This is a genomic window from Nesterenkonia sp. E16_10 (assembly GCF_017347085.1).
Classification (GTDB): domain Bacteria; phylum Actinomycetota; class Actinomycetes; order Actinomycetales; family Micrococcaceae; genus Nesterenkonia.
This window is the reverse complement of record NZ_JADPSA010000044.1, coordinates 1-50,436: the sequence shown is the minus strand read 5'-3', so window position 1 is coordinate 50,436 and position 50,436 is coordinate 1. Positions and strand designations below refer to the sequence as shown.

47 protein-coding genes are annotated in these 50,436 nt (G+C 62.5%); 20 read left to right on the top strand and 27 right to left on the bottom strand.

Going from position 1 to position 50,436, the window contains the following annotated elements:
- Nucleotides 1-387: 387 nt before the first annotated feature.
- From I2487_RS14065 to I2487_RS14055, 3 genes are read right to left on the bottom strand one after another with little or no spacing between them, the layout of a single operon-like run.
- On the bottom strand, nucleotides 388-564 hold the full coding sequence (locus I2487_RS14065) for a hypothetical protein (RefSeq protein WP_207172882.1): 177 nt from the start codon (nucleotides 562-564) through the stop codon (nucleotides 388-390).
- A 44-nt stretch (nucleotides 565-608) separates the two neighbouring features.
- Nucleotides 609-1,481: a permease gene (locus I2487_RS14060; protein WP_255546448.1), complete on the bottom strand. Its 873-nt coding sequence runs from the start codon at nucleotides 1,479-1,481 to the stop codon at nucleotides 609-611.
- 8 nt (nucleotides 1,482-1,489) lie between these two features.
- On the bottom strand, nucleotides 1,490-1,891 hold the full coding sequence (locus I2487_RS14055; RefSeq protein ID WP_207172886.1) for an ArsR/SmtB family transcription factor: 402 nt from the start codon (nucleotides 1,889-1,891) through the stop codon (nucleotides 1,490-1,492).
- 225 nt (nucleotides 1,892-2,116) lie between these two features.
- Between I2487_RS14055 and I2487_RS14050 the strand changes: the two genes are divergently transcribed.
- A complete protein-coding gene (locus I2487_RS14050; protein ID WP_207172888.1) occupies nucleotides 2,117-2,812 on the top strand; it encodes an HAD family hydrolase in 696 nt (231 codons plus the stop codon).
- 144 nt (nucleotides 2,813-2,956) lie between these two features.
- Here the strand turns inward: I2487_RS14050 and I2487_RS14045 are convergent, their stop codons facing one another.
- The 3 genes from I2487_RS14045 to I2487_RS14035 all read right to left on the bottom strand — a co-directional run bounded on the left by I2487_RS14045 (nucleotide 2,957) and on the right by I2487_RS14035 (nucleotide 8,648).
- Nucleotides 2,957-3,610, bottom strand: a complete 654-nt coding sequence (locus I2487_RS14045; RefSeq protein ID WP_207172890.1) for a DUF6308 family protein — start codon at nucleotides 3,608-3,610, stop codon at nucleotides 2,957-2,959.
- Between the two features lie 793 nt (nucleotides 3,611-4,403).
- Nucleotides 4,404-6,743: a DEAD/DEAH box helicase family protein gene (locus tag I2487_RS14040; protein ID WP_207173068.1), complete on the bottom strand. Its 2,340-nt coding sequence runs from the start codon at nucleotides 6,741-6,743 to the stop codon at nucleotides 4,404-4,406.
- 3 nt (nucleotides 6,744-6,746) lie between these two features.
- Nucleotides 6,747-8,648 carry a site-specific DNA-methyltransferase gene (locus tag I2487_RS14035; protein WP_345941444.1) on the bottom strand — a complete coding sequence of 634 codons (1,902 nt, stop codon included), beginning with the start codon at nucleotides 8,646-8,648 and terminating at the stop codon, nucleotides 6,747-6,749.
- Nucleotides 8,649-9,226: 578 nt separating this feature from the next.
- Between I2487_RS14035 and I2487_RS14030 the strand changes: the two genes are divergently transcribed.
- The 3 genes from I2487_RS14030 (at nucleotide 9,227) to I2487_RS14020 (ending at nucleotide 11,752) form a co-directional block, all read left to right on the top strand.
- Nucleotides 9,227-9,841, top strand: a complete 615-nt coding sequence (locus tag I2487_RS14030) for a hypothetical protein (protein ID WP_345941443.1) — start codon at nucleotides 9,227-9,229, stop codon at nucleotides 9,839-9,841.
- A 388-nt stretch (nucleotides 9,842-10,229) separates the two neighbouring features.
- Entirely contained in the window at nucleotides 10,230-11,162 is a 933-nt protein-coding gene (locus I2487_RS14025; RefSeq protein WP_207172735.1) for a transglycosylase SLT domain-containing protein, read from the top strand.
- A gap of 26 nt (nucleotides 11,163-11,188) precedes the next feature.
- Nucleotides 11,189-11,752, top strand: coding sequence for a hypothetical protein (locus I2487_RS14020; RefSeq protein ID WP_207172737.1), 564 nt, complete (start codon nucleotides 11,189-11,191; stop codon nucleotides 11,750-11,752).
- Here the strand turns inward: I2487_RS14020 and I2487_RS14015 are convergent.
- Nucleotides 11,717-12,646 (bottom strand): pentapeptide repeat-containing protein, encoded by a 930-nt coding sequence (locus I2487_RS14015; protein ID WP_207172738.1) that lies wholly within the window; start codon nucleotides 12,644-12,646, stop codon nucleotides 11,717-11,719. The genes I2487_RS14020 and I2487_RS14015 overlap by 36 nt on opposite strands.
- Before the next feature lie 485 nt (nucleotides 12,647-13,131).
- Between I2487_RS14015 and I2487_RS14010 the strand changes: the two genes are divergently transcribed.
- Both I2487_RS14010 and I2487_RS14005 read left to right on the top strand, forming a co-directional pair.
- Entirely contained in the window at nucleotides 13,132-14,208 is a 1,077-nt protein-coding gene (locus I2487_RS14010; protein WP_207172740.1) for a DUF4192 family protein, read from the top strand.
- A gap of 528 nt (nucleotides 14,209-14,736) precedes the next feature.
- Nucleotides 14,737-15,621: an ArdC-like ssDNA-binding domain-containing protein gene (locus I2487_RS14005; RefSeq protein ID WP_345941442.1), complete on the top strand. Its 885-nt coding sequence runs from the start codon at nucleotides 14,737-14,739 to the stop codon at nucleotides 15,619-15,621.
- Between the two features lie 240 nt (nucleotides 15,622-15,861).
- Here the strand turns inward: I2487_RS14005 and I2487_RS14000 are convergent, their stop codons facing one another.
- Entirely contained in the window at nucleotides 15,862-16,161 is a 300-nt protein-coding gene (locus tag I2487_RS14000) for a hypothetical protein (RefSeq protein WP_207172744.1), read from the bottom strand.
- Nucleotides 16,158-16,421: a hypothetical protein gene (locus I2487_RS13995; protein ID WP_207172746.1), complete on the bottom strand. Its 264-nt coding sequence runs from the start codon at nucleotides 16,419-16,421 to the stop codon at nucleotides 16,158-16,160. Before I2487_RS13995 ends, I2487_RS14000 begins: the two co-directional genes overlap by 4 nt.
- 387 nt (nucleotides 16,422-16,808) lie before the next feature.
- Between I2487_RS13995 and I2487_RS13990 the strand changes: the two genes are divergently transcribed.
- Genes I2487_RS13990 through I2487_RS13975 form a run of 4 tightly spaced genes read left to right on the top strand, consistent with a single transcriptional unit; the run spans nucleotide 16,809 to nucleotide 20,184 of the window.
- Nucleotides 16,809-17,213: a plasmid mobilization protein gene (locus tag I2487_RS13990; protein WP_255546445.1), complete on the top strand. Its 405-nt coding sequence runs from the start codon at nucleotides 16,809-16,811 to the stop codon at nucleotides 17,211-17,213.
- Complete coding sequence (locus I2487_RS13985; protein ID WP_207172749.1) at nucleotides 17,210-18,706, top strand: relaxase/mobilization nuclease domain-containing protein; 1,497 nt, start codon at nucleotides 17,210-17,212, stop codon at nucleotides 18,704-18,706. Before I2487_RS13990 ends, I2487_RS13985 begins: the two co-directional genes overlap by 4 nt.
- Before the next feature lie 21 nt (nucleotides 18,707-18,727).
- Entirely contained in the window at nucleotides 18,728-19,660 is a 933-nt protein-coding gene (locus tag I2487_RS13980; RefSeq protein WP_207172750.1) for a hypothetical protein, read from the top strand.
- The gene (locus tag I2487_RS13975; protein WP_207172751.1) at nucleotides 19,657-20,184 is read left to right on the top strand and encodes a DUF4913 domain-containing protein; all 528 of its coding nucleotides are present in this window, start codon (nucleotides 19,657-19,659) and stop codon (nucleotides 20,182-20,184) included. The genes I2487_RS13980 and I2487_RS13975 overlap by 4 nt, the downstream gene beginning before the upstream one ends.
- A 77-nt stretch (nucleotides 20,185-20,261) precedes the next feature.
- Here the strand turns inward: I2487_RS13975 and I2487_RS13970 are convergent, their stop codons facing one another.
- From I2487_RS13970 to I2487_RS13940, 7 genes are read right to left on the bottom strand one after another with little or no spacing between them, the layout of a single operon-like run.
- On the bottom strand, nucleotides 20,262-22,007 hold the full coding sequence (locus tag I2487_RS13970; protein WP_207172752.1) for a type IV secretory system conjugative DNA transfer family protein: 1,746 nt from the start codon (nucleotides 22,005-22,007) through the stop codon (nucleotides 20,262-20,264).
- Nucleotides 22,004-23,638, bottom strand: a complete 1,635-nt coding sequence (locus tag I2487_RS13965) for a putative type IV secretion/conjugal transfer ATPase (RefSeq protein WP_255546444.1) — start codon at nucleotides 23,636-23,638, stop codon at nucleotides 22,004-22,006. The genes I2487_RS13970 and I2487_RS13965 overlap by 4 nt, the downstream gene beginning before the upstream one ends.
- Nucleotides 23,639-23,664: 26 nt before the next feature.
- The gene (locus I2487_RS13960) at nucleotides 23,665-25,176 is read right to left on the bottom strand and encodes an SCO6880 family protein (RefSeq protein ID WP_207172753.1); all 1,512 of its coding nucleotides are present in this window, start codon (nucleotides 25,174-25,176) and stop codon (nucleotides 23,665-23,667) included.
- Nucleotides 25,173-26,936, bottom strand: a complete 1,764-nt coding sequence (locus tag I2487_RS13955) for a hypothetical protein (protein ID WP_207172754.1) — start codon at nucleotides 26,934-26,936, stop codon at nucleotides 25,173-25,175. Before I2487_RS13955 ends, I2487_RS13960 begins: the two co-directional genes overlap by 4 nt.
- A 5-nt stretch (nucleotides 26,937-26,941) precedes the next feature.
- Entirely contained in the window at nucleotides 26,942-27,682 is a 741-nt protein-coding gene (locus I2487_RS13950; protein ID WP_207172755.1) for a DUF8175 domain-containg protein, read from the bottom strand.
- A gap of 32 nt (nucleotides 27,683-27,714) precedes the next feature.
- Nucleotides 27,715-28,005 carry a hypothetical protein gene (locus I2487_RS13945; protein WP_255546437.1) on the bottom strand — a complete coding sequence of 97 codons (291 nt, stop codon included), beginning with the start codon at nucleotides 28,003-28,005 and terminating at the stop codon, nucleotides 27,715-27,717.
- The gene (locus I2487_RS13940) at nucleotides 28,002-28,622 is read right to left on the bottom strand and encodes a DUF6668 family protein (RefSeq protein ID WP_207172757.1); all 621 of its coding nucleotides are present in this window, start codon (nucleotides 28,620-28,622) and stop codon (nucleotides 28,002-28,004) included. The genes I2487_RS13945 and I2487_RS13940 overlap by 4 nt, the downstream gene beginning before the upstream one ends.
- A 171-nt stretch (nucleotides 28,623-28,793) precedes the next feature.
- Between I2487_RS13940 and I2487_RS13935 the strand changes: the two genes are divergently transcribed.
- The 8 genes from I2487_RS13935 (at nucleotide 28,794) to I2487_RS13900 (ending at nucleotide 35,478) form a co-directional block, all read left to right on the top strand.
- Nucleotides 28,794-29,081, top strand: a complete 288-nt coding sequence (locus I2487_RS13935; protein WP_207172758.1) for a helix-turn-helix domain-containing protein — start codon at nucleotides 28,794-28,796, stop codon at nucleotides 29,079-29,081.
- Complete coding sequence (locus tag I2487_RS13930) at nucleotides 29,081-30,607, top strand: hypothetical protein (protein WP_207172759.1); 1,527 nt, start codon at nucleotides 29,081-29,083, stop codon at nucleotides 30,605-30,607. The genes I2487_RS13935 and I2487_RS13930 overlap by 1 nt, the downstream gene beginning before the upstream one ends.
- Nucleotides 30,607-32,007: an AAA family ATPase gene (locus tag I2487_RS13925; protein WP_207172760.1), complete on the top strand. Its 1,401-nt coding sequence runs from the start codon at nucleotides 30,607-30,609 to the stop codon at nucleotides 32,005-32,007. The genes I2487_RS13930 and I2487_RS13925 overlap by 1 nt, the downstream gene beginning before the upstream one ends.
- Nucleotides 32,008-32,157: 150 nt before the next feature.
- Nucleotides 32,158-32,355 carry a hypothetical protein gene (locus tag I2487_RS13920; protein WP_207172761.1) on the top strand — a complete coding sequence of 66 codons (198 nt, stop codon included), beginning with the start codon at nucleotides 32,158-32,160 and terminating at the stop codon, nucleotides 32,353-32,355.
- A 296-nt stretch (nucleotides 32,356-32,651) separates the two neighbouring features.
- Nucleotides 32,652-33,764 carry a replication initiation protein gene (locus I2487_RS13915; protein WP_207172762.1) on the top strand — a complete coding sequence of 371 codons (1,113 nt, stop codon included), beginning with the start codon at nucleotides 32,652-32,654 and terminating at the stop codon, nucleotides 33,762-33,764.
- A 615-nt stretch (nucleotides 33,765-34,379) separates the two neighbouring features.
- A complete protein-coding gene (locus tag I2487_RS13910) occupies nucleotides 34,380-34,979 on the top strand; it encodes a ParA family protein (RefSeq protein ID WP_207172763.1) in 600 nt (199 codons plus the stop codon).
- Nucleotides 34,980-34,991: 12 nt separating this feature from the next.
- Entirely contained in the window at nucleotides 34,992-35,264 is a 273-nt protein-coding gene (locus I2487_RS13905; protein ID WP_207172765.1) for a hypothetical protein, read from the top strand.
- A gap of 7 nt (nucleotides 35,265-35,271) precedes the next feature.
- Nucleotides 35,272-35,478: a hypothetical protein gene (locus tag I2487_RS13900; RefSeq protein ID WP_207172767.1), complete on the top strand. Its 207-nt coding sequence runs from the start codon at nucleotides 35,272-35,274 to the stop codon at nucleotides 35,476-35,478.
- On the opposite strand, the gene I2487_RS13895 is transcribed toward I2487_RS13900, so the two are convergent.
- The 3 genes from I2487_RS13895 to I2487_RS13885 all read right to left on the bottom strand — a co-directional run bounded on the left by I2487_RS13895 (nucleotide 35,458) and on the right by I2487_RS13885 (nucleotide 38,360).
- Nucleotides 35,458-36,054 (bottom strand): recombinase family protein, encoded by a 597-nt coding sequence (locus tag I2487_RS13895; RefSeq protein ID WP_207172769.1) that lies wholly within the window; start codon nucleotides 36,052-36,054, stop codon nucleotides 35,458-35,460. The genes I2487_RS13900 and I2487_RS13895 overlap by 21 nt on opposite strands.
- Nucleotides 36,055-36,165: 111 nt before the next feature.
- The gene (locus I2487_RS13890) at nucleotides 36,166-36,747 is read right to left on the bottom strand and encodes a recombinase family protein (protein WP_207172771.1); all 582 of its coding nucleotides are present in this window, start codon (nucleotides 36,745-36,747) and stop codon (nucleotides 36,166-36,168) included.
- 342 nt (nucleotides 36,748-37,089) lie between these two features.
- Nucleotides 37,090-38,360, bottom strand: a protein-coding gene (locus tag I2487_RS13885) for an IS3 family transposase (protein WP_207172773.1) whose coding sequence is annotated in 2 segments (ribosomal slippage) — nucleotides 37,090-38,057 and nucleotides 38,057-38,360 — 1,272 coding nt in all. Because the reading frame shifts where the segments join, the coding sequence is not laid out codon by codon here.
- A gap of 125 nt (nucleotides 38,361-38,485) precedes the next feature.
- On the opposite strand from I2487_RS13885, the gene I2487_RS13880 reads away from it, so the two are divergent.
- Complete coding sequence (locus I2487_RS13880; RefSeq protein WP_207172775.1) at nucleotides 38,486-38,860, top strand: DUF6804 family protein; 375 nt, start codon at nucleotides 38,486-38,488, stop codon at nucleotides 38,858-38,860.
- A gap of 257 nt (nucleotides 38,861-39,117) precedes the next feature.
- Here I2487_RS13880 and I2487_RS13875 read toward each other — a convergent pair whose 3' ends face one another.
- The 8 genes from I2487_RS13875 to I2487_RS13840 form a co-directional block, all read right to left on the bottom strand.
- The gene (locus tag I2487_RS13875; RefSeq protein WP_207172783.1) at nucleotides 39,118-39,846 is read right to left on the bottom strand and encodes a ZIP family metal transporter; all 729 of its coding nucleotides are present in this window, start codon (nucleotides 39,844-39,846) and stop codon (nucleotides 39,118-39,120) included.
- Nucleotides 39,847-39,913: 67 nt separating this feature from the next.
- Nucleotides 39,914-41,929 (bottom strand): heavy metal translocating P-type ATPase, encoded by a 2,016-nt coding sequence (locus tag I2487_RS13870; protein ID WP_207172789.1) that lies wholly within the window; start codon nucleotides 41,927-41,929, stop codon nucleotides 39,914-39,916.
- Nucleotides 41,884-42,246: a Cd(II)/Pb(II)-sensing metalloregulatory transcriptional regulator CmtR gene (gene cmtR / locus I2487_RS13865; protein ID WP_207172791.1), complete on the bottom strand. Its 363-nt coding sequence runs from the start codon at nucleotides 42,244-42,246 to the stop codon at nucleotides 41,884-41,886. Before cmtR ends, I2487_RS13870 begins: the two co-directional genes overlap by 46 nt.
- Before the next feature lie 150 nt (nucleotides 42,247-42,396).
- Nucleotides 42,397-43,161, bottom strand: coding sequence for a cytochrome c biogenesis CcdA family protein (locus I2487_RS13860; protein WP_207172793.1), 765 nt, complete (start codon nucleotides 43,159-43,161; stop codon nucleotides 42,397-42,399).
- Nucleotides 43,161-43,841 (bottom strand): TlpA family protein disulfide reductase, encoded by a 681-nt coding sequence (locus I2487_RS13855; protein WP_207172795.1) that lies wholly within the window; start codon nucleotides 43,839-43,841, stop codon nucleotides 43,161-43,163. Before I2487_RS13855 ends, I2487_RS13860 begins: the two co-directional genes overlap by 1 nt.
- Before the next feature lie 98 nt (nucleotides 43,842-43,939).
- Nucleotides 43,940-44,488, bottom strand: a complete 549-nt coding sequence (locus I2487_RS13850) for a vitamin K epoxide reductase family protein (RefSeq protein WP_207172797.1) — start codon at nucleotides 44,486-44,488, stop codon at nucleotides 43,940-43,942.
- Nucleotides 44,489-44,577: 89 nt separating this feature from the next.
- Complete coding sequence (locus I2487_RS13845; RefSeq protein WP_255546435.1) at nucleotides 44,578-45,300, bottom strand: DsbA family protein; 723 nt, start codon at nucleotides 45,298-45,300, stop codon at nucleotides 44,578-44,580.
- Nucleotides 45,301-46,412: 1,112 nt separating this feature from the next.
- Nucleotides 46,413-47,009, bottom strand: coding sequence for a copper resistance CopC family protein (locus I2487_RS13840; protein WP_207172799.1), 597 nt, complete (start codon nucleotides 47,007-47,009; stop codon nucleotides 46,413-46,415).
- A 279-nt stretch (nucleotides 47,010-47,288) separates the two neighbouring features.
- On the opposite strand from I2487_RS13840, the gene I2487_RS13835 reads away from it, so the two are divergent.
- A complete protein-coding gene (locus tag I2487_RS13835) occupies nucleotides 47,289-49,355 on the top strand; it encodes a cytochrome c oxidase assembly protein (protein WP_207172800.1) in 2,067 nt (688 codons plus the stop codon).
- Nucleotides 49,356-50,436: the final 1,081 nt, after the last annotated feature.

The window sequence follows — 50,436 nt, the reverse complement described above, 5'->3', positions numbered from 1 at the left end:
TAGCCCAGGAACTCAATGATCGACCACGGAAAAGACTAGGTTTTCAGAAGCCGATCGAACTGATCGAAGACCTCCTGTTGCAATGACCGCCAGAATCCGCCGATCGGTCTACGGGCAGTGGGGGTGGCATCTCACGCTGAGAATGGACTGCGACTTGTCGCTGCGACTGAGGACCCGGGGTGAGGCGTCTCGGCGAGTTTGTTCAGTGTCTCGCGGCGTATCGGTGGGTGCGTGTTGTGGTGTCGACCTAGAGGGTGGTGCGGGTGATGCGGTGCTATAAGCACGTCGGTGTGGATGTTCCTCTCACCAGGTTCATCGGGAACCGCGTACTTCTGGGGGTAGGGGTTGCCGCGCAGGGGTGACCCTGCGCGGCAACTGGAGTGAACGTTACTTCTTTGCGGATTCGGTGCTTTGTTCACAGCACGCGCTCTGCTGATCGTCTGTCCCGGTGTTGCTCTGCTGCTCGGGGGCGTCGTCGGGGACGATCTGGATGTTGCAGCAGTCGGACTGCTCCTTGTCTGCGGTCTTGTGTGCGTTTCCAGTGAAGAGGTTCTTGATTCCCATGTGCGGGGTTTCCTTTCTCGTGTTTCTTGCGGGTACTGCGATGGTCAGGCGGTCAGTGAGATGAGGTAGCCACCGAGGATCGCCACGGTGATAATCGTGATGACGAACGCGGCGAGGAGGCGAGGTTTGAAGATCGCCGCGAGCATGGACACCTCGGGTGGGGAGGCGCCGGCGCCGCCGATCATGAGCGCGAAGATCGGTCCTATCCCGACGCCTGCGGTCTGCAAAGCGAGCGCGATCGGGAGCATGGTCTCGAGGCGGATATAGAGCGGGATACCGATCACAGCCGCCAGGGGCACCGCCCACCAGGTTCCGGCGCCGGCGAACCCGGCGAGCTGGTCTTCGGGCACGGTCCCATAGATCGTCGCGCCGATCGCGATTCCGATGAGCATCGGGATCAGCAGGGGCCGCAGGTCACGCCATGCCTGGCGCAACGCGCCGGGAAGTTCTCGGCGCACCCCGCTCCATGGTTCGGGGGTGCTTTCTCCTGTGACGCGGACACGTTTCAGGGCGTCAGTTAACCCGAGCGCTTTCCACACCCAGGGGATGATGAGCGCGACGACGATCATGAACAAGGTGTAGACGAGTGCAGTCTGCCAACCGAAGATGATGACCATGCCGCCGACGATGATCGGATTCAGCAGCGGCGAAGCGATGAGAAACGTCATCGCGGTCTGGAACGCGACCCCGGCATTGAGCATGCCCACGAGCATCGGCAGAGTCGAGCAAGAGCAGAACGGTGTGATCGCCCCCAGCAGTAATCCCTTGACCGGGCCGGGGACGCGCCCGCTGCCGAGCCATTGACGCAGTTTCTCCGGGCCGAAACGGCGGTTGACCAGAGCGACAAGGGTCGAGACCACCAGAAACAGTGCCAGCAGTTCGACCAAGAGCACAGCGAAGGTCGAAAGAACATCCATCAGCACGGTTACTTGACCTCCTCGACCGCCGTGGCGCGTGCGGCAGGTAAGCCCGCATCGGTGCAGCATGCTTGCTGACCCTCCGGTGTGAGCGTGGCGAGGTAGGCAAGCCACTGCACGGGGGCGGCGAGCTGCTCACAGCAGGTCGAGATGAGGTTCGCTCGCCCCTGCGGGGTCGAGGTGACCAGCTCGGCCTTGCGCAGAGCTGCAACGTGGTGGCTGACCAGCGCCTGGCTCATGCCCGTAGCCTCTTGAAGTTGCTTGACCGTCTTGGCCCCGCCGGCCAAGGACAAGATGATCGTCAGCCGGTTCTCATCGGCGAGAGCCGCAAGGGTCGGAGCCAGATAGGCCGCCTGTTCTCTGGGATTCAGGTCTGAGGTCAGCTCGGGAAGTTGGATCGTGGAAGCCATGACGCCACACTAACAAGCGGCGGCTTGTGATACAAGCGTACGTTTATACCAGTGTTCAGGGGTGGTGTGCGGCACCGCGAGGAGTCTGGGCTTCATCGGGCATCAAGTACCGGCTGGTGATCCTATGACCAGGATTCGGGGTTCTGCATCTCTGGGGATGCAGGTCGCTGGAGTGGAGAGGTCACAGCGTCCACTTCCACGCCTGCAGATTTGTAGGCTGGAGTGATGGTCACGTTGCACGCAGTCGGGTTTGATCTCGATGGCACCCTGTTCGATCACCAGGGCTCAGCCGAGGCAGGGGTCGATGCGTTCTTCCTGTCGTTGGGGATAGACCCTTCTTCTGGGGCCCGTCAAGCGTGGTTTGAGGCCGAGAAGACGCACTTCGAACGATGGCGAACGGGACAGATCAGTTTCCAGGACCAGCGCCGGAAGAGACTCCGCACCGTGCTGCCGTTGCTGGGCATGAAGCCGCCAGAACCGGATGCCCAGCTCGATGAGCTGTTCGATGTGTACCTGCGTGCCTACCAGGAGGAATGGCGGGCCTTTCCTGACAGCCTTGAGCTTCTGCGCGCTCTGCGGGCATCGAGATACCGAGTGGGACTGCTATCGAATGGAGCTGAGAAACAACAGCTCGACAAACTCCGTCGCACAGGCCTTGCTGACGAGTTCGATGTCGTATGCACCTCCGAGGCGATCGGGGTCCAGAAGCCTGATCCAGCAGCGTTCCTCGTGTTGGCGCAGGGGCTCGGAGTGCGTGTTTCGGAATGCCTGTTCGTGGGGGATAACGCTGCCCATGATGTCGCGGGCGCTCGGGCTGCGGGGATGCGTGGCCTTCTGGTTGACCGCTACGAGACTCATTCTGAAGGCATCACCGAAGCGGTGCTTTCCGAACTCGTGTCGAGTTCGAAAACTGCCCGCTAGTCGGGCGTCTTCCGGGCACTTGTAGTCCAGTTCAGGAATCGGTGCCCGCTGAGGGATCGGCTTACGGGCGGACGATTTGGCGATGGACAGCGCGGTGAAGTCGATGCAACGGTGCTTCGCGTACCTGCTCTAGATCCTCCTAGGTCACCAAACGAGGATGTCGAGCAATCTCAGGTCGGTCAGCTGTGTCATGTCGCGGACGCGCTGTTGGACAGCCGGCTCCTGGTGCTCGTACCGGGCCAAGGCTTCGCGCAAGTCTTCGATGGCACCGGACGAGCGGGCGGCGAGTAGGTCCTCGCGTACGGCGATCCACCTGAGCTGGCTTTGCCGTAGTTCTGGGTATCGCGCCGCGTGGGCCCGGGCAGCCGTCCGGTATGCCTTCCACAGACGAGAGTCCAATAGCGGGAACACAGCCGGGTACTTCACGTGTAGGACCTTAGAGACCTTCGCGAAAGAAATTCCGCGCGGGGCCGTCCCGAAGAAGTGCCAGTACAGGTCCGACATGTCGTCGAAGAGTCCACCGCGCACTTCTGGGTCCGCGTCGGCGAGATCCGCACCCGTCGCGATCCATGGGGCATCCGCAGCCCGTGCGATGAAATAGTCACCCTCGGCGTGCGAGATTCTCGAACTTACGTACCGAGTCCGCTTAATCTCTTCCGGGGTGATTGTCCCGTGGCCACCGGACGGCGGGTAGTCGAACCTAGGTGGCGTCTTGCGCGGGTAGCCGACGAAGCGGTCGAGCGCTTGATCGAGCCCATAATCGGTGCCTGCGACGTTGAACGTGACGGTGGAGGCCATGCCTCGAACACTATCCCTCCTGCGACCCTTTAGCTCGACCGGTCACAGGCGGTGCAGAAACCATCAAGACTCAAGCGAGAGCAAATGCGTGGTTGCCGGCGGCCCCTGCCGAGGTAAGACCTGGTCGTTGTCGTAATCGTCAGTGGTGGAGCATGACAGGCATGATGCTCTGGGCCAATCTGCGGGGAAGGTGTGTCAGTTAGGGAGCCTCTACCGTTCGCTTCCTCCCAGCCTTAGCGCTGCCCGATTGCTAGCTCCAGGGAGCTCCCAGGCCACGAACACTGTTTGTCCAAGAAATCTCTCTAGTGTCGGGACTACCTCTTGAAGGTGCGAGTGATTCAGTAAACCCCGCGTCCGGAAACAGTGTTCCCTCACACTTCGGCCGCGGGGTTTGCGCGTTTCTGGCGCAAGCATGCGATCTCAGTGCAGGGCTCGGAGCGCCATCCTCCTTAGCGCCCGTCAAAGCATCCCCGTTGAATGTTCTCTATCGCTGCCTCGTGCGGGTGTCTCGTAACCGACGACGAGTGCACGAAGCTATCGAGACACCGTTGCGAAGCGCTGGGGGGAATTGTCCTCTGCGAGATTTCGCGGATCTTGAGCGGGGGAGAGGTGTCGCATCTCGCTGTCTCGCAACCTAAGGGTTGAAAGACAGCTGTTCTGTGTAAATTTGTCGCCTCTGCTCCAAGGTTGGACAGTTATGCAGGGGGACCGCGTGCGAATAATCGACTGCGTGTGGCGGTGTCAGGGCCAGGAGTGGCCGTCATGCCGGCGGTGACGGATTAGCGCAGTTTCTCTAACCTTCATCGTCCTTGACCGCGACAATAGCTTTCGCGACCGACTCTAGGTCGCTGTGCGGAAGTGGTCTCAGGTCCTGGCCGGATCCGAGCTCCCAAATCGAAAAACCGTCTTTGCTATCCGGTGTGCCGTCAGCTTTCCAACTACCCTCGGTCACAAACTTTACGAGCACTCGGGTAGAGACGTCCTTATGCGGCTGAATAGAGAGCAGCTTGCGACGGGCATCACCTTCTACGATGTGGCTGCCCTTGGTATCGACGCAGATGACCGTATCGCCGGCCCAGACGAGGAAATCGGGGAAGAACCAGACCGTCTGTCCTTGCGAGACTAGTGGGATCTTGTAGCCGGTCTGCGATCGGTTCCTCGCCCATGGAAGACCTGTCTCGTCAATGGCACGCGCGAAGCGGCGTTCCAGGTCGTTCAATCCGTCGTAGCCCTCGTGGAGCGCATTCCTAAAGGTGTCCATGCTGCCACGACGGACCAGCGTGCTACCCACTGCATAAGGCTTGGGTTTATGCTGCTTGATCACGGCGTAGCGCAGGTACTCCGCGACGGCATCGGTGGCGCTGGTCGCCAGGCTTGAATAGGCGTTGCTGCCGACCCCTACCTTGGCGTCGAACTTCTCCGTGTCGGTGTCCATCACCATCAGTGCCGGCTTGTAGCGGCGTGTGACTTCACGACGGAACACCCAGCGTGCGCTGACGCGGTTCGACTGTTCGAAGTCGACCCACTCAGAATCTACAGATTCCGAAGAGCCGATCGTCTGCTGCACTGTTCTTCGTCGGCCAACCCCGTGTGTATTGACCTTGTCCTGCGAGTAGTCGTGCACTTTTGCGATGACATCCTCCACCGGCGCGACCGTGGGAACGTTGTTGATGAAAGTGCGTGGCACCGTTAACTGCTGTTTCGCAGACAGGCTTTCCGGCTCTTCCGTTCCTGGAGGGGAAGTCAGGATGCGCACCTCGGGTGCGTCGTCGCCGAGTCCCTTGCGTAAGTCCTCGACGACCTGGCTGAATGAGTCATTCCTGTCTACTCTGACGTAGAAGTGCGCCGTGTTCAGGCGGTCAGCTCCGTAGTGCGTGGCACCAGGCTGCCGAAGTACGCGCCCGACTACCTGAGTGATATCGACAGTGGACTCCATTGTCTTGTCGACATAGGCGAAGTAAACGCTGGGGTCGTCCCAGCCCTCTTGAAGAGTCTTGTTAAAGATGATGTGGCGGTAGTCCCCCGCCACGAAATCTTCGTAGTCGCTTTCGCCACCGTTGAATAGAGTGAACTCTGACGGTAGCGGGAAATCTTTGTGGGTCTTGAGGTCTGCGTAGACGGCGATTTCTTCGGCGGGCACGCCGCACTGTTCAGTCAGATAGCGCCAGATCGTGATCGGTGGCGCCTGTCTCTGGTCGAACTGTTGCTGGGGGTCATCCGTTTGGCTTGCATCATCAGCGAGGATGTTCGTGTTGCAGACGTAGATCGCTTTTGGTGAGAAGCTCAGATTTTCCGCCTTGGCGGCGTTCTCTGTTTCGCGCATGTCGGTGAGCATCTCGGCGACAGTCTCTTCCATCGGGGCGTTAAGCCCCTCCAGCGATATCAGGCCCTTCACCAGTCCTGACCCGACGACAGTCGCAGACTTCACTGGGCTGATGAGGTCTTGGTCCTTATAGCCGCCTGAGGTTCGTAGAGGCTGGATGACCTCGGTGTCGAATTGAGCCGGGAAACGCAACGTCGCGCTTGCGAGGAGAAACGCGGCCGGCTGCTGCTCGAGCAGCAGCGTCGTCTGCTGGTCGCTGAGGTTCTGTGCCTCGTCATAGACCACGACGAGGGGGCGACGCTGGCCTTCGGCGGTCTCGCGGACCTTGAGAGCTTCCCACCGATTCGACTCAATGTTGTCCGTATCGGCTGCGAAGATTTTTAGGTTGCTCTTTTCGCGGTCCTTCTGGTTGAACGTGCCGACGGTAGCGAAGTAGAGCAGGGCTTCCTTCGAGTTGGCTACGTCGTCCGGGTCATACTCACTCAGGAGTCGTACGGTGATGTCGGCGAGAAGATGGTTGTACTTCCCGCCGTCGGCCAGGTTTGCGTAGCTCTGCTGGACTACGACTTTTCCCTTGGACAACCACAGAATGACCGGCGGTACCTCGGACAGGGCCGCGATTTCACTTACCGCCTGCGCCAGGATTGCGGTCTTTCCCGAGCCCGTAATGGCAGACAGCGATTGGTAGAACGGAACGTCACGTCGCTTTGAGCCTCGCCCGAATACGATCGGTTCGGAAATGTACTCCACATAACGGTCCGCGATCTGCGACGCGGCGATTTGCTGGAACTGGAAGAGTTCGAGTGCCATTGGTCAGCCTTCCTCGGTAAAGGACTCGGTGCGGACGTCCAAGCCGAAGTCGGACAGGATCCTGTCAGGGATCTGATACCAGATCACATCGTCTGTGACGAGGAAGTTGCGTCGGCTGTACACGTGGTAAACGTCCCCCAGACCAGCCGTATTAGCTTCCTCGTTGATCGCCTCATAGACCTCTTCGGTGAGGTCGGTGTTCGAGTTCGCACCGGACCACACGAGGTAGATGCCTTCGTTGCTCGCGTTCTTGGCGACGAGGTACGTGTAGGGCTCACCGTCCCGGTCCATCGGGATCAGAACGGCTGACCTACGGCTTCCGGTGCTGGAGTGCGAGGCGATGACGGTGTCGATCATCTCGTCGCGCTCCATGAGAAGAAGTGTCTTGGCGTCGACCCTCTTCTCCAAGACTTTGAAGGTGAATCCGCCAGCAACTGTTTGACCCTTGCCGTTGGCCCAATCGCCGCTGAGGACGCGCTTGAGCCTGTTGGCGGTCAAGGTCTTCGCGTAGGAATCTTTGCTCTCGGGGCGGCCCTGCTCTATCAAGATGAATCGCCTGTCGGTCTCTGCCATAGCGTTGAGGGCGAGCACGGCGTGGCCAGTAGTGCCCGATCCGGCGAAAGGGTCCAGAACGGTGCCGTGAGCAGGCACCCATAGCTGGATCAATTTCATCATCAACTTCAAGGGCTTCACAGTTGTGAAGCCATGCCCCTTTCCGACGATGGCCGTCAGCTCGTTTGCTCCGTCGCTGCTCCGTCCCGATTCTTCAAAATCCCACGAGGTTGAACCGAGCTCCTCGGGCATGTCGAGCTGTTCGTCTGCCCAGTAGGTGACAGGCACTTTGCCCTTTTTAATCTGTTCTAGGTATGTCTTCGTTCTGGGTCGTCCCTGGCCGTCTCTGCCAAACCAGATGAATGGCCATTCGGGCTCGCCTAACCGTTTCTTCGCGCGCTCAGCGCTCTCTGGTTGAAAGCCGTCTTTGAGGACGAGGGCCTTGACTTTGCCGTCACCGATTGTCTTCTCGTGGTAAGCGGAACCCCACTGCTCCAACCATGTCTTGATGTTCCGCTTAGGGTGGCGCCATGCGCCTTCTCCCGCGGGATAGTGCATCTCCCCGGTGAAGGGCGACTGAATTGCGAAGTCGCCTTTCTCTGCCCAGGTGCGGGCTGTGAGATTTCCTTCCCGCCACATGCCCCCGGAATCGTGGTCGACGTTCGAGTAGCGTCGATTGTCCGCGTCGGTACGGTCCAGTGAGGCAGTCTTGGTCCGGGCGAGGTCCCGCGCGTAGACGAGCACGTACTCGGTCGTGGTCGTGACTCCTGACTTGTCAGAGCGCGGGGCAGCGGTTTTCTGCCAGTTGATGATGGCCAAGCGGTTTTCTTCGCCGAATAGCTCGTCAAGCATCTGGCCGAGGTGGAACAGCTCGCGGTTGTCGATGCAGATAGCTAGCACACCGGAAGGCTTGAGCATCGCCCTCATCATTTGAAGCCGGGGATACATGAACTTCATCCACTTGGTGTGTTTCGCGGGGTCGTCGCTGCCCACGAACTCACCCATGTCGGGGTCGTTGGGGTCTTTATCCCACTTGTCGTTGTACCGGAAATCCTCTCCCGTGTTGTATGGCGGGTCCGTCAGGATCATGTCGATATGACCGCGTTCGCGATACAGGGACGCTATGGCTTGAAGGTTGTCGCCTTCGAGGATCATATTGCGGGATCGACCGTGCTCGTCGCCGGCGCTCAAGTGCTTCACGAGGCGTTGGTTTCTTGGACGCACTCGGCGTCCGATCTGACGAGCGAGAACCTTGCCCGGAAAAGACAGATTTACTCCGGCACCTGTCTTTTCGCGGATCATCTCGATCAGCTGCTCGACCGGCAGCGACTCGAGTTCCGTCAGATCATCCACTACATGCCCCTTTATTGATGCGCATACGTACCGGGCACACAGGTCCCACAATTCGAGCGTCCGCCAGCTGGTCGACGCTCGTAACAAGTAGAGCAGGTGCCACGGACATTGACAGAGGCAAGCCCCAGCGCAGCTGTAATCGCGCTCATCTCTGTTTTCCTGACTTTCCACACTGCCAGGCGTGGCGGTTGTTTCCTATCGTCGTAACCCTACCGATGAGGGGTGTCTTCCTTTAAACGAGAACAGAAGCGTGGTCGCATGCGCCAGAGACAGCTCAGCAGGAATGAACGCTGGGATTCTCTTGGGCGGAATCGTCAGAGGACACTTCGAGCGTATGGGCACGGTGACTCGAGAACTGGTGCGCTGAGGTGGGGGACCGGCCGTGAGCGCTGCTGCCGCTTCTAGAGATGGCAAAACTCCTGCTGCGATAGCTCCCGTGAGTACTTCGTGCCGCATGTAGCCGCAGCCGGCGAGCGGCGCGCAGTTGTGGATATACCCCGATGCATCGCATTCTTCGATAGCACGCAGTCGGCTACGGTATATCGGTGGATCAAATGCCGGGAGCTTTAGGTGCCTACGTGGACGAGTCGAGCTGTTATCGCAGCGAGTCGACCCAGGAATACCTAATAGGCGCAGCAATTCTGGATGCCGCAGATGAGGCTGCCATCCGCGAGGAACTTCGCACTTTGCTATTGCCAGGCCAGATCAAACTGCACTGGACAGATGAGCGTGAGAGTCGACGTCGTCGAATTGTCTCCGCCATTGCCGACTTGGAGCCGATGAACTTCATCGTTGCTCACCTCAGCGAACGACAAGCCAAGACAGAGCGATTTCGCCGCAAGTGTCTAGAAACGCTCTACTACGAGTTGGCTGGTGCCGAGGTCTATCCGGTGACATTGGAGAGCCGGGGATCGTCCCAGGACAAGAAAGACCGGGCTCACATCGTGGCCCTTCAAGCACAGGGACTCAATAAAGGTGTACGCATCCAGCACTTAAGAGGTGGCGATGAGCCGTTGCTATGGATCGCGGACGCCGTGCTTGGTTCCTTGAACTCCGCGTATCTCGGGGAGCCGGCGCACTTCGAAGTGCTTCAACACACGATCATGCTCGAACAGCACACGTCAGATTCAATGGTTCATCCTGAAGAGGGCAAACGAAAGGCCCTAGATCCAGTCGTCCGGCTGGGGTTCTAAGGCCTTCTTCCCTATCCGTCGTAACGGTGGGCAGTTCCTACCGTAGTCGTGCGGCCCCCTATGCGCAACAGTCCACGATCATCCTCGTATATCAGCTAGTCAGGCCGGTTCGACGCACCTGTTCATGGTCCAACCGCTTCGCCACTTTTAAGCACTGCTCCCTATTTTCACTATGTATGTTATATAGAATCGAAATACACTGTGAGTTGTAAAGTTCGCAATCGGGGGGCGTATGTCAGACGATCAAGGGTCAGGGTGCGGCCTCGTCGTAGGCATTCTCGCTCTACTTATCGGGATACCGCTGTTCATCCTGGTCATTGCGATCAGTGGAGGCGAAGAGCCAGAGCCGCAAGCCTCGTGCCGTCCCGGCGCTGCACAGGACGATTCCGTGATTCCCGAGGAATACCGGGAGGCCCTTGAATCCGCGGCCGCTGAATCGGGCCTGTCCGTGGATCTCCTGGCCGCGCAGATCGACGCCGAATCAGGGTGGAACCCCGACGCTGAAAGCCCTGTAGGAGCCCAGGGAATCGCTCAGTTCATGCCCCAGACCTGGGAGACCTACGGCGACGGGGGAGACCCCTTCAACCCCGAGGACGCCATAGCGGCTATGGGCCGCTATATGGCCGCTGTGTCCGACGAGGTAGCCGACTTGGCCGGCAATGAGCGGGAGCTCGCGGAACTCGCCCTGGCGGCGTACAACGCCGGACCAGGGGCCGTGCAGAGCGCCGGGGGAATCCCCGGCTTCCCGGAAACCGAAGAGTACGTGGACAAGATCATGGGAAGCGCGCAGGGCAACTACTCTGCCGACTGCTCACCCGTTGGTGGCCAAGAGATCGGAGAGCTTGGCACGGGGGAGTGGACCAGCCCACTACCCGGCGCGGCCATGACCTCAAACTTTGGTGCCAGGTCCTGCCCCATCCTCAACGCGCTCAACTGCTCCGGCGGCGTCTCGGACCACCGAGGAATCGACTTCGCCGGCCCCTCCGGGGCCACCGTCGTCGCCCCGATGGATCTAGAGATCCGCGCCACCGGCATCATCAACGGCTGGGGACAACTCGGCTGGGTAGTCCTCGCTAAGCAGCCCGAGGCCCCAGGGCTCCACGTCGAGTTCGCGCACTGCGCGGCCAACAGCATCCAGGTCAATCCCGGTGACACCGTTGCCCCCGGCACCCCGCTATGCACCCAGGGCAACACCGGCTCATCAGCCGGTGAGCACCTACACTTCCAAATCGGCACCCCCAACGGTGACGAGTCCATCCCTGGCTGGGAAAACCTCGTGGACCCCGCACCGCTTCTGAGAGAGAAGGGCATCAGCTCATGAGCCGCAGCACCATCGTTGGAATCATCTTGGCCGTGCTCATCTTGGGCGGCGCAGCGGGAGCTTTCGCCTACGTCGCTGTCTCATCGAATGAGCCGGCCGCTCAGGAGCCAGAACCCACGCCAGAGCCGAGCCCGTCAGCCAGCCAGCCCGAGCCGGCCGAAGAGCCCGAAGAAGAGCAGGACGACGATCCGCTGGCGGATCGAGAGGCGATGGAGGAACTTGGGATGGAGGTCGCGGCGATCATGACCACCTGGGACCCTAACGAGGACTTCAATCAGACCGCAGCCGAAATGCGCGCAGCGGATCTCATGACCGAAGAGCTTGCCGAGTCGATCACCGCGCCCGAGCGCCCGACCACGGGCGCCGAATGGCTCGAAGCTGCCGAGGCCGGCGCGACCAGTCAGCCGACCGTGAAGCCCAACCGAGCAACCTCCGATGAAGTGGTGTCCATCGAGGCGACGTGGGTATGGGTCACCGAGGACGGCGACGTGATCAGCAACCCCACCGAGCGCCGGCTGTTCTTCTTCAACTTCGAGGAAGGCAACGACGGAGAGTTACTTGTCTCGGACTACAGTTACGACACCGCCTGAGACTCCCTTTTCAGGAGTCGAGGGCCGGTGCCCCTCTGGCCATACCGTATCGGTGTCCCACTTCGCCGCTGCCTCTAACTGCTTGCCTCTGAACCCCTTTGCGCCGGTGAGGATAGTCCCCCGTAGGTCCGCCCCGGATAGGTCTACCCCGTGCAAAAGACAGCCTTCTAAGCTCGCTCCTTTGAGTATGGCTCCGCGCAGGTCCGCTTTGTGGAAGTTTGAGTCGATCAACTGGCACCCCTGCAAGGTGGCTCCGCGCATGTAGCTATAGAGGAACCGAGACTCGGGTAGCTCAGCTTTGTAGAAGCTGGCATCACCCAAATGGCAGTTCGAGAATAGAGAACGCGGCAATGTCAGGCTAGATACGTTCAACTTCTGGAGATTCGACCCGCGAAAGTCCCCACTGATTTCGTGGTGACCCGAGACTTGGCTTAACGCGCGGAAGGTGTCGATCAAGATTTGAGGTGGCACCCGCTTGGGCGCGTCCTCATCCGATGTCGGAGCGTCACGCAGAGCTGCTTGGTCCCGAATATAGGAACTAAGTAGGTTCGTGATCATCTGCGCGTCTTCTGCCTCCCTCGCCTCAATCGCAAGACGCTGAAGCGCATAGAGACCGCCATAGTTGAGCGTGTTGGAGGGATCGCCTAGCTGTGAAACGGCTTCCGTGTAGCGGCTCGTCCAATGCCGGTCTCGCTCGATCTGAAGAGCCTGCTGTTCTCTCCCGTGCCGCTTCCAGGACAGAAGTGCGGTCACGGCGGCGAGGATTCCTCCGAACAGCAGCAGGAGCACTTGTCTCTGTGAACCGGCCTGATCCGTTTCCACCGTCGAATCGGCACCGAGCCACCGGAATAGATCGGGCGCTCGGACTATCAAGACCACGATCGCGATGAACACCAATGTCGGGACGAGAACCACCCCGACGCGGCGAAGCCACCTCAGAACCCACCGTCGCCGAATCCGTATTCCCACACCGTGATCATTTCACGGGCGCGAGCTTCTACAGGCGGTGCAGCGCGAAACCCGTGCGCTGCACTAGAGGACGGCCGCTGCCGCGTCCGGCTGTGATGGGCCGGCCCTTGCGCTCGTTCCTCGCTACAGGACCGGCCCATTCTCTTTTTTCTGTCGTGCTGTCCTTCGGATCATAAGCCCGCGCTCCACTGCGACAACCCCTCCTCGTTCCTCGTCGGGGTCTGCGCCGGCCACGACTTTTTCTCGGCGCTCGTTCCTCGCTTATCTCCTCGAAAAACTCCCGGCCGTCTGGCCTTCGGTGTCTCCGTTCCGACGCGAGCAGCTCGCAAGCTCGCCAGCACGAAGAAAAAACGATGAGGGGCGAGGGTCGGGAGCTGGCACCGTCTCACAGCCCCGGATACGGAACACCGATGTTTGAGAATGAAAGCAGCAAGGCCCTTCAGATCGGCGAGGCGACCGGCTACCTGGCAAGTGTCGTCTCCACGTTCGGATACCTCCCAGAAAATTCGCTGGTGATCCAGGGGATCCACGAGGGGATGACGACCTATCATCTGCGCGTTGATCTTCCGAACCTCGACCACACAGGCCGCGTGTTGGCAATGGTCCGAGACGCGACCGTAGGCAACGGGTCCGAGCACATCATGGTCGGCATCTACGACGCCCACCAGTCCCCGCGCGGCGCTGAGGCGCTGTCTCCGCTGGTCTCAGAGATCACCGCAGAGTTGGAGCTGTTCAACGGCCCCGAGGTGGTCATGAGCTGGTACGTGGGAGCAGACGATATGTTCCAGTTCAGCACCCCGGAAACATCCTCGACTGTGGCGAATGTGGTCACGGAAATCTGTGATCGCCAGTTGGCAGGGCTCACTAGGGAATCCCTGGTGACCCCGGCTCAGCGGGTGGAACGGTTCTCGACCGTGGAGGCCCCCGAGTTCGCGGACCTCCTGGACGAGGCCCGAGCCGCTGACCTCGACGCCGCCCAGGTGCTCACGGTCTGGGAATCGGCACTCGAGCGGATCGTCAAGCACGATCCGATCCTGCAGAGCACCCTGGCCACCCTGGCAGTGTCCCTAGAGCGGCAGAAGCACCGGGACGCGGTGATGGTCCTCGCCGCCGGAGACCGCACCGCCGCCGGTGGGGTCTACCTGGGAACCGATGCGCCCGACGACGAGCGCACCGAGCGCCTTGCGCTGGGACTGACCGGGGAAGCCCCGGACTGGGCAGGGATCGACGCCCTGGCGGAAATCCTGGCAGTGATCGTGTCCGGCGCGAAGGATGAGCCGCAGATCATGGCCCAGGCATACGCGGTCATGAACTGGGTTGAGTGGACCAAGGGCCGAGGGTCCATCGGGGGAGCTTTCGGAGACAAGGCCGAGGCGATAGACCCCTCGATCATGTTCCCCCGGATGCTGGACGCGATGGGTGTCTGCCGATGGGCCGCAGTGCGCGAGCACTCCTACGGACAGTGGATGATCCGCCGCAACCAGTGATCGAGTAGAGGCGAATCCGGCCCGGTCCTAGCTATCCAAACTAGCTAGGGCCGGGTCGGTCCTTTGCCTCAAAAATCGGGGACCGCTGCGCACCGCCGCGAGCGGCGCGCAGCGGGCGAGAGCTGCCCGCCCTCGGGCTCCGCTGCGCAGCGCGAAAACCCGTGCGCTGCGCTAGAGGTCCGGGCCGCTGCTCGTTCCTCGCATCGACCCGGCCTGTAGTGGTTCCGGTGTTCCGCTCGTGCCTCGCTGCACACCGGACCCACTTTTTTCTGTCGTGCTGTCCTTCGGATCATACGCCCGCGCTCCGCTGGCACAACCCGGTTCGTTCCTCACCGGGTCTGCGCCGTCGAAAATTCTGATCGGCGCTCGTTCCTCGCTTATTTCCTCACAGATTTTTCGCCGTCTTGCCTCCGGTGTGCCAGCTCCGACGCGGGCAGCTCGCAAGCTCGCCAGCACGAAGAAAAAACGATGGGGAGACCCACCCAGGGCACCGGCTCTGAGCCCCCACTACCGAGAGGAACAGCTACCGTGGCTAAGAAATTTAAGAACACCAAGACCCCCGAGCAGCGCAAGGCCGAAGCCGCCGAGCTGCACGCGAAGATTGCCGCAGGAGTCGAGAGCCTGACCGACTCGCAGCAGTGGGAAAAGTACCTCACCTGGTGCCGGTCATTCCACGCCTACAGCATGAACAATTTGCTTTTGGTCATGGCTCAGATGCCGGAAGCCTCGCAGATCGCAGGGTTCCGAAGCTGGCAGACGCGCGGCCGATCCGTGAAGCGCGGCGAGAAGGGTATCCGCATCCTGGGATACGCCAAGAAGAAGATAGAAGAAGAGAACGACAAGGGCGAAACCGAAGAACGATACGTCGAGTATTTTCCGCCGCTGTCAGTGTTCGATATCTCGCAGACCGAGATAATAGATGAGGACAAGGCCAACGCCGGAGTGATCGCCCACCGCCTCGAAGGCGACGACGCCGAGGGCATCGCGGACGCCGTAGAAAACTGGCTCACCGATGAGGGATGGACAGTCACCACCGAGGCAATCGGCGGGGAGACCAACGGCATGACCAGCCCTGAGCTGCGCAGAGTGATTATCTCGGACAAGCTCTCACCCGCGCAGCGCGCTAAGACAATGATCCACGAGGCCGCACACGTTGTGCTGCACGCAGACCAGGACTTGCGCGAATATGAAGAGCACCAGGGCCAGAAAGAGACCGAGGCCGAGAGCGTGGCCTACGTGGTCGCGGGAATGTTCGGACTCGACACCAGCAGCTACACCATCGGCTATATCGCCGGATGGGCCAAGGGGGACACCGAGATAATACGCAGCACCGCCGCCCACGTTCTGAAAGCCTCGCACATCATCTATGAGGCACTGACCGAGACCGCCGAGCAGGTAGAGGCAGCAGCCTAAGCAGCACACAGAGAGAGGCCCGGACCTAGCTATCCAAACTAGCTAGGTACGGGCCTCACTTCTGATTCTAGCGCGGTATCGCTGCACGCCGCATCGAGCGGCGCACAACGGCGAGGGGCTGCCGCCCCTCGCGCTCCCCGCTGACCCGACTCACCACGGAGCCGGATACAGGAAAAGGTGCCACCAGAGTTCCCGTCCGACCTGGTGGCACCTTCCCGATGAAGTCTAGGCACACAGTGATTAGCTGTGCGTCATATCGTGGTTCATCCGTTCCGGTGTATCGGCTTCGGTGTCCGCTGACTTGCGCGCAGCCGCCTTCGGTGGCTTAGCGAACTTCGTCACCTGAGCGCGGGTCCAACCCTGCTTCTCAGCAGCGGTCATCAGGCGCTTCTCTTCCTTCTTGGCTTCGTTAAGTTCGTGTTCGAGATCCACGCGCCGCGCGACGGCTTTCGCAAGATCTTCCACGGCTTTCATACGCTCTTCGTTGACTCGCTGTGCCTCATCGAGAACGTGGCGCTGTGCTGGGGTGATTTCACTCATGCGCCCGAGTCTACGTCGGGTAGCTGTTCCTTTTGAAGAGGCGCAGCCCCATCGTCTGAGCTGGTCACGTTCAAAGTCGGTGCCGGGTGATCGAGCTGCCCGACCAACCACTGGTGAACCTTGGAGTCCAGGTAGCGAATCGTGTCCGGTTCGATGTTCAGCCAGACCGGCCCGAGACCGGCCCCGCGCCAGAACGCGAGATCATCTTCTGTGACGTTGAGCTGTTCCGCTACCTCGCTGGGAGTGATGATCCGAGACATAGGTTCCTCCTGGTTTGCTTGGCTGCCGTTCTTTTCGGCAACTGCCGAAAATCGGGTGGAGCAGGTTCGGTCCAGCCTGGAGAGTGGTCCGTGGAATACCGGAGCGATTGAGCGGAGCGATTGAGTGAGGATATGCCGCGAAAGCCGGTCGGACGGCTTGACCGGTTCTGCGCAGCCCGTAAGCTTCCCCGGCGAAAAGAACGCCTGTCTTTCAGGCGCGCACGTCAGAACCTTGCACAGACCAACATAAGGTGTTCCAGACGGAGCAAGCTGTAGAGTTAGCCGGGCTAACTCGCTTGCGGCCCTTGTCGCTGCGCTGGGCCTGTGGCACTCTAGAACCGGGACGGTTCGAGAGTCGTTGCACTGGGCGGAAGGGCGGTGAGTTTCATGGCAAAACGGATGCGGCAAGCGAACGTCAAAGGCGGTCGCCCAGTCACTCGTGAAGTGAAGCTCACCGAGTTCGAGGACAACGCCCTCTACTTCGCCGCTGCCAAAGCCGGGATGACGCCAGCGCGATTCTTGAAGGAATCTGCGCTGTCTCGTGATCGCGGCATATCCGTGGCAGAGCGCCACGAGATGATTCTCAGCCTTCATAAGATCCAGGCCGCGCTGGCCGCTATCGGCAACAACATTAATCAGCTCGCTCGCCACGCGAACGCCGAGGATGCACTCACGAAGGAAATCAGCGCGGAGCTGACTCATTCACTGACTCAGGTCCGCGCCACTATGCAGCGCACGGGCGATGCCGTGTCGAGCCTGGCCGTGTCTCCCGATGAGGCCGATGCCACATGATGCCCAACGTCACGCGCGGCGGTCGCATGGCCGGACTCGTCATGTACCTTGCCGGTCCAGGTCGAGCCAACGAACACACCGATCAGCGCCTCATTGCGGGACACGATCTGGTGACGTTCGCCGTCGAGCCCGGTAAGAACCTCAGCCGTGATGACGCCCTAGATATCGCCAACGTTCTCGATGCACCACGCAAGGCCCACGGCACGTCAGTTCAGGAGCCGGTCAAAGAGTTCGATCAGGAAAAGTCCGAGTACGTGACCACCGGCACGAAAGACGCTCACGTCTGGCATTGCTCGCTCTCTCTCAAAGCTGACGAAGGACAGCTCCGCGATGAGAAGTGGTCCGAGATCGCACACGATTTCGTGGAAGGAATGGGCTTCATCGACCCGGACGGAGCCAAGACTTCCCGGTGGGCTGCCATACATCACGGAGAGTCCAAGAACGGCAACGATCACATTCACATCGCCGTGCAGATGGTCCGCGAGGACGGCACGAAAGCCGACGTTCATTTCGACAAGCGCCGGTCCCAGAAAGTCGCCAGTGAGATCGAGCAGAAGCACGGACTCGTGGTTCTCGAATCCCGCGATAAGAGCCGTGGTCTTGCGGGGGATAAGCCAGCCGAGCGGGTCACCGCGCAGCGCAACGGCCAGGCCATGCCGGCACCGGCCGAGCTGCGCCGCCGGATGCGCTCAGCCCTGGCCACGTCATCGAACCAGCACGAATACGTGCAGCGCCTCATGGACTCAGGCGTGCGGGTTGCTCCACGCTTCGCCAAGGGCTCCACAGACAGGATCGTGGGCTACCGCGTCGGGATCGCTCCCGAGCGCGGCTCCAAGGAATCGACGATCTACTATGCCCCGTCAAAGATCGACCGGACATTGGGGTGGCCCTACATCAGCGCCCGGTTCAACGGTGAAGGCAAGGAGGGCGCAGACCGTTTGCTGCGCGGCATCCATTCAGGGTCCATTGCGCAGCCAGATCGCACGTCCCGAGTGCACGATTTCGAGCCGCGCCGCGCGCAGCAGCTCATGAAGGGCAATGCCGGCCCGGACGCCCTGGCGAACATCTACGCGCGGGTCTCAATGTCGATGGAGAAGGACAAGCCGGGAGTGTTCCACCAGCTCTCCGAGAACTACGCCCGGGCCGCGCAGGGAGGTGGCAACGCTGCGCACGCGCTGCGCCTCGGAGCGCGGTTCGCCTCGAAGAATTCCGCGCGCAGTTGGCTCGCTGTTTTGCAACAAGCCAACCGGCTCGCCCGAGCGATGACCGATGACAAGCTGGCCACCAACAGGCCGCAGCTCACCGCGACGACTCTGCCCGTGCTGGCCCAGGCAGATCGGATCGTTCGCGCCGAGATCATCCGAGTGCAGAAAGAGACCGAGAAGAGCGGGAGCACGGCACCAGATAAGGAGCCGAGCAAAGAGCCAACACGAACCCCTATGAGTGTTCATCGCCCCACTCGTGGCAGCGCAGACCGGGGACACGGACGCTAATCCACCACGGAAGGAATAACGATGGCTGACAACGAAGAATCAGAGATCACCGAGAGTGTTGCAATCATGGCGCGCACCCTCACCGGGTCCGCGATGCAGTACAGGGAAGCAGCGACCCGGCAGCACCAGGCCCAGGCCCAGGAGCGCGCCGCGATCACCGAACAGCAGCGCAGACAGGAAGCCCAGTTGGCAACTGGTCTGCGCCAAGAGGTCTACAGCCGCGAGTTCTGGCGCACCGCGTCGAGCGAGAACATTGCCGACCACATGACCGTGGCCTCACACCTGGCACGCACACAGCCCGACGCGCGCATGGCAGCCATGCACACCGCTGATGTGCTGCGCAATGACTTCGGGATCAACGTCGAGCAGATGAACCGCGATCACCCGAACTCATTGGAGGATCGTCACCACGCGCTGCGCGATGCACTCGATGACTATTTCGACCGTGCGCGCGCTGACGTGGACGCCGACCAGGCACGCATTGACGCGCAGCGTGACGGCGCAGCGCCCGAGGTCGCAGCCGCCGAGATCGCGCCGGCCGAAAACGACGCCGAGCAGCCGGCCGAAAAGGCCGCAGCCGCCGCCCCGGTCGAGCAGGAACAGACTCCCGAGGGCAAGGAAGCGAGCGACCGCGCAGCCGAGGCGCAGAAGTCAGAGACAGAGAATCTTGCCGAGGCCGACCGGGCCGGCGCGGAGGCCCACCAGGACCGCGAGCACGCCCGGTCGGAGGAAGCCACCGGCGGACGCCAGCCCGAGCCCTACGCGCGAGTCACGAAGCAGGAGCTTGACGAGATTCAGAAGCTTGACCCGGCCCTGGTCGCCGTGCGGCAACGCCAGGCCCAAGCCTTCCCCATGTCCGCGCAGACCGCCGTCACTGGCAAAGGCAATACCGGCCCCACTCCTGCACGCGGAGCGGCCAAGACGCAGAACAAGGTCCAGGAGGTCTCCCGGTGAGCGATACGGCAGGATTCGCGCCCGAACTAGAGATCACCGACCCCGACGAGAACGAGAGCGCAGCCGAGGCAGATGCCCCCGCAGCGCAGCCCACGACCGAGGCCGCACCGGAGCCGGCGACGACCGAGGACGAGCCGGCCGAGGACGAGGCCACGGCGCTTGCCTACCCCAACGCGGGGGAATGGGTGAACGGCTGGCTGTTGCCGCACTACCGGCGTCAGCTTGGCGGGAGCACCCGCCGCTGGGACCCGAAGTGGTGGCACTACGAAGAGGTCGGCGGAGCCCTCGAAGCGCTGTGGCAAGCCTGGGAGCATCTACGGCTCGAACCAGGGACAGGAATCGCGGTGTTCTACCGCGATTACCTGTACCCGATCATGGATCAGCTCACGGCCCCTGACGGCCCGTTCTGGAACTACCACGCCACCTATGACCCGGTGCGCAGCAACATCGTGCCGCCAGCCTGGGAGACCACCCCCACGCCGCGAGGATGGTTCCGGGAAGCCGGCGACCCACGCGAGCAGTAGCCCGGACATAGAACTGTCCCCCCGGCCGCATGAAGCGGCTGGGGGGACAGTTGCGTGTGCGGCGCTCTATGCCGTTCTCACGGCCTCTGGTTTGTCAGCGGGTTTGGTCTGCCGAGCTGGGCCTCATAGTGAGCCTGGGACTCCTTGACGGCCTTAGCGTAAGGCTTCGCGGAGAAGTGTTCGAGCTTCATCAGCGCGGCCGGCTGGCCGGAGCTGAACAGCAGCGCACGCCCCGAAGGCATCCCCGCGAGATCGGCCACGTCCATGATCCGTTCCCGCTGGATCGAGGTCGAGGTAGACCGGCCGCGAGTCTGGGTGCTGGTCTGACGTTTGATCACGTCACGTTCCCCGATGAGCTGGGAGAGGAACGGCAGAAACTCATCCTCCGAGAGACCCGAGCCGGCCACCCGGATATTGGCCGAGGACCAGAGCTTGCGCATCCCTTCTTTCCCGAACGCCTCCACACCCTGGACAAAGCTCTGGAAGAACGTCGAGACCACGATGCCGCGCGAACCATAGTGCGAATACAGATCCGGCAGCTCACGCCACCGGACCACGTTCGCGGCCTCATCGAGCACCGCCATAACAGGCGGCGAGAGCCGGCCACCAGGCAGCCGGCCGGCGCGCTTCTCCGCCGAGGTCAGTGTGGCCATGACCAACGCGGCCGTGATCGCGCGAGCAGATCCGCCTCCCTCACGCGAGATCAGATACAGCGTGTCCGTGGTCTTGGAGAACTCTTCGTGATCGAACTCTTGCACGCCTGGGATCTGGGGATCTCGCAGCCACGGCATCACCCGCTCATCCCCGAGCACCGAGACCCACGGGCGCACGGTGCCGTACACGCCGTCACGCTGCTTCGGGGTGAGCATCATGATCTGGCCCAGCGCATCGGCATAGCTGGGACTGCCGGCGCTGTGCAGCGCCTCGCGCGGCGTCGGGTCATCCGGGTCATTGGCCCAGGTGAACACGTCCGTGATCGGACGCTTCGACAGCGCGGCAGCCAAGAACAGGTGAGAGAGCAGCCGCTTACCGTCAGAGGTGAAATAAGCATCCTGGGAGGCCCCGGCCGAGGTCTCCGAGGTAATGAACACGTCCGCGAGCTTCTGCGCCGTCTCCATGTCACGCACGAAGCTCAACGGGTTCCAGAACCAGGACGGTTCCTCACCGATAATGTCCTGGGGATCGTGGACCCACACTTGCCCCTTCTCCCCGCGGGGCTTCCTCGTGAGGTCCACAATGTCTCGCTTATTCGAGGTCGCCAGCACCGGCCCGTTGGTCTCGATGATCTGAGGGACACAGACACACGAGGTCTTACCGGCACGAGGCCCCATGATCCAGGTCTGCACCCACTCCCACGAGGCGCGCAGCTCCTTGTTGTTGGCCACCGAGCGTGCCAGCGGCACACCGGCCGAGGCGTTGGAGGCGCGCAGCCGTTCCGCCGTAGCTTTCTGTGCCTTCACGCTGAGCCCGTCGAGATCCTTGGGCCGAGACATAGACCGAGCCAGGTGATCGACCCGCGAGGACTTGGACCGCTGGCGTAGGGCTGCAAAGACCAGCAGCCCCACCAGGACCAGCACCGCGAGCACGATCCCGGCGAACATGACGAGCTGCGCCGCCGTGACCGGCAGCGCCCCGGTGGCCTGTCCGGTGATGATCGTGAACGGGTCACGTTCACCGGCAGGGCCGGTGATCGCTGGATCAATGAGCGCAGCGCCCCACCAGCCCATGACCAGCAGCAGCACCACGGCGAGGAATCCGCCGAGGACGATCCAGCCGGCCTCACCGGAACCGGGCTGGCTCCTACGTCCTGCACGGTTGCTCATACCAGCGCCCCGTTCTGCTCAGTCGAGCTACCCGAGCCCTGCTTCTTCCATGCTTGGTTGGTGTCGGTCACGGCGACCTCTGCCGCGACTTGGAGCACCTTGAAGGGGATACCCGGCCGCTTACCCGTCTTGAGAATGAACTTGCCGGTGTGCGGCCGGCGCTCCGTGCCGACGCCGCCGCCCGAGTCATCGGTCCAGTCCGTGATCCAGGACTTCTCCGTGTCCGAGAGGGCGAACACAGTCTCTAGGTTCCCCATCTCGTCCGGCGCGAGACCGCCGAGGAACACCATTTCTGAGCGGTTCACGAACCCCCACGCGATATCGGTCAACGTCTCGGATGAGAGCTTCAAATCGTTCATGGTGTGGGTAATCATGATCTGGCCAATGCCGCGACCACGATTCAGCCGCGTCAGGGAGTCCACGAAGTAGACCATCTGCTCAGAGGCCCGCAGCACCTTCCACAGCTCATCCATCACCAGAAGGTAATGCTTCGGCGGAATGCCGCGATCCGTGGTCACGATCTTCTCCGTGGCCACGGTGACAGTGCCGAGGTTCCAACACAACGACTGCACCGCAGCCATGAGAACGGTGTCGTTCTCATTGACCCCGGACACATCGAACACCACCGGCTTACCGGGGATGATGTGCGCCGAGGTCGGCTGCGAAAAGAGATCCCCATAGAGCCCATCTGGACCCATCGCGATCAGCGCATCCAAGAGCCCCTGCACGCGAGCGTCATAGGCGTTCTCGTCGTCGTGGGTCAGAGACAGGGTCCGTAGCGTGGCCGGCCGGGACCGAATGAAATCCGTCAGTTCTGGGATCAGGACCGGCGTGCTCAGATCTGGGTCGAGAGTGCGGATCGCGTGAGAGAGGATCGTCGTCTCATGCGGGTCAAGACTGCGCCGCGCAAACATGGCCACCAGCCCACTCATCAAAGAGAGCTGCTGGGTACGCAGGTCATTGAGACCTTCGGCACGGGCACTCTCGTTGGTCACCGTGGCCAGCGCCTTAGCGAACATCGACATATCCATAGGGTTGATATGGGACCGGCCCGGAGCGAACTCGATCACCTGACCATCGGCCGCGCGAATGAGGTCCACATAATCGGGACGCGCGTCCGACAGCGCCATAGGGATGATGCCCCAATCCAGGAGCACCGCGACCATGCGCTTAACCAGCGAGGACTTCCCCAGGCCCGGTTGCCCCAGCACGAACCCGGACGGGTTACGGATCAGCTCAGAGGTAAACCAGGAGATCGGGTCCGCGCAGACCAGGGACCGGCGCCGCAAATCCACCCCGAGCGGAGCGCCGACGAGATCCACGCCGGAACCGGCGATAAAGGGCCAGTAGCCGCAGAGCTGCACTGTGGTCCCTTGCAGCTCATAGGGCCGCTCGATGAAGCCCACCGGGCCACCACCGCGACGATTCCAGCCGGTAGCCCCCGGCCGGGAGAGCGTGGCCTGACGATCCGAGCTGACCTGCGCGAACAGCCGCCGAAGCCCGGTGACCGGCTTCGCGGTCGCGCGAGCTCGACGCTCTTCACGCTCTAGCCGAGCCTTATCCCGCTTGGAGAGAACCAGCCGTGAATCTTCTGCCGGTTCCTGGTCTTTGGCCTTTCGTGGACTCATCATCAGCACCCTTCAAGTGTGATCGCGGCTTAGGAGAAGAAGTCTTGGATCTCGTCGTTCAGGAGCATGTGATCGGGCAGCACCATCCCCAGCGGCAAGCCGGCCTGGAAGGTCACGGCCTGATTCGCCAGAGCTTTGCGGACCCGCAGACGAGTTCTCGAGAACAGCCCCGGCACTTCCTTATCCAGCCGGCGGAACTGTTGGGGATCAGACACCGAGACGGTGACGATGGTCCCGAACCGGGCCACACCGGCTCCCATCGTTTCCTCCTGTGCGGATTTCAGCGCCGCTTTCTGCCGCTGCGCTGCGCGCACTGACACGCGCTGCTGAGATCCGCCGAAGGTCGCTTCTTTGATCTCGCGCTGCACGAGATCCGTGGTCCGGTCGATAGGCACCGGACGATAGAGCAGGGTCACGCGCTTACGCAGCACCCCAGGCATGGGCTCTAGGAGCCGGCGCAGTGAATCGTGGGTGAAGGTTCCGCGCGGTTCCTCATAGAGCGTCCAGGACGCCGAGTAGGCCCTGTCGTGCTTGTAGTGCTCGAAGAGATCCGCAGCATAGGACGGGCCGGCATCCTCCCAGCGAAGGTTGGTGCCGCCGTCCATCTGCGCTTCCTCGATTGCTGAGGCGGTGGTCGGGTCATAGGCCACGCGGGTGAAGTCGATGATCTCCTGAGCCGTGCACGCGCGCACGACCCCGGCCCCGGTGGAATGCAGACCACCGAGGATGCCGGGGAGCCGGTCGCCTATGTCGATTGCCATTTCATCGCGGCCGCGATCCTTGTTCGCTTCCCAGGCTTTACCGTCGAAGGTGACCGTGAGACGCACCGTCATTTCCGGCGCGCCGTGGTCATACTCGCTGGCAATTCCGTCAGTGACCATGCGCGCGAATTCCGGGCCACCGTCTGCCCGGTTATGCGAGAGCAGCCGGCGCAGCCGAAGCCCGGTATCCGGTGCGGATTCAATGGTGACCGAGGCCCCGCGGATTCCGTCCTCTTGGCCGCGTGCTTGGAGCCAGCCGCCCCAGTGAGCCACCTGGCGGTTGACCGATTCAGCGTCTACCAGGGCGTCACCATCGGGCCGCGCTTCGATGACCACCGAGTAGTTGTACGCGCCCCGGCCGGTGATGCGCAGCAGCCCGAAGGGCTGACCCGCGCTATCGCGGTGCTCGGAAAGTTCGGTATCTGCCATGAGTCCCGGCAGCCGAGTCACCCCGTCTGGTGTCTGACCCGTGGGACCAGAGACGTAGAGGTGCTTGCCAGAACGTTCTTTGCGGCGCTGCGCAATTTTGAGCATGGTTCTCCCGTAGATCGAGCGGCCTTGCCGCTTGGTGGCCAGCAGAAGCACGGCCCCGAGAATGCCGGTGCCCATGACCACCCCGGCCGCAGTTGCGCGGCCGGTGGCCATGAGGATGATCGAGACCAGGATGAAGGGCACCCCGGCCAGTGAGACACCCAGGGAGAGCCCGAGGATGCCGGTGCGCTGAGGGTGCCGCAGATTGCCGTATACGCCGGGGATCACCCCGGAGGTTGAATCGCTCATGCGCCACTCTCCCCGTCGTCGCCTTCAACGGCCTGGTTCACCTGAGCACCAGAGGCGGTGCCGGTATCAATGACGTTCTTCAACTGTTGGGTCTTGGCAGCAGCCGATCCACCAGACTTCCCGGCGTTGCCGCCGGAGTCATTGCCGGTGCTCGGTGCAGCACCGCCGGCCGCTGAACCGCCAGGAGCGCCGCCACCCGATGCGCCGCCGTCACCGGCTCCCGGTGAGTCCGCGCCGCTGGGAGTGCCAGCGTCCACGCCAGCACCACCCACACCGCCGGCACCCTCAACACCGCCGGACGAGCCAGAAGCACCGCCGGCGGCTGAGGCCCCGGCGGGAGTCGCCGCGCCCTGACCACCGCCGGACGCGCCGCCCGAGGAAGCACCCTCCGCAGCGCCGCCGCCCGAGGACGATCCATCAGCAGCACCACCGGCAGAAGATCCGCCACTGTCACCGCCGGCCGATTCCGCGCCGCCGGCCGCGCCGCCGACCCCGGATTCACCCGAGCCACCGTCACCAGAGCCCGAGTCGCTGTCAGACGCGGGAGCAGCCCCACCAGGAGAGGCACCCGCAGCGCCGTCACCAGAGCCACCGGAACCGGCTCCACCGGCCCCAGAACCGCCGGCAGCCTGTCCAGCCGCAGAACCACCGCCGCCGGCCGAGGCCGAGCCAGAACCACCGCCAGCAGCGCCAGCCGCTCCACCACCAGCACCGCCGCCGGCCGCGCCAGCAGCGCCGGCACCACCACCGGCCGCAGCTCCACCACCGCCAGCAGCGGCCGCGCCGCCCCCAGCAACGGCAGGGGCAGCAGCTCCACCCGTGCCCGCCACCACAGCGGCACCAGCCGCGACCGTGGCCGCACCCGCGATAGCTGCGCCGCCGCCAAAGGCAGCAGCGCCCATCGCGGCAGCAGGAACGATGAACTTGATCAACGCCGGCAACGCGAGCCCCGCCAGCGCCAGAATGAGCATTCCGGTCATCGCCGCCGAGTAGTTCTGCAACTCACCCGCCAGCCCCTCGATCTCGGAATCTTCGGTCATCATGCGCAGCCCGAGCGCGTAGATACCGGCAGCAACCGGCTTGAAGAGCAGCAGGGCGATAAGCCAGCCGTTGGTCTTCTGGAACGCCTGTTTACCCGAGACGGAGCCGGTAGAAGCCGCCACGACGGGCAGGAACGCGAGCAGGACCAGGATCACGACGTCGCGGAAGATCATCAGCAAGAAATTCATGATCGCGCCGAAGAACGTCAGCAGAGACACGATCAGATAGACCCCGATGTTCTGGCCCATTTCACCGACCGGAGCCGCCAGAACCTCTAGGTTCGCGTCACCCTCAGTCGCCCGGTCGAGCAGCCATGCGGCTGTGCTGTCACCAGCGGTGAGCAGCGCGCCGATAGCCACCGCGTAAACGCCCGTGACCACGATCAGGGTCACAATCGGGGCAAAGGCAGTGATGATCTTTTTGAAGTCCATGCTCAGCAGCATCCGGGCGATACCGAGCAAGAAACCGATGATCGCAAACGCCGCGATGAAATAGCCCGTATCGGCTTGGATAGAGGCCACCGCAGGGTTGTTCATATCCGGCCCTGGCGCGTTCATCCACCAGGTAGAGATCATTTCCAGGAACGACACCGCACCGTTGGCGAGGCCCTGAGCGACCGCTTCTAGTGCGGCAGTCGCCGCGTTCCCAGCAAGGTCACCGAGCGCATTGCCGCCCCGGCAGACGAGCTGCCACGGCTCACATTCTTCTTCCGCAGCCATGAGACTTACCGCCACTCCACGTAATCGCTGGTGTCCTCGATGACCTCAACTGGTGGTGCTCCACTAGCGAGATCCACGCGCCAGTCGTTGGCTTCGTCATCCCAAACAAGGATGAATTCAAACATCGCGTCACCGGGGGTATCTGGAACGCTCACCCACAGTTGCACCGTGGCCTCAGAGTCCGACGAGTCAACGATGCGGAAGCCCCTGACCAGCAGACCATCGAAAGCTTCCGACGCTTCGGGATCACCGGCTGGGTATGCCGAACGAGCACCAGGACTATCTACCGCTGCTTCGTAGGTGTCACCCGCGACAAAGTCAGCGAACAAGATGGGCGCTGCGATGGCTGCGCCGGTTGGTGTCTGCGAGAAGCAGCGCCAGAAGCCGTCCTCCTGGACGGCTGGCCCGTGCTCATCCGAGACAGGAACGGAGAAGTTCTCCGCCCCGTCGAAGTCTTGCCACTCGAAGGCCGGTGCCTCAGTGGGGAACGCACTATCGGCGTCCATATCCTCACACCGGGCCGGCCCCTCACCCTCTGCTTCGGTGGGCTCTTCCTCTTCTGGTTCCACGGGCTCAGCCGAGGGATCTGGACCCTCAGCATTCAGGCCCTCGTCGGGTTCTTCGGCCTCATCAGAGCCCGAGGGGATCGTGAGCAGACCCACGACCACCACGACGATGACGATCAATAGACCCGCGCCCCAGAAGATCCACGATTTCCCGCCGCTGTGCTGTTGTTTCTGTGCCATATCGGTTCCCGTTCCGTGGTGGCGTGAGTGCTCTAGATAAAGACGCGAATGATCGCGGCCGCTGCCACCGCGAGGATGCAGACGATGATCGAGATCACCAGGCCCTTGAAGCCCTGGATCTCACGGCCGGTGAAGGACGCGAACGCCAGGTAGCCGGCCGAGGCGAGGAACCCGGCCAGGCCGAGCATGATCACGCCCCAGGAGATCCAGTTCAGAAGGGTGGTGAACCCCTCGACCCCAGGAGGCGCTTCCGGGCTCACGTCCGGGACGATCCCCGCCGGGGTCAGTCCAGAGAGTGCGGAAAGAAGTTCGAGCATCATCATGTGTTGTCCTCTTCTGCTTTGGTGTGGAACGTGCGAATAATCTTTTGCAGCCGCTTAGGCGGCGAGGTGAAGTCAGGCGCTTGGATACGCCAGTGCTCCACCCACGGGATATGTGCTCCCGTTGGCACTTTTTGCAGCAACCGCTTCACCGCGCGGCGCTGCTGCTCCATCAGCTTCGGAGCGTCATCGACCAACACCAGCCCCAGGAGGCGGGAGTCGGTGAGTTCACCGGAGATCCACTGCTGAGTGAAGTTCTCCGCTGCGTCGAGGCCGACCCAGTGAGTTCGCGCGACCACCACGACACGCAGCGTCGGCAGCGGTCGCACCCACCCGGCGGCGACGGGCCAGCCGGTGCCGGCGTCGGTCGCTTGGTCTCCGAGCATGGCCGCGACGGTGGAGGTTCCGGCTCCCCCGTGGAGCCCGGCCACTGTGATCAGCCGATGATCGGAGATCTCGATACGCGGCCAGCGCACCATGTCTGCTGGCGGTGAGACGAACGGCAATGGGGCCGGAGGTCCATTGACGATGGTCTGGTTCCCCAGTACGTCGTCTCGCATCTCTACCGTGTTCTCTGGCTCTTCCGGCGGTGCCTGTGTAAAGGGGTTACTACGCTGCACAGACTTTTGCTCCCTTTGCTCACCAATGGACAGCCCGTTAGCTGCTGGCCTTCATACAATGAAAATAGCTGGGTACGACCCAAAAATACCAGTGTTCACCGTAAATATCACTAAACACATGCACGCTGTTTACCTATCTTGCGTCGCATAGCTATTATAAGGAGAATGAGAGTGAACGATCCAGAATCCATTGACCTGCTGCTTGAAGATTTCCCGGATCTTGCGCATCCCAAGGAGGTCGCTGACCTCCTGCGCGTACGGCTCAACACCGTCAACCAGTGGATTCGAGAGGGCCGGTTGCTCTCGATCAACGCCGGTCGAAGAGTCAACCGCATCATGAAGCCCAAGCTGCGCGAGTTCCTGCTCCACGCCGATGAAATGCAGGACGACGACAGCGATCCCGTGGAGGTCGAAGCCGTGGAGGACGAGACCGCTGAGAAGGAGAAGGATTCAGACTGATGGACCCCCTCACTCCTGAGCAGGTGCCAGCGTTCCCGTGCTACGTCATCGACTACGACGAGGACAACGAGACCGCTGAGCTCGATGGTGTTCCCATCGAACCCGCCCACGGAGTGAACATTGCCGACGCGGCGAAAGACGCCGCAGCGCGCAAAGCAGAGGGTCACGGACTGACCGCCGTTCGCGTCAAGATCCGTACCCCCATCGGGGAAGAGTGGACGATGATCGTCACCGTTGACGGCGAACCCCTCGACACCACACCCACCCCTGAATCGCAGCAGAGAAAACCGTTCATACGCCCCGCCACCATTCTCGGCGGAGTCATCATCACCCTGGGTGCATTAGCTGGAACCACCGCTCTCGCTGTGCACCTGAGCACCGAGACAGACCACGACCAGAACGCCGCGCCACAGTGGGAGATCCCCGGTGCCGGCGAGCAGATCCCCGTAGGACTGCCCGAAGGGTTCACCGGCCCTTCGGACTGGTCAGTAGATATCAACGACGACACCGCAGCCACAGGGCTCGACGACGGCAGGATTCTCACCGCAAATAGCGATGGAATCCTCTCCGCCCGAGACCCTAAGACTGCTGAACCCGAGTGGGCCGGTTCAGGTGCTCCGCAGGATCTCTCTGAGATCCACGAGACCACCTGGACCGGCCAGCCGGTCCTTGCCTCCTACAACCGGGGCAACCTCACCTTGTGGCCGCTCGAAGATGTCACCCCCGGTGAGGCGGTCGCGCCTGAACAAGTCCCTGTGGCCAATGAGGCCGAGATCCTGTGGGGCGGAGACACCCCGCTGGTGTCTCTCGGTGACTTCATCGTGTTGGTCCCCGACGACGAGGGCACGCTGACTGAGGCCACCATCCCCGCCGGGTCCGATCCGGTATCCGCCGTGGACGGTGAAGCCGTCTCACTAGGCCCTGAAACCATTTACAGGACTGGACTCGATGGAGAGTCCACTACTACCGAGTTCACGCCTCCTGAGAGCGTGGACGGCCCCGCAGATGTGTTCTGGACCGCCGGCACCGATGCGCTCGTGCTGGGCTGGTCTGCGCCTGATTCTCAAGCCTCCCCGGTCATTGCCGTCATCGACCAGGAGACCGGGGAAACGATCATCAAAGACCAGGTGGAGCAGCTGCCTCACGAGTCGGCTGAGATCACCTACAACACCGACTCGCAGCGCGCCGTGATCGGCACCCTGGCGGTTAGATACGACGACGATCCCAGCCTGAACGAGATCCCCGCGATGGAAGATCCCGTGATCGAGGCGAACACCCTCTACGGCAACACCAGCGACGGGCCGGCCCTGGTGGACCTGGGCCGACCCCAAGACGGCGCGCAGTCCTACGCGACCTTCACCGAGGACGACACCGCCCCGGTGATCGTGGCGGAGGACGCGGCCTATGTGACCGCCCCCCGGCTGGATCAGATCATTCTCTACCGCGCCCCCGCAGGAACCTCCGAGGAGGAATCCACCGACGAGACAGACCCCGAAGAGCCCACCCAGGACGAACAGGACGATTGATGACTATTCAGATCAGCATCACCGATGACGGGACCGCCACCCTGCACGGGGAGGGAATGGAGCCACAGACCATCGTCGCCGGCACCTACCACCAGGCGCAGACCGAAGCCATAGACGCGCTCGTGGAGCGCGCCCGAGCAGCCGGCGAAAAGCTCTACGCCGTGACCGATGAGACTCCCCCCACGACGTTGCTGATCGAGCCACGCGGGACCGTGACCCCTGTTCCTGCCGACCAGGTTCCCAACAGCTCCCCGGCACCAGCTCAGTCCGAGCCCGAGCAGCCCAACGCAGCGCCGGCCGCAGCAGCAGCGCCGGCAGAACCCAAGCCGGCCGCGCAGCCAGTAGAGCCCACTCCCCCACCGACCGCAGCATCACTGGCCGCAGCATCACCGGCAGAGCCCTCGACACAGGCCCCGGCGCGGCCGAACCCGCTCACTGCGGATTCCACTTCTGCCCCGGCCGCGAGCCGGCGGCAGGTCCGCGAGCAGCGCCAGAGCTTCCTCAACCAAGAACAGCGCGAGCAGCCGGCCACCGAAGGGTGGCGCGGCGTGCTGGCGAGCATGGGTATCCGTATCGCGCCGAGCGAGGCCGAGAAGGCCCAGCGGATCGACCGCCAAGCGGTCTCCCAGCACTGGCCCGGACCCCGCACCATCGCCATCGTCAACGGCAAAGGTGGAGCCTCAAAGACCCCGACGACGATCCTGCTCTCAGCAGTATTCGCCCGGTTCGGCGGCGGCGGCGTGCTGGCCTACGACAACAACCAGACGCGCGGCACCCTGGGATGGCGCACCGAGCAAGGCCCCCACGATGCGACGATCCTTGATCTGCTGCCAAAGGCCAATGACCTTCTCTCCACCGGGGCACAGTCGGCAGACCTGGCCCACTTCGTGCACCACCAGACCACCGACCGCTACGACGTGCTGCGCTCGAAGCCGGTGGCCCTGGCCGACGCGCAGCGCGTCGATGCCGGCGACGTGGACGCCATTCACCAGGTCACCAGCAAGTTCTACCGGCTGATCTTCATCGACTCCGGCAACGACGAGTCCGATCCGCTGTGGAAGCGCATGATCGACCTCAGCGACCAACTGGTGGTGGCCACCACCACCAAGGACGAGCACGCCGAGGCCGGCGCCCTTCTGCTCGAAGCTCTCGCAGACCGTGACGAGCGATCCGCAGCCCTGGCCGATGAGGCCGTGGTCGTGGTCTCAGAATCCAACAACAGCGCACGGCCCACCGAAGCCGAAGAAGTGCGCAACGGGTTCAGCAAGCTCGCTCGAGAAGCGGTGGCGATCCCGTATGACCCGGCAATGGTCGATGGAGTGCTGCACTATGACGCGCTGCGCAGCTCCACACAGCGCGCATGGCTGCGCGCCGCCGCCGCGGTCGCGAGAGGGCTCTAAGTCATGACTTCGGCGCTATTCCTGCTAACGGTGCCTTTCCTGCTCGCCAGGGAGGCGATTTCCTCCGACACGCCATAACGTCTTACACGATTTTGTGGCTATACCGTGACAGATTGAGCAGTGTTCCAGTCGTGACGTAAGGAGATCAGGATGACCAGGCCGTATAAGGGTGATCGGGTATCGCTGACTACGAAGATTCCGCGCGCTTACTACGACAAGCTCAACCGACTCTCAGCCGCAACCGGAGAGACCAAGGTTGACTACATCGCCGCCCTGATCATTAAGGATCTCGACACCCTCGACATAGACGCGGTCGAGGGCCAGGAGCCACTACCAATGTCCGCGTAAAAAGAAGAAGCGCCCACCTACCGGTGAACGCTTCTTCATAAGACTTGTCAGAACCGCTACGTCGCCAAACTAACCGGTTCTGATCTTCCTCCCGAAGGAGATTCGATTATGTCCCCCGTGCAAGGGGATCACGCCTATGACCTGTTCAGGGGTCTCGCGTGTTTCCTACTGTAACACCGCCAAACCACCCGAAACAGTCTACGGAGCGCCATACGGCGTTTCGTGCTGCCTTCTTAAGCCATATCGGTACCGCGTGGGCTCGCGCGTCCGCAACTAAGACCGCCCCTTCGGTGCGAGTGAGCGCCGCTGACCTGGCAGGTTTCGAGTTCTTCACGCCCTCACGTTCCGTGGGGTCGGCCCTGGTCATCGACATAGACCGACCAGATGCGATCCTCGAGATCTTTGACACGATCCCGGCGGAGATCCGCCCCTCCTGGATCGTGGAGACCCGCAAGGGCGCACAAGCCGGCTGGATGATCGACCCGGTAGACCTCCGCTCAACCGCCCGTGAGCGCCCGGTCGCCTACGCGCGCGCCGTTGGCGCTGCGCTGCGCTCCGCGCTGACCGGCGACGAAGCGGTAGACCCGCTGACCCCCGTGCGGGTCCGCAACCCCACCTATGCCCGTGTGGAGCTGCGCGCGTCGGCCACTCCCCCGGTCTACGGGCTCAGGCATCTACACCAGGCGCTCAAAACGGCGGACCTATGGCCCGAGGGGATGCGCTTCACCGGCCGCAGCGCCACCAAGAAAGCTCACCGCGCGATCGCGGCCGCGATCGACACCGGAAACCGGAACCAGACCGTGTTCGACGTCGCCCGCCACGCCGCCTACGCCGGCGAAGATTTCGAGGCTGTGGCCTGGGAGACCAACGACGCAGCACCCGAGCCCATGAAAGCCGCTGAGGTGCACGGGATCATCCGAAGCATCACCCGCTACATGGCGAACCCCCGTGGCCACCGCTCCACAGTCGCCGTTCCGTCCCAGATACGGGAACTCATGGCAGAGATGGGACGACGCGGCGGATCAGCCAACACGGCTGCGCAGCGCGCCGCCCGCGCGCTAGGCCCTGCCGCGTCCGCAGCGGCCCGCAAGCCCCGCACAGACACCAAAGCCCGCCAGGCCCAGAAGATGCGCGCACAGGGCCATTCAGCGGCCTCTATCGGGCAGAAGCTCGCGGCCGCACCAGCCACGGTTTACCGGTGGCTACGCCGGCATGTGCAGCATCAGTGCCAATTCTCATCGGTGGAGCATCAGGTGTTCCGTAGACCCCTCCGCCATACACGGGCTCACCCCCGGCACCCGTCATGGCCACCGCGCCGGCCTGGAACACCCTGCGAGATCCCCACCCGCTGGCCTGACTCCCCCGGCGACAGCAGCTCAGGACCGCCCAGCGGTCCACTCCGCAGCTAACCGCCCTGCTTCGGGACGGACCTCTACTACCCCATCGGGTAGCCCTGCCCTATAGGACGCTCGAATGCAGCCCCGCAGAGCCAACGCGTGCACCGCAGCTTTCAATCGTGCAGCGGTCAGCCCTGCACCACTGAGACTCCACAGGGGAATCGGTGGTGCTCCGTGGCCGATCCGTTCCAGGATGGCCAGCAGTGCTGCGTACTCCCCCGCAGTCGGTCCCTCAGTCTCCGCAGCAGTCATCGCAGCTCCCCTCGTCGTCGTGACTCCCACGCTAATCAGCCCGTATGACACGTCCCAGGCCACCGCCTGCCCTCAGCACCAGCGACCGCACCACAGCTCAACAGGTGAACAGTTCCGCCCGGTTGGTGTCTCGCGCAGGGTGCCAAGTCTCCCCCGCCCCTCCATATCTCTGTAAGTATTATTTATGGTTTGCCGTTTGTATGGGCGCCCGTACATACATACTCCCGTACACCCGTCGGGACGGGGAAACGGGTAGCTGCTATGATGGTGATATATCTAAACGGGCTGCCATAAATACGGCAATATTATTCCTGGTAACCCGTCGCACCTTAGATGTAGCGCAACGGGGAACCATAGACACGGAGGTATGGAGATATGCGAGTTGCTTATCTGAACGGTAAGGGGGGCGTAGGTAAGACTTCCTCGTCTCTAATGAGTGCCGAAGCGGCCTACAGGGCCGGGTACAGCTCCGAAGTCATCGACGCTGACCCCCAGGGGAGCGCGAGTAGCTGGGCCGAGGCGGCCGAGGCAGCGGGAACCCCGCTGCACTTCCCGGTGAACATCGCCAACCGTGCAACCCTCGCTAAGACCGTGGAGAAGTCCACCGTTGATTTCCTGTTCATCGACACCGCGCCCAATGATCCCGCGATCATCGACGCGGCAGCCGCCGCCGCAGATATGGTCGTCATCCCCACAGGGACCACCATCGCTGACATGGACCGGGCCATTCAGACCTATGAGGCTATGACGACTCCCGCCGCGATCCTGCTGTGGCGAGTTGACCAGCGGCACCAGCTCTACAAGCAGTCCCGCGAAATGCTCACCGATGCTGATATCGCCGTCTTTACGACGGCGATCCCGGACCGCCAGGAGATCAACCGGGCCTGGCATACGGACCTCTCCGGGGTGCGGCTCCACGGTTATGAGGAAGTCATTACCGAACTCAGCGCCACTATGCGCGCCCTGACCAGCTAAGGACCACAGACCATGAGCGCACCAAAGCCGAACCCAATGGCCGCAGCCATACAGCGCAGGAACAGCGCACCCAAGCCCGACCAGGCCGGGGGAGTGGCACACACCTTCCGCGAGGTCACCGAGACCTCCCCGACGAAGAAAACCACCTTTGATCTACCCGAGGACGTGCATCGCACGTTGAGGTGGGAAGCACTCAAGCGGGATGTATCCATGCGCGATGTGGTGCTTCGCTACATCTACGAAGGCATGGAACGCGACGGCATTACGACTATCCCGAAGGACTGAAAGCGCTATGGAAGAGCAGTTCATAACCGTCAACTATGGCGACACCATTTCAGTTGCCCCGAACTCAGACGGCGAAGCCGCCGTGAAGATCGAGAACACAGCTTTCGTGGAGCCCGCTCGGTGGATCAATGTCGCTATGAGTGGCTATGACCGCAATCACGCGATAGACGACCTCATTGACGCCTTGCAGCAGCTACGCGCTGTGCAGGACTGAAGACCGTAGGACGGTCCTGGAGAGCGTTGATCGGTTGATCCCGTAGCGGCGCGCTACCTCAGCTTTGGGGACACCCTCAGCCACCAGGCGGCGCGCAGCGTCGGCATCTTCCGCAGAGAGCGCCAGCGGCCGGCCCTGATAGGCGCCACGAGCTTTCGCCGCCGCGATCCCGTCAGCTTGTCGCTCACGGATGATCGAGCGTTCCAGATCAGCCACCGAGCCCAAGAGACGCAGTTGGAATCGAGCGTAGGGGTCGGAGCCGGAAGGCGAGTAAGTCACCGACTCAGCCACGAAGCGCAGTCGAACTCCCTTGGCCATCAGCTCATCGGTGATCTGACTCAGGTCGATCACCGACCGGGCCAGCCGGTCCATCGAGGCCACCACCACTTCATCGCCGACCCGCACATAGCTCAGCAGTCGTCCAAGCTCAGGCCGGCCGCGCCGAGAAGAAGTCGAAGCGTGTTCCTCGAAACTCATGTGAACATCACCAACGGCTGCCTGCTGGCGATCCAAATTCTGATCCGTGGTCGAGACCCGCAGGTAGGCCACCCGATGCCCTTCAATTTGTGGCGTCATGTCTAAGATCTTCGCTAGACCGCGCGGACACGTCACGCGACGTGCCCCGACTGTGTGGATTGCAGCGCTAAATGGCGGTGATATCGCATCGTTTTGTGGCGCACCTATTGGTCAAGTTTCCGGTTGGGCGCGTTGAAGCTCTCGGTAGATCGTCGCTCGGGAGACGTCGAAGAGCTCTGCCAGTTCAGTCTGGGTGTGGGTCCCAGCCTTATGCGTAGTCAGGAGATGCTTCCGCTTCGAGGGAGAAAGCTTGGGCTGCTTGCCCCGGAGTCGACCCTTCGACTTCGCGACTGCCATTCCTTCTCTGGTGCGTGCGCGTATGAGGTCGGCTTCGAACTCTGCCACCATGCCTAGGACGTTGAAGAGCAGCCGGCCTACCGCGTCGTTGGGGTCGTAGAGGCTGCCGCCGATGCTGAGCGTCACCCCTTTGGTGGTGAGTTCATCCGCGATGTTCCGTGCGTCAGGCAGTGAGCGGGCGAGGCGGTCGAGCTTCGTGACCACCAGGGTGTCTCCTGAGCGGACGGCTGCGAGGGCTTCGCGGAGTCCGGGTCGGGTTCGGTTGGTGCCGGTGAGTCCGTGGTCGACGTAGACCTGATCGGGGTCGACGCCGAGGGTGATGAGTCCTTCGCGTTGGGCGGTGAGGTCTTGTCCGGTGGTCGAGACCCGGGCGTATCCGATCTTCAGTCCAGTCATGGCCCTCAGTGTTGCAGATAAGGGGCCTTCACCGTGCTTTTAATCGGGCGGGGTATACGTGCACTCTGAGCCCAGTATCTGTATGGAGTGGTTTGAGGGTGGGGGAGTGCCCGGTGGACGACCGGCTTACGGGCAGCTTGCGGACGGTGGGGTGACTTTGCGCACCGCGAATAAAATCCTCTCCTATCGCCGTGGGGCCCTCGGCGCCGCATCCGTACCAGTGCCAATGCCAGGACTCAAGGTTCAGTCTTAGCTGAGCCCTGCGGCGGCCCCGGTGACACCACCGGCCAGCAAAGGAACGGTTTAGGGGCTGAACCGCACTGGGATTGATGGAGACTCCGGCTATAGGGATTCCACCAGCTCGTTGGCTCTGGTGCTGTCATCGTAGAACAGGGCCTCGAACTCAGCCGGTGGCCGGTCACCGAGGTAGCCATGAAGCCGCTCGGTGTTGTGCCAGTGGACCCATCCCAGAGTCGCGAGCTCCACGTCTTCGACCGTCTTCCATGGCCCCCGCTGAGTCCGCACCGGCCCTCGGATCAGCTCGGCCTTGTAGTAGCCGTTGACGGTCTCGGCCAGAGCATTGTCATAGCTATCGCCAACGGTGCCGATCGAGGGGGTCGCCCCGATCTCTGCCAGTCTCTCGCCGTATCGAATGGAGGTGAATTGAGATCCTGCATCGCTGTGGCACCGGAGTTGCTCATGCCGTGGACCTCGTGACCAGCGGGCCATCTCGATGGCATCGAGCACTGTCTCGGTGCGCATCGTCGACGCGACCCGCCACCCGACGATCGCCCGGCTGAACGCATCGATGATGAAGCAGACATACGCGACACCGGCCCAGGTCGGCACGTAGGTCAGATCGGTGACCCAGAGCCGATTCGGCGCGATCGCGGTGAACTCGCGATTGACCAGATCCGGATGCCGCGGGGCTTCAGGGTCGGGTGTGGTGGTGCGGAGCTTCTTACGCCGAAGAACACCCTCGAGACCAGCTTGGCGCATCAGTCTCGCCGTCTGATCTCTACCGATCTTCAGGCCGGCCCGGTTCGCGGCCTTCCAGAGCTTCCTGGCGCCATAGACCCCGTAGTTCTGAGCATGGAGTTCTACCAGCTGCGGGATCAGCTCGGCATCTCTGACACTGCGGGCCGAGGGGGCACGGTTCTTCGCGGCGTAGTAGGTGCTCGGAGCCACATGCAGGATTGCGCAGATGGGCTCGACTCCGAGTCGACGACCGTCGATGACGTCGTCCTTGTTCGCGTCGATGAAGGCGACTATCTCGGTGACTGGCGGTCGAGCTCCGCCCCGAAGAAAGTCGCGGCCCGCTTCAGGATCTCGTTGGCCCGCCGCAGTTCACGGTTCTCTTGTTCCAGGGCCTTCTCGCGGGCGGACTGCTCGGTGCTGACACCGGGGGCATGCCCGTCATCGATGTCAGCTCGGCGGACCCAGGACCGGACTGACTCGGGGCCGTAGCCCAGCTGGGTCGCGACCCTTTTCACGGTGCCGCGGTCAGTGCCCAGCTCCTTGCGCAGCTGGCGGACCATACGCACCGCTGCGGCCTTCTCCTGTTCGGAGTAGCGGCGCGTGGTCGCGATGCCCGGGTTGATCTCTCTTGACATGTCTCCATCATCCTTTCCAAACGATGGAGTCTCCAAGAATCCCAGTGCGGTTCAGGGCAGACTGGTCGGGTGATCCTGCGGTGTCGGCCCGCAGAGCTGAAAGCTAACACTACGAATGGAGCCTCATGCCTACACCGCAAGCCCAGACACCATCCCAGAGGCCATCGGAGTACCAACGCAACGCCTTCGCCCCAGCGATCCTTGCAGCGATCGTCTGCCTGGCCGGGATCGTCCTGATCGACCACGAGTACTACTTTGAGGTCCGCTACATCATCACGATCCTCGCCGTCATCATCGGGTGGTTCGCTCTGCAGGCACGCCAGTGGTGGTGGGTCCCCGCGATGCTCGCTATCGCGGTGTTGTGGAACCCTCTCTACATATTCGAATTCGATGGCCCGCAGTGGGCTGGGGCGCACGTGACCGTCGCAGGTGTCTTCCTCGCAGCCGGCATCTTGATCAAGACACCACGGAAGCCGGTCGCTGGCCGGTCTGGCGCGTGAAGCGCCCAGGGATGAGGTTGCCCGCCATCGCTGGGGCTGCACGATGCCGGCACGCACCGCACTGGCCGGATCGAAGTTCTGGCTCTCCATGAGAAGGGGCGGCGGCGCTGCAGGGGGACGGTCAGTGTCAGTCCCGCACCTGTGCCACCCGGAGGAACCGCACCCCCGAGGCGGCCCCTTCCTCGGTGACTGTCTGTTTCGTCTGGTCGCTGTTCTGACTTTGATCTGCGTTGCAGAAATGCGTTGTGGCGTTGTTCTCAGAGGTATGCGGAGATCAGCGCGAACAGGGCGAAGCCAGACGTCAGGACTACGGGCCCCAGCGGGCTGGTGTCGCCCTTGTGTGCTTCAGCAAGCATCTCTTCGATGACCATACTGATCAGTATTCCGCCGGTAAACGCCAGCACAGATACGGTCAGCAGTTCAGGCGCTGATTGGAGCACGAAATAACCTAGAGCTGCTCCGGTGAAGACTGGGATGCCGAAGGCTAGGGCGAGCAGGATCCGTTTGCTGCGGTTGACTCCTGCTCGACGCAGGGTGGCGATGGCGGCGAAGCCTTCAGGTGCATCTGCGGGCACTTGACCAAGGGCCAGTATCAAACCGAGTCGTGGGTCGATGAGAGTCCCGGCGCCGATCATTATCCCGTCGCTGAACAGGTCCAGAGAAACACCAGCGAAGATCGCCCAAGGACCGTTGCTCTCAGTACCGCGTCCTAGACGGTGGCGCACGGAGTCGATGACACGTTCTAGTCCCATGAAGCCCAACCCACCTGCCGCCAGTGCGAGGATCGGCACCCATGCGTGGGTCGCTGAGAGGGCTTCCGGCATCAGTTCAAGTCCGACGACGGCTAAGACGATGCCAGCGGCGAGATGCAGTGCCAGGCTCAGGGTGCGGTCGGAGACCTTGGTGATTTCCGCGAGCAGTCCACCGAGAAAGTTCCCGGCAGCCGGCAAGGCTGCAAGGACCAGGACGAGGGTGAATCCCTGCATCGTTTAACCTCCAAGGTGTTTCATCGGCGCGAGACTCTCGTAGAGAATTCGCAGCGGCACTACGCGGTCAACGGGCTGGTGCGGTGAGGTGTGGCCTGGTTCTCGGTTCTGCTGAGATGAAAGCATGTTCGGCTGAGGGAGTGCGGGCGGCGCGCAGCCCGTTGAGGATGACGAAGACTTCAGCGATCTCATGGACCAGCACGACAGCGGCTAGACCGAGGACACCGGTGATCGCCAGGGGGAGCAGCACGATGATCAGCGCCAGTGACAAGACGATGTTCTGGGTGATGATCCGTCGGCCTCGCCGGGTGTGATCAAGTGTCTGGGGGATGCGACGGAGGTCTTCGCCGGTGAAAGCGACATCTGCTGATTCGACTGCGGCGTCCGAGCCGGTGGCGCCCATGGCGATACCGACGTCTGCGGTGGCCAGGGCGGGGGCGTCATTGATGCCGTCACCGATCATCGCCACCGGACCTGCTCCGGCTTCGCGCAGCTGGGTCACGGCGCGTGCCTTGTCTTGGGGGCGCAGCTGAGACCGGACCTCGGTGATGCCCGCCTCGTGGGCGAGTGCTTCTGCGGTGCGGGTGTTGTCCCCGGTGAGCATGGTCACGTCCAGACCCCGAGAGGTCAGGGACGTGATGACCTGGCTGGTCTCCGGGCGAAGCTCATCACGGACCCCGATCGCGCCAACCGGCTGACGCCCCCGGTGCAGGATCACCATGGTCATGCCTCGATTCTCGAAGTCTTCGACCTGTTCAGCGAGTTCACCTGGGCTGAGCCAGCGCGGATTCCCCACAGACATCGGCACCTCATCGACGATGCCGCTGATTCCTTGACCAGCCGTCTCTGTGACCTGCTGAGCATCGAGCACCTCGGTGGACTCGGCCGTGATGGCTGATGCCAACGGGTGGGTGCTATGGGCCTCCAGAGACGCCGCCCAGTTCAACGCCTGGGACCGGGTGGTGTCACCGGTGGTGAGTACCACGGTGACGGTGGGCTGATTGAGGGTCAGGGTTCCTGTCTTGTCCAGGGCCACATGGCGGATGCCACCGAGGCGTTCGAAGGCGGCGCCGGACTTGATGATCACTCCAAATTTGCTGGCTGCACCGATGCCAGAGACCACCGTGATCGGCACTGAGATCGCTAACGCGCACGGCGAGGCGGCCACCAGGACGACCAGGGCACGCTGCACCCATAGCTCCGAGTCACCGAAGATCCACCCGACCAGAGCGACCACGGTCGCCAGGAGAAGCACCCCTGGCACGAGGGGTCGAGCTAGACGATCGGCTAAGCGGGCTTGGTTGCCCTTCTGAGTCTGTGCCTGCTCGACCAGCTCCACGACCGTGGTCAGGGAGTTATCCGTGCCTGAGGCGGTGGCTTCGACGTCTAAGGCCCCGGAGGTGTTGATCGATCCGGCCAGCACGTCATCCCCGGGACTGACTTCTACAGGGATGGATTCTCCGGTGATCGCTGAGACATCCATGCTGCTGTGCCCAGAACGCACCACCGCGTCGGTGGCCAGACGCTCACCAGCGGCCAGACGCAGCACATCACCGGCGACGAGATCCTCAACCGGTGTGGTGCGTTTTGAGCCATCGGCCGCGAGCACGGTGGCGGTGGTGGGGATCAGGCCGAGTAATGAACGCAGCCCAGACTGGGCCCGGTCCATGGAGAGGTCCTCCAGCGCCTCGACGATCGAGTACAGGAAAGCCAGAGCGGCGGCTTCCTCGATATACCCCAGAAGAACTGCGCCCGTCGCGCTGATCGTCATCAGCAGCCCAATTCCTAGCCGACCGCGAGTGAACAGTCCCGTCAGCGCCCCCGGGACGAACTGGGAGGCACCGGAGAGCAGCGAACTCCAGAACAGCACCATAGCGAGCGTCTCGGCTTCGCTGGAGAGCCACTCCACCAGGAGCCCGAACACCAGCAGCAGGCCCGAGGATGCAGGAATCAGCACGGAAAGGCTACGCCACCACGGGGTGTGGCGCTCTTGCTCAGCGGCCGGTCCGGGGGCTTCGCAGCCGCAGGCCGATGTGGTCACCGCTGGGCCGCCTGGCCCTCGCAGCACCCTGCTACCGTGCATTGCGGATCCACACAGGGGGCCTCTTCATCGACAGCCAGTGTGGTCTCTACCAGCGTGTTCAGCGCCCGAGACAGGTGAGTGTCGACGATCTCGTAGCGGGTCTTCCGTCCCTGATGCTCCACGACGATGATCCCGCAGTCCCGCAGGCATGCCAAGTGGTTCGACACATTCGACCGCGAGAGCCCCAGCTCCCGAGCAAGATCCCCGGGATACCGTGGCCCCTGGAGCAGCAGCAGCAGGATTCTCGAGCGGGTGGGATCAGCCATTGCCCGACCCAGCCGGTTCATCACATCGAGACGCGAAGCAATAGTCAGCATGCGCTGAACTATACATTAAGTGGTGAACTGTTTGGAGAGTCTCCTACGGCCTCGGTGGGCGAGAAAAGTTTCTCAATTCCCCCGCCCCGGGAGTCTTGGCAGACACCAGAAAACCCCAGGGCTACCTTCGTAGTGAGGGCGGCTCTTTGATCAGATGGGCATGACTACTTCGTTGGCGAACCAGTCTTGGAGAGCGTAGGTCCAGTCATTCCAGATGCCGGTGACCATTAACAGGCCCACGGTGATCAACATGCCCCCGCCCAGTCGCATGACAGTGGTCTTATGCCGGGTGAAGAACTTCAAGGTGCGCATGCCACGTTGCATGCCTGCGCTGATGAGGATGAAGGGGATTCCCAGTCCCAGGCAGTAGGCAAACACCAGGAGGGCTCCGCGTGTGGAATCTTCTCCGTAGACCAGAGCCAGGACCGCGGCCAGGGTTGGTCCGATACACGGCGCCCAGCCGATCCCGAAGGTCGCACCGAGGAAGGGTGCTCCGAGCAGTCCGTCTGGTGGGCGGCGGTGGATCTTTCGTTCACGCTGGAAAAAGCTGAAGGCGCCCATGAAGATCAGGCCCATGAAAACGACGATGACCCCGAGCAGCTGAGTGACCCAGCCTCCCTCGACCCTGAGCCAGGTCGTGGCGTAGATGAATACGGACCCGATCAGCATGAAGACCACGCTGAACCCCAGGACGAAGAGCAACGCGCCGAGCACCATGCGTGAACGCGAGCGTTGATGCAGTTCAACCCCGGAGAGCCCGGTGATATACCCAAGGTAGCCAGGCACCAGCGGCAGCACGCACGGAGAGAGGAAGGAGACCAGGCCCGCGAGCATGGCAACCGGTGCTGCCAATAACAGCGAGCTGTCGAAGACGATTTCTGCGAAAGGGTTATTCGTGGTGGCTGCGCCGAGCATCAGCGGTTCCCCCTCTGCTCCTCGCCGACGCTGTCAACGACGCCGCTGCCGGTTAAGTCGCGTTGATCTTCTTCCAGTATGGTGCTGATCAGGGTGCGCAGTGTGCTCGGCTCGATGATTCCTACGACACGAGCGCTGACCCGAGCCTGGGTGTCCAGGACCAACGTCGTGGGTACCGCGGAGGGGTGGACGTAATCGGTCATGGCCATCATGACCTCTCCGGTCCGGTCCTCCATGGAGGGGTAGGTGATGCCGAAGTTCCGTTCAAAAGCCTCGGCAGTCGCTTGAGTATCGCGGGTATTGATCCCGAAGAATTGGACGCCATCGGGTCTGAACTCCTCATAGGCGGCTTGTAAGTCGGGAGCCTCTACCCGGCACGGAGCGCAGGCGGCGTACCAAAAGTTGAGGATGGTGACCTCACCCTGGAGGGTTTCCGGGGTGATCTTCGTACCGTTGAAGAGTTTGGCCTCGAAGGCCACGGCAGCTCCACGATTATCAGGTGCGTACTCCTCCACGGAGCCGTCACCAGAGATGTAGTTCGTTCCATCATTTTGTGCTCGCTGTGCTAAGTCGTCATTCTCGGAGCCGCAAGCACTGACCATAAACGCCGTGGCGGTCAACGCGATCGTGGTGAGGGCGTGCCGGCGGGTCCGAGGTGTGGGTGAAGAATCTGCTGTCATGGAGTCTCCTGGTGTGAGATCTTCGCGGTCCTGTGCGGCCGGTCGGGCTCTGTGCTTGCCGTCCTCGCCGCGCTCTGGGACAAGGGGACCCGCACGCTTTAGGAGAAGTTCAGAGCGCCAACGATCACGAGTCCCGCGATCAGTACGAACCATGTCAGCAACACGGTGCCGTGGTGCTCCAGCACGGTCCGTTCCAGTCGTGGGGGTCCTCCAGATCTCTGGTGGCCCCATCGGCTCAGGGATTCGAGGCTGACGTACCACATGGAGGAGAACATGGCTGCCCACGCGAGCATGCAATAGGGGCAGAGCGCTTCGATGCTGAATAGGCTCTGAGACATCAACCAGCCGACGAAGAACGTGCCAAGTGTGACACCGGCCTGCAGGCCGCCCCAGTACCACCCGCTCAGGCGGGCACCACCCAGAAGTGCCCCGCCAGTGGCAGCGACCAGTGCAAATCCTACGAGGCCGATATACGGGTTGGGAAAACCAAAGACCTCAGCTTGCCAGGAGTTCATCACCGGCAAACAGGACACGGTCTCGCCCAGGGTGCAGCTCGGAGAATAGAAGGGGTTAGTCAGCAGCCAGTACTTCTCCACCGCGAGGATGAAAGAAGGCACCAGTCCCAGGACACCAGAGACGAAGAGCACCAGCCCGGTGACCTTGGAGGGTAGCCCCGGAACGGTTTTAGTTGATGCTGGCGCGGAACTTTCAGACGACTCAGGTGTGGGGCGTGTCCTCACTGAGCTTCGAGGGCTTCATCAAGGGGGTCTGTGAGGTCTTCGATCGACTCAGGGTTGAGCTGTTCGTCGTTGACGAAGAACGTCGGTGTCCCCTGGAGTTGAAGCTCTACAGCATCGTCAAAGTCCGCTTGGACCCGGTCTGCGACCTCATCGGAGAAGTAGTCCTCTTCCCATTGGTCCATGTCGAGTCCGAGTTCCTCGGCGTAGCCACGGAACACATCGTCCTGAGGGTCTTCGTTGTGGCTCCATTGCTCCTGGGTCTCGTACATCTTCTGATACATCGCCTCGAGTTCACCCTGTCGGGCGGCAGCTTCTACAGCGTGGGCCGCCTGCCGGGAGTTTGGGTGTCCATCGAGAGGGAAGTAGCGGATCACGAAGGACACTTCTCCTTCGTAGCGTTCCCGAAGATCTTCGACGGTGGGATAGATCGCGCCGCAGGCTTCGCACTCGAAGTCCAGGAACTCCACAAAGGTCACATCGCTCTGTGGGACGTCGTCGAGTCTGCGTGAATCTTCTCTGACGATCAGCTCGGAGTTCACTGCGCTGGACTCCGAGGCAGGGGGCGTCTCTTCTGGGGAATCGCGGAAGATCATGATCGCGACCACGGCTAGGACCACGACGACTGCTACGCCAAGAAGCCATCGTAGGGTCTTTTTCTTGGTGGCCGTTCCGCCAAGGGGGCTGTTGATAGGGGGACCTGGGGGGTGATCAGCAGACATGGGGATCCGTTCTTGAGGCAGGTTCTTGGTCACCGGTAGAGCGCAGCTCACCGGGGCAGAGCATCACGAGCCATCGCCGAGGCGCAGAAACGATCAAGTCTCAGACGCGCTTCACGAGGCCAGGATGAGCTCTGGTGGCCCCCGAAGAGGAGTGGGCCCCTCCCCAGGGCGAGGTTTGACGGGCGCCCATATCGTGTTTGCCACGGCCACACAGGCTGGGTAGGACGCCCGGGGTATGACCCCGGGCAGCGGCTGAAACAGCGACATCCCCAGCACTAGGTACAGCACTTCTACCAGCCCATCGCCGCGACGAATCACCGCGTAGGTGACCACCAGAGCCACCACATGAATCGAGAGGGCGCCGAATTCGAGATGGATCAGCAGCGGATGCTGATGATCCCCCACAGCAGCGGGACCTGGCCCGAACAACAGGTGAAGGAACACTTGACCAGTGAGTACCGCACTGACGAGTCGTCCTCGGCTGCGCGGCACGCGTGAGAGACCGATGCAGACCGGGATGGCCACAGTGAGGGCGAGGAGAACTATTACTGGTTCCGGCACATGGCCGGTGGCGGAGTAGTGAGCCACAGCGGTTGAGAGTACGGCGGTGAAACCGATGATGAGACCCCGGGCGACCCGTCCAAGACCGCGAAGATTTGAGGCGTACACAGCACCCTGCCTCCTCCCAGTCTCCCCACCCCACGGGTGGGGATCGGCTATCTGCGGAAATTCTACAGGACGTAGAAAACGGCATACCGAGAGGTACCTGTGGCGAGCCACCGAAGCCCGGCTCGGCAGCTGCGAACCCATCTGAAGGCCTGCGGGGATCGTTCCCGCGCGACTGACGGTCAGCCTCGTGGTGTAGATGCTGCCATCGCCGGTCTGTGTAATGCTGCTCGCCGGTCAGACGGCACTGATGTGGTCAAGGCGCCGCCCTGGATCTCGCTCGCGTCAGGATGCGGACCCAACGTTGAGCAGGAATGTCCGGTCGTGGCCGAAGGGCTCGACCCTGGGGGGGGGGGCATCACCGGCTGGGGTCTCAGCAGGGACCACCAAGCGCGCGGGTTCATCTCCTGACTTGCAACCGGGGCCCGCCGATTGACGCATCAGCGTCAGAGTTTGCGGCGCCTGGTGACAGTGATGATTACTGCGCCCAGCACCACTGCGCCCAGCACCACCGCAGCGAGGACAAGCGCCTGCCAGGCGGGTAGGCTGCCTGAATCCTGGGTCCCGGAAAGGTCGGCGTCCGCCTCGGAGGTGGGGTTCCGCTCAGGGCTCTGAGAAGACGCTGGTGGGACTGGGGTGCCAGCCTGTTCTGGGTCCTCGTCGGTGGGTTCGGAGCTGGCATCCTGTGCAGACGGTGATTCTGCTGCGACGCTGAACCGGTAGCTGCCTTCGATGCGGTGTCCGTCAGAGGACACCACCGACCATTGCACCCGGTAGTCCCCGGCGCCCACGTCAGGCAAGGGCACGGTGGCGGTACCAGAATCGATGCGCGGGGGAGTATCGGTGATGACCTCGCCCTCGGCGTCAGAGACGATGATCAGCGGGTTCATCTCCACCAGTTCCCCAGAAAAGGTGAGCGAGACCTGGTGCGGGGGTTCCTGCAGCACGGCTCCGTCCGACGGGGTGGTGTCCACCAGGACGTCGTGGGCCAGAGCTCGGGGCGCGGTGACGGTGCTGAGCACACCGAGCAGAGCGACGATCATGGTGAATATAAAGACTCGGGGTAGAACTCGGGCAGGGCGAGCAGAAACGTGGCTTCGCATCAGGCCATCCTAAAAGGACAGGAGCGCTGAACCCCTCTCTGCGTCTACAGGGACGGGGCTACGGCGTCATCAAAAGCCCCTGCACGGGATGCTGAAGAGGATGTCTGCTCCGGTGTCACCAGGCTGAGGGCCTGCCTGCAAGAGGTGCAGCCTGGTCGCTGGTGTGAAGCACCAGGGCACCGTCATGGGTCCGGACGGGATCGAGGCTAGCCTTGGCGGGTGAAAAATTTGATGCGTATTGGTCGTCCGTCGGTGTGGTGGTTCGTTCTCGGGGGTCTGCTCGCAGCGGTGTTCGCTACCGTGGCCGGGCTGCTGATGACCGGTGCCTCCGCTCCGAGCTCCTTGGCCGATCCTGGCTCGGTGGTGCGGTGGGGCACGCCGATCGTGACAGTGCTCCTGAACCTGACGGCGACCGTGGCCATCGGGGCCTTCTTCCTTTGTGCCTTTGTTCTTCCCCGACGGCGCCCGGAGATCAACGCCCAGCCCGACACCCGGGGCGGTATCGAGGGTGCGGAATCCGCTGCTGGATCCGGGAAGGATCCAGTGGGGGGTGCCTGGCGTTTCGCCGCCGGCATCGGGATGTTCGCGGTGGTCCTCTGGGTCCCGACACAGCTGGCGCACTTGGTCCTGACCCACCTCGCGGCCCTTGGCACGGGGATCGGCAGCGTGTCCTACATGGATCATTTGATGCAGTACGTCACCGAGATCGATGCGGGACGCATTCTTGTGGCTGGGGCGCTGATTGTCGTCCTGGCCTCTGCGGTCGCGGTCACTGTCACTGGGTACACCTCAGCTGCTGTGACCCTGTTGTTAGGTGTGCTGGCCCTGGTGCCGCTGGCCCTGACCGGTCACGCCGCAGGAGCAGCCAATCACGAGCTGGCGGTGACTGCGATCTGGTTGCATGTGGTCGGGGTCACGATCTGGGCCGGCGGTCTCGCGGTGTTGTGCCTAGTGGCACCGCGCACCGGTCCAACTCTTGGCGCTGTGGTGCAGCGCTATTCACAGGTGGCCCTGTGGTGCTTTGTCCTGGTGGCCGTCTCGGGCATCGTCAGTGCCTGGATCCGGCTGGAGAGCGTGACGGACCTGGTCACAACGACCTATGGCTGGCTGTTGATGATCAAAATCGTGTTGACCCTGGTGCTGGGTGTGGCCGGGTGGTGGCACCGCCGGGTGACGATCCCGGCGATCGGCAGACACGCGGTCGCCTCCCAGGCCGACGTCGGTTCTGAAGCTAAGCCCCGTCAGGTTCGGGGTTGGGCGTTCTGGCGATTGGCCGGTGTGGAGGTGCTGGTCATGGGCGCGGTCATGGGAGTTGCCGGGGCTCTAGGCTCTTCGGCACCGCCCATTCCCCAGGAACCTGCTCCCACCGATTCGGGGTTGGCCTTCTTCCTGACTGGCAGCCCGGTGCCACCACCGCCGACGGTGCTGAGCTACCTCAGCCACTGGCGACCGGATCTGATGCTGGGCCTGCTCAGCGTCGCCGCCGTCCTGGTCTACCTGCGCTGGGTGGCGCGTCTGCGTCGGCGCGGCGAGATCTGGGCTCCGGGTCGTACCGCCAGCTGGATCATCGGCTGGGTGCTGTTCTACTGGTTAACCAACGGAGGCCCCAGCGTGTACGGCGGGGTCCTGTTCAGCGGATACGCGCTGCAACTGCTGATAATCACTGCGGTAGTGCCCTTTTTTTTGGTGCACGGAGCTGGCCCCACACTGGCGTTGCAGGCGTTGCCCCAACGCCAGGACGGTTCCCGTGGTCCCCGGGAATGGATTCTGCACCTGACTCGATCGCCCAGAGTGAGTGCCTTGGCCCATCCGGTGCTGCTGGCGGGGATTCTGGGTGGGTCCCTGCTGGGGTTGTTCTTCACTGCGCTGTTGGACCTCACGGCAGGCAGCTATTTCGCTCGCGCTGCCCTGGTGGTGTACCTGTTGCTGATCAGCGGCGCCTTCATCCAGGCTGTCACCAACGTCACGGGTCATCGTCAGACTTCCCATCTTGGACGATTGCTCGCTCTCGGAGTGATACTGGCCTGCTACGCCGTTCTGGGATTCGGCATCATTTCCCAGGCCGGAGTGCTTTCGGTGGACTACTTCGCACAGATGGGGCTGCCCTGGATGGACAATGCTCTGTCCGACCAGGACTTGGGGGGCATGATCGTTCTTGGTGTTGGGGGCGCAAGCATTGTGGCTCTAGCTCTCAGGGCCACGGCCACTCGGCGTTCACCTGCCCGGGCAGCATCAACGTCGCACCCTGTGCCCGTCCCCAGCGACAGGGGTGCATCTAGTGATTGAGGCCGATTCTGGAGGAGTCCCCCCGGCTGCACCATTCTTGTGGTTGGACTCGCAACAGGTACCAGGTAGAGCTACGACGGAGATCTCGAGGCTGGACAAAGACCCGCTTCAGTGCGGGCGCCAGGAGCTAAGTAGCGACCGTCGAGGAAACGACCTTGATCACCGCGCGGTGACCTGGGCGGGTGCGGATTGACTCGCCCTATGGTCATTGGCCGGTCACGTACTGGGGTTCTTGGAGAACTCGACGAGGGCAAGGCTCTGCGTCTCGGGCTATCGAGACTCTAGTGGTATGTTCGCCGTAGCTCTTCCGGGACGGGTTCATCCAGGGCCTCCGGCGCGTGCCCGGAGCCCTGCTGTGATGCCTCTTGGCGCACCTGCGCCTCCGCAGCTCGCTCACTGCGGTCCGCGCGGAAGATGGCACGCATAGCCATCCAGAACACCAGTCCCACTCCTATGGAGGGAGCAAGAACCTCAAAATACATCCAGAAGTTATCCATAAAATCCTAGCGCTAATACAGTTTTCGCGAGAGGCGCATTTTTTCAGTTATTCACACTTCGGTGTGCGTACTCCCGCGAGGGCGGTTCTGGGGCATCGGCGTGGCCGTCTGAAGTTCTTGCCCAGGATACGTGACTGGTAGTTGGTCGGGTTCCGGCAGCCGTGGCCACTGCTAGTTCGAAGGTGCTTCCCGCGTTGTGTGCAACGGCCTCTGAGTTCAGCATCTTGCGTAGGAGTTACGTCTCCACCCGAACCGCGACAGTCTGCTCCAGGCGGCGCTCTCGATGACGCGTGAATACTGGTCACCTTGCCACGCGATGAGCGTCCAGTTTTGGGGAGTCGTCGACACAGGCGCCGCTGGTTTCACCTGACATCCACGGCTGGTCCTTGCGCCGCGGCAGGAGATGGTGTGGTCACCGCCCGCAAACCGGTCGGCTTGCGGGCACTCGGACTCCCGTCGAGGGAATAATGCCCGCTGAGGGATCCTTGGGTTCTTGCGGTGATTGCAACACTTAGTAGATGGGTGTTGATATGACGGGCTACTCGATCTTTGTGAGACCGGATCTTCTCCAGGTGTTCTGGACT

Excerpts from the sequence above, each read along its gene's own strand:
- I2487_RS13985 (WP_207172749.1), top strand. The coding sequence starts at position 17,210 with ATGATGCCCAACGTCACGCGCGGCGGTCGCATGGCCGGACTCGTCATG.
- I2487_RS13930 (WP_207172759.1), top strand. The coding sequence starts at position 29,081 with ATGGACCCCCTCACTCCTGAGCAGGTGCCAGCGTTCCCGTGCTACGTC.
- I2487_RS14010 (WP_207172740.1), top strand. The coding sequence starts at position 13,132 with ATGTTTGAGAATGAAAGCAGCAAGGCCCTTCAGATCGGCGAGGCGACC.
- I2487_RS13950 (WP_207172755.1), bottom strand. The coding sequence starts at position 27,682 with ATGGCACAGAAACAACAGCACAGCGGCGGGAAATCGTGGATCTTCTGG.
- I2487_RS13880 (WP_207172775.1), top strand. The coding sequence starts at position 38,486 with ATGCCTACACCGCAAGCCCAGACACCATCCCAGAGGCCATCGGAGTAC.
- I2487_RS13860 (WP_207172793.1), bottom strand. The coding sequence starts at position 43,161 with ATGCTCGGCGCAGCCACCACGAATAACCCTTTCGCAGAAATCGTCTTC.
- I2487_RS13900 (WP_207172767.1), top strand. The coding sequence starts at position 35,272 with ATGGAAGAGCAGTTCATAACCGTCAACTATGGCGACACCATTTCAGTT.
- I2487_RS13995 (WP_207172746.1), bottom strand. The coding sequence starts at position 16,421 with ATGTCTCGGATCATCACTCCCAGCGAGGTAGCGGAACAGCTCAACGTC.
- I2487_RS13840 (WP_207172799.1), bottom strand. The coding sequence starts at position 47,009 with ATGATCGTCGCTCTGCTCGGTGTGCTCAGCACCGTCACCGCGCCCCGA.
- I2487_RS14055 (WP_207172886.1), bottom strand. The coding sequence starts at position 1,891 with ATGGCTTCCACGATCCAACTTCCCGAGCTGACCTCAGACCTGAATCCC.
- I2487_RS13870 (WP_207172789.1), bottom strand. The coding sequence starts at position 41,929 with ATGCACGGTAGCAGGGTGCTGCGAGGGCCAGGCGGCCCAGCGGTGACC.
- I2487_RS13945 (WP_255546437.1), bottom strand. The coding sequence starts at position 28,005 with ATGATGATGCTCGAACTTCTTTCCGCACTCTCTGGACTGACCCCGGCG.
- I2487_RS13905 (WP_207172765.1), top strand. The coding sequence starts at position 34,992 with ATGAGCGCACCAAAGCCGAACCCAATGGCCGCAGCCATACAGCGCAGG.
- I2487_RS13955 (WP_207172754.1), bottom strand. The coding sequence starts at position 26,936 with ATGGCTGCGGAAGAAGAATGTGAGCCGTGGCAGCTCGTCTGCCGGGGC.
- I2487_RS13875 (WP_207172783.1), bottom strand. The coding sequence starts at position 39,846 with ATGCAGGGATTCACCCTCGTCCTGGTCCTTGCAGCCTTGCCGGCTGCC.
- cmtR (WP_207172791.1), bottom strand. The coding sequence starts at position 42,246 with ATGCTGACTATTGCTTCGCGTCTCGATGTGATGAACCGGCTGGGTCGG.
- I2487_RS13980 (WP_207172750.1), top strand. The coding sequence starts at position 18,728 with ATGGCTGACAACGAAGAATCAGAGATCACCGAGAGTGTTGCAATCATG.
- I2487_RS13895 (WP_207172769.1), bottom strand. The coding sequence starts at position 36,054 with ATGACGCCACAAATTGAAGGGCATCGGGTGGCCTACCTGCGGGTCTCG.
- I2487_RS14000 (WP_207172744.1), bottom strand. The coding sequence starts at position 16,161 with ATGAGTGAAATCACCCCAGCACAGCGCCACGTTCTCGATGAGGCACAG.
- I2487_RS13890 (WP_207172771.1), bottom strand. The coding sequence starts at position 36,747 with ATGACTGGACTGAAGATCGGATACGCCCGGGTCTCGACCACCGGACAA.
- I2487_RS13855 (WP_207172795.1), bottom strand. The coding sequence starts at position 43,841 with ATGACAGCAGATTCTTCACCCACACCTCGGACCCGCCGGCACGCCCTC.
- I2487_RS13920 (WP_207172761.1), top strand. The coding sequence starts at position 32,158 with ATGACCAGGCCGTATAAGGGTGATCGGGTATCGCTGACTACGAAGATT.
- I2487_RS14045 (WP_207172890.1), bottom strand. The coding sequence starts at position 3,610 with ATGGCCTCCACCGTCACGTTCAACGTCGCAGGCACCGATTATGGGCTC.
- I2487_RS13845 (WP_255546435.1), bottom strand. The coding sequence starts at position 45,300 with ATGTCTGCTGATCACCCCCCAGGTCCCCCTATCAACAGCCCCCTTGGC.
- I2487_RS13990 (WP_255546445.1), top strand. The coding sequence starts at position 16,809 with ATGGCAAAACGGATGCGGCAAGCGAACGTCAAAGGCGGTCGCCCAGTC.
- I2487_RS13970 (WP_207172752.1), bottom strand. The coding sequence starts at position 22,007 with ATGAGCAACCGTGCAGGACGTAGGAGCCAGCCCGGTTCCGGTGAGGCC.
- I2487_RS14050 (WP_207172888.1), top strand. The coding sequence starts at position 2,117 with ATGGTCACGTTGCACGCAGTCGGGTTTGATCTCGATGGCACCCTGTTC.
- I2487_RS13960 (WP_207172753.1), bottom strand. The coding sequence starts at position 25,176 with ATGAGCGATTCAACCTCCGGGGTGATCCCCGGCGTATACGGCAATCTG.
- I2487_RS14060 (WP_255546448.1), bottom strand. The coding sequence starts at position 1,481 with ATGGATGTTCTTTCGACCTTCGCTGTGCTCTTGGTCGAACTGCTGGCA.
- I2487_RS14065 (WP_207172882.1), bottom strand. The coding sequence starts at position 564 with ATGGGAATCAAGAACCTCTTCACTGGAAACGCACACAAGACCGCAGAC.
- I2487_RS13910 (WP_207172763.1), top strand. The coding sequence starts at position 34,380 with ATGCGAGTTGCTTATCTGAACGGTAAGGGGGGCGTAGGTAAGACTTCC.
- I2487_RS14040 (WP_207173068.1), bottom strand. The coding sequence starts at position 6,743 with ATGGCACTCGAACTCTTCCAGTTCCAGCAAATCGCCGCGTCGCAGATC.
- I2487_RS13965 (WP_255546444.1), bottom strand. The coding sequence starts at position 23,638 with ATGATGAGTCCACGAAAGGCCAAAGACCAGGAACCGGCAGAAGATTCA.
- I2487_RS13925 (WP_207172760.1), top strand. The coding sequence starts at position 30,607 with ATGACTATTCAGATCAGCATCACCGATGACGGGACCGCCACCCTGCAC.